Source organism: Exiguobacterium sp. s50 (assembly GCF_018618175.1).
Classification (GTDB): domain Bacteria; phylum Bacillota; class Bacilli; order Exiguobacteriales; family Exiguobacteriaceae; genus Exiguobacterium; species Exiguobacterium chiriqhucha.
In genome coordinates this window covers 55,882-113,552 of sequence record NZ_JACSLP010000001.1, presented here as the reverse complement: position 1 = coordinate 113,552, position 57,671 = coordinate 55,882, and the positions used below count along the sequence as shown (strand labels likewise).

General features: G+C 53.1%; 58 protein-coding genes (2 of these 58 only partly in view). 45 read left to right on the top strand and 13 right to left on the bottom strand.

From position 1 onward, the window contains the following. The 12 genes from KNP68_RS00600 to KNP68_RS00545 all read left to right on the top strand — a co-directional run. A protein-coding gene (locus KNP68_RS00600) for a YmfK family protein (protein ID WP_021067616.1) crosses the window boundary here: on the top strand, positions 1–536 show its 3' portion. 241 nt of this gene lie to the left of the window's left edge; 536 of the gene's 777 nt are visible here — the last part of the coding sequence; its start codon lies beyond the left edge, outside the window; the stop codon is at positions 534–536. 48 nt (positions 537–584) lie between these two features. Next, entirely contained in the window at positions 585–1,436 is an 852-nt protein-coding gene (locus tag KNP68_RS00595) for a helix-turn-helix domain-containing protein (protein WP_241764584.1), read from the top strand. 31 nt (positions 1,437–1,467) lie between these two features. Then, the gene (gene pgsA, locus KNP68_RS00590) at positions 1,468–2,046 is read left to right on the top strand and encodes a CDP-diacylglycerol--glycerol-3-phosphate 3-phosphatidyltransferase (protein ID WP_021067614.1); all 579 of its coding nucleotides are present in this window, start codon (positions 1,468–1,470) and stop codon (positions 2,044–2,046) included. Between the two features lie 68 nt (positions 2,047–2,114). Further along, positions 2,115–3,341: a competence/damage-inducible protein A gene (locus KNP68_RS00585; RefSeq protein WP_021067613.1), complete on the top strand. Its 1,227-nt coding sequence runs from the start codon at positions 2,115–2,117 to the stop codon at positions 3,339–3,341. A 76-nt stretch (positions 3,342–3,417) separates the two neighbouring features. Then, complete coding sequence (gene recA, locus KNP68_RS00580; RefSeq protein ID WP_021067612.1) at positions 3,418–4,467, top strand: recombinase RecA; 1,050 nt, start codon at positions 3,418–3,420, stop codon at positions 4,465–4,467. Between the two features lie 187 nt (positions 4,468–4,654). Further along, the gene (gene rny / locus KNP68_RS00575) at positions 4,655–6,217 is read left to right on the top strand and encodes a ribonuclease Y (RefSeq protein WP_029595337.1); all 1,563 of its coding nucleotides are present in this window, start codon (positions 4,655–4,657) and stop codon (positions 6,215–6,217) included. 48 nt (positions 6,218–6,265) lie between these two features. Continuing rightward, complete coding sequence (locus tag KNP68_RS00570; protein ID WP_058763830.1) at positions 6,266–7,060, top strand: TIGR00282 family metallophosphoesterase; 795 nt, start codon at positions 6,266–6,268, stop codon at positions 7,058–7,060. 26 nt (positions 7,061–7,086) lie between these two features. Then, positions 7,087–7,347: a stage V sporulation protein S gene (locus KNP68_RS00565; protein WP_012726477.1), complete on the top strand. Its 261-nt coding sequence runs from the start codon at positions 7,087–7,089 to the stop codon at positions 7,345–7,347. Between the two features lie 169 nt (positions 7,348–7,516). After that, a complete protein-coding gene (gene tdh, locus KNP68_RS00560) occupies positions 7,517–8,593 on the top strand; it encodes an L-threonine 3-dehydrogenase (protein WP_051627709.1) in 1,077 nt (358 codons plus the stop codon). Positions 8,594–8,607: 14 nt separating this feature from the next. Beyond that, the gene (locus KNP68_RS00555; protein WP_131471219.1) at positions 8,608–9,789 is read left to right on the top strand and encodes a glycine C-acetyltransferase; all 1,182 of its coding nucleotides are present in this window, start codon (positions 8,608–8,610) and stop codon (positions 9,787–9,789) included. A gap of 183 nt (positions 9,790–9,972) precedes the next feature. Then, complete coding sequence (locus KNP68_RS00550; RefSeq protein WP_131471218.1) at positions 9,973–10,251, top strand: hypothetical protein; 279 nt, start codon at positions 9,973–9,975, stop codon at positions 10,249–10,251. After that, the gene (locus tag KNP68_RS00545; RefSeq protein ID WP_214756571.1) at positions 10,248–10,733 is read left to right on the top strand and encodes a hypothetical protein; all 486 of its coding nucleotides are present in this window, start codon (positions 10,248–10,250) and stop codon (positions 10,731–10,733) included. Before KNP68_RS00550 ends, KNP68_RS00545 begins: the two co-directional genes overlap by 4 nt. Before the next feature lie 23 nt (positions 10,734–10,756). Here the strand turns inward: KNP68_RS00545 and KNP68_RS00540 are convergent, their stop codons facing one another. Further along, the gene (locus KNP68_RS00540) at positions 10,757–11,305 is read right to left on the bottom strand and encodes a DUF4256 domain-containing protein (protein WP_131471324.1); all 549 of its coding nucleotides are present in this window, start codon (positions 11,303–11,305) and stop codon (positions 10,757–10,759) included. Positions 11,306–11,394: 89 nt separating this feature from the next. On the opposite strand from KNP68_RS00540, the gene KNP68_RS00535 reads away from it, so the two are divergent. Both KNP68_RS00535 and KNP68_RS00530 read left to right on the top strand, forming a co-directional pair. Continuing rightward, complete coding sequence (locus KNP68_RS00535; protein WP_058763819.1) at positions 11,395–12,210, top strand: hypothetical protein; 816 nt, start codon at positions 11,395–11,397, stop codon at positions 12,208–12,210. Next, a complete protein-coding gene (locus tag KNP68_RS00530) occupies positions 12,200–12,727 on the top strand; it encodes a hypothetical protein (RefSeq protein WP_058763817.1) in 528 nt (175 codons plus the stop codon). Before KNP68_RS00535 ends, KNP68_RS00530 begins: the two co-directional genes overlap by 11 nt. A gap of 55 nt (positions 12,728–12,782) precedes the next feature. Here KNP68_RS00530 and KNP68_RS00525 read toward each other — a convergent pair whose 3' ends face one another. Beyond that, positions 12,783–13,940: an MFS transporter gene (locus KNP68_RS00525; RefSeq protein ID WP_214798390.1), complete on the bottom strand. Its 1,158-nt coding sequence runs from the start codon at positions 13,938–13,940 to the stop codon at positions 12,783–12,785. 145 nt (positions 13,941–14,085) lie between these two features. On the opposite strand from KNP68_RS00525, the gene KNP68_RS00520 reads away from it, so the two are divergent. Next, positions 14,086–14,634 carry a GNAT family N-acetyltransferase gene (locus tag KNP68_RS00520; RefSeq protein WP_131471215.1) on the top strand — a complete coding sequence of 183 codons (549 nt, stop codon included), beginning with the start codon at positions 14,086–14,088 and terminating at the stop codon, positions 14,632–14,634. Here KNP68_RS00520 and KNP68_RS00515 read toward each other — a convergent pair whose 3' ends face one another. After that, positions 14,635–15,030 (bottom strand): hypothetical protein, encoded by a 396-nt coding sequence (locus KNP68_RS00515; RefSeq protein ID WP_131471214.1) that lies wholly within the window; start codon positions 15,028–15,030, stop codon positions 14,635–14,637. Positions 15,031–15,092: 62 nt separating this feature from the next. Then, positions 15,093–16,091, bottom strand: coding sequence for a site-specific integrase (locus tag KNP68_RS00510; protein ID WP_131471213.1), 999 nt, complete (start codon positions 16,089–16,091; stop codon positions 15,093–15,095). 102 nt (positions 16,092–16,193) lie between these two features. Here KNP68_RS00510 and hflX point away from each other — a divergent pair, with 102 nt between their 5' ends. The 5 genes from hflX (at position 16,194) to KNP68_RS00485 (ending at position 21,877) form a co-directional block, all read left to right on the top strand. Further along, complete coding sequence (gene hflX, locus KNP68_RS00505; RefSeq protein WP_131471212.1) at positions 16,194–17,438, top strand: GTPase HflX; 1,245 nt, start codon at positions 16,194–16,196, stop codon at positions 17,436–17,438. 7 nt (positions 17,439–17,445) lie between these two features. Beyond that, entirely contained in the window at positions 17,446–18,741 is a 1,296-nt protein-coding gene (locus tag KNP68_RS00500) for a methionine gamma-lyase family protein (RefSeq protein ID WP_058764531.1), read from the top strand. Between the two features lie 93 nt (positions 18,742–18,834). Beyond that, on the top strand, positions 18,835–19,233 hold the full coding sequence (locus tag KNP68_RS00495) for a MerR family transcriptional regulator (protein ID WP_029595347.1): 399 nt from the start codon (positions 18,835–18,837) through the stop codon (positions 19,231–19,233). Positions 19,234–19,279: 46 nt separating this feature from the next. Beyond that, a complete protein-coding gene (glnA, locus tag KNP68_RS00490) occupies positions 19,280–20,620 on the top strand; it encodes a type I glutamate--ammonia ligase (protein WP_021067592.1) in 1,341 nt (446 codons plus the stop codon). Positions 20,621–20,776: 156 nt separating this feature from the next. Beyond that, complete coding sequence (locus KNP68_RS00485; protein ID WP_131471211.1) at positions 20,777–21,877, top strand: DNA alkylation repair protein; 1,101 nt, start codon at positions 20,777–20,779, stop codon at positions 21,875–21,877. A gap of 87 nt (positions 21,878–21,964) precedes the next feature. Here KNP68_RS00485 and KNP68_RS00480 read toward each other — a convergent pair whose 3' ends face one another. Further along, entirely contained in the window at positions 21,965–22,405 is a 441-nt protein-coding gene (locus tag KNP68_RS00480) for a metal-binding protein (protein WP_214714758.1), read from the bottom strand. Beyond that, a complete protein-coding gene (lexA, locus tag KNP68_RS00475; RefSeq protein WP_021067589.1) occupies positions 22,405–23,025 on the bottom strand; it encodes a transcriptional repressor LexA in 621 nt (206 codons plus the stop codon). Before lexA ends, KNP68_RS00480 begins: the two co-directional genes overlap by 1 nt. 205 nt (positions 23,026–23,230) lie before the next feature. Here lexA and KNP68_RS00470 point away from each other — a divergent pair, with 205 nt between their 5' ends. From KNP68_RS00470 to KNP68_RS00440, 7 genes are all read left to right on the top strand, one after another. Next, positions 23,231–23,467: a hypothetical protein gene (locus KNP68_RS00470; protein ID WP_214756573.1), complete on the top strand. Its 237-nt coding sequence runs from the start codon at positions 23,231–23,233 to the stop codon at positions 23,465–23,467. Positions 23,468–23,539: 72 nt separating this feature from the next. Next, entirely contained in the window at positions 23,540–24,184 is a 645-nt protein-coding gene (locus tag KNP68_RS00465) for a YneB family resolvase-like protein (protein ID WP_021067587.1), read from the top strand. Between the two features lie 60 nt (positions 24,185–24,244). Further along, entirely contained in the window at positions 24,245–24,478 is a 234-nt protein-coding gene (locus tag KNP68_RS00460) for a DUF896 domain-containing protein (RefSeq protein ID WP_021067586.1), read from the top strand. Between the two features lie 198 nt (positions 24,479–24,676). After that, positions 24,677–26,668 (top strand): transketolase, encoded by a 1,992-nt coding sequence (gene tkt, locus KNP68_RS00455; RefSeq protein WP_029595351.1) that lies wholly within the window; start codon positions 24,677–24,679, stop codon positions 26,666–26,668. Between the two features lie 123 nt (positions 26,669–26,791). Beyond that, complete coding sequence (locus KNP68_RS00450; RefSeq protein WP_021067584.1) at positions 26,792–27,022, top strand: YneF family protein; 231 nt, start codon at positions 26,792–26,794, stop codon at positions 27,020–27,022. Positions 27,023–27,151: 129 nt separating this feature from the next. Next, a complete protein-coding gene (locus tag KNP68_RS00445) occupies positions 27,152–28,906 on the top strand; it encodes an ABC transporter transmembrane domain-containing protein (protein WP_214756657.1) in 1,755 nt (584 codons plus the stop codon). Then, the gene (locus tag KNP68_RS00440) at positions 28,896–30,659 is read left to right on the top strand and encodes an ABC transporter ATP-binding protein (protein WP_214756574.1); all 1,764 of its coding nucleotides are present in this window, start codon (positions 28,896–28,898) and stop codon (positions 30,657–30,659) included. Before KNP68_RS00445 ends, KNP68_RS00440 begins: the two co-directional genes overlap by 11 nt. An 81-nt stretch (positions 30,660–30,740) precedes the next feature. On the opposite strand, the gene KNP68_RS00435 is transcribed toward KNP68_RS00440, so the two are convergent. After that, the gene (locus KNP68_RS00435) at positions 30,741–30,923 is read right to left on the bottom strand and encodes an aspartyl-phosphate phosphatase Spo0E family protein (RefSeq protein ID WP_214756575.1); all 183 of its coding nucleotides are present in this window, start codon (positions 30,921–30,923) and stop codon (positions 30,741–30,743) included. 192 nt (positions 30,924–31,115) lie between these two features. Here KNP68_RS00435 and KNP68_RS00430 point away from each other — a divergent pair, with 192 nt between their 5' ends. Next, on the top strand, positions 31,116–31,814 hold the full coding sequence (locus KNP68_RS00430; RefSeq protein ID WP_021067580.1) for a cytochrome c biogenesis CcdA family protein: 699 nt from the start codon (positions 31,116–31,118) through the stop codon (positions 31,812–31,814). Between the two features lie 19 nt (positions 31,815–31,833). Beyond that, positions 31,834–32,286, top strand: coding sequence for a CcdC family protein (locus tag KNP68_RS00425; RefSeq protein ID WP_034797347.1), 453 nt, complete (start codon positions 31,834–31,836; stop codon positions 32,284–32,286). A gap of 34 nt (positions 32,287–32,320) precedes the next feature. Here the strand turns inward: KNP68_RS00425 and KNP68_RS00420 are convergent, their stop codons facing one another. The 3 genes from KNP68_RS00420 to KNP68_RS00410 all read right to left on the bottom strand — a co-directional run bounded on the left by KNP68_RS00420 (position 32,321) and on the right by KNP68_RS00410 (position 34,955). Beyond that, positions 32,321–33,883, bottom strand: a complete 1,563-nt coding sequence (locus KNP68_RS00420) for a solute symporter family protein (protein ID WP_131471210.1) — start codon at positions 33,881–33,883, stop codon at positions 32,321–32,323. Further along, on the bottom strand, positions 33,880–34,212 hold the full coding sequence (locus KNP68_RS00415; RefSeq protein WP_021067577.1) for a DUF485 domain-containing protein: 333 nt from the start codon (positions 34,210–34,212) through the stop codon (positions 33,880–33,882). The genes KNP68_RS00420 and KNP68_RS00415 overlap by 4 nt, the downstream gene beginning before the upstream one ends. Positions 34,213–34,523: 311 nt before the next feature. After that, on the bottom strand, positions 34,524–34,955 hold the full coding sequence (locus KNP68_RS00410; protein ID WP_021067576.1) for a DUF2621 domain-containing protein: 432 nt from the start codon (positions 34,953–34,955) through the stop codon (positions 34,524–34,526). A gap of 193 nt (positions 34,956–35,148) precedes the next feature. Between KNP68_RS00410 and KNP68_RS00405 the strand changes: the two genes are divergently transcribed. The 12 genes from KNP68_RS00405 (at position 35,149) to KNP68_RS00350 (ending at position 49,516) form a co-directional block, all read left to right on the top strand. Then, positions 35,149–36,744, top strand: a complete 1,596-nt coding sequence (locus KNP68_RS00405; RefSeq protein ID WP_058763801.1) for a peptide chain release factor 3 — start codon at positions 35,149–35,151, stop codon at positions 36,742–36,744. A 197-nt stretch (positions 36,745–36,941) separates the two neighbouring features. Beyond that, positions 36,942–39,656, top strand: coding sequence for an aconitate hydratase AcnA (gene acnA / locus KNP68_RS00400; protein WP_214756576.1), 2,715 nt, complete (start codon positions 36,942–36,944; stop codon positions 39,654–39,656). A gap of 106 nt (positions 39,657–39,762) precedes the next feature. Beyond that, a complete protein-coding gene (locus KNP68_RS00395; RefSeq protein WP_214756578.1) occupies positions 39,763–40,251 on the top strand; it encodes a DUF3939 domain-containing protein in 489 nt (162 codons plus the stop codon). 126 nt (positions 40,252–40,377) lie between these two features. Further along, entirely contained in the window at positions 40,378–41,946 is a 1,569-nt protein-coding gene (locus KNP68_RS00390; protein ID WP_131471207.1) for a BCCT family transporter, read from the top strand. Positions 41,947–42,048: 102 nt separating this feature from the next. Further along, the gene (locus KNP68_RS00385; RefSeq protein ID WP_029595361.1) at positions 42,049–42,732 is read left to right on the top strand and encodes a hypothetical protein; all 684 of its coding nucleotides are present in this window, start codon (positions 42,049–42,051) and stop codon (positions 42,730–42,732) included. 57 nt (positions 42,733–42,789) lie between these two features. Continuing rightward, positions 42,790–45,051: an AAA family ATPase gene (locus tag KNP68_RS00380; RefSeq protein WP_214756579.1), complete on the top strand. Its 2,262-nt coding sequence runs from the start codon at positions 42,790–42,792 to the stop codon at positions 45,049–45,051. Between the two features lie 30 nt (positions 45,052–45,081). Then, the gene (locus KNP68_RS00375) at positions 45,082–45,501 is read left to right on the top strand and encodes an acyl-CoA thioesterase (protein WP_021067569.1); all 420 of its coding nucleotides are present in this window, start codon (positions 45,082–45,084) and stop codon (positions 45,499–45,501) included. A gap of 75 nt (positions 45,502–45,576) precedes the next feature. Continuing rightward, positions 45,577–46,491, top strand: a complete 915-nt coding sequence (locus KNP68_RS00370; protein ID WP_214798387.1) for a M15 family metallopeptidase — start codon at positions 45,577–45,579, stop codon at positions 46,489–46,491. A gap of 11 nt (positions 46,492–46,502) precedes the next feature. After that, positions 46,503–47,117 carry a glycerol-3-phosphate 1-O-acyltransferase PlsY gene (plsY, locus tag KNP68_RS00365; RefSeq protein WP_021067567.1) on the top strand — a complete coding sequence of 205 codons (615 nt, stop codon included), beginning with the start codon at positions 46,503–46,505 and terminating at the stop codon, positions 47,115–47,117. A 241-nt stretch (positions 47,118–47,358) separates the two neighbouring features. Further along, on the top strand, positions 47,359–48,129 hold the full coding sequence (locus KNP68_RS00360; RefSeq protein WP_058763795.1) for a DeoR/GlpR family DNA-binding transcription regulator: 771 nt from the start codon (positions 47,359–47,361) through the stop codon (positions 48,127–48,129). 14 nt (positions 48,130–48,143) lie between these two features. Then, a complete protein-coding gene (locus tag KNP68_RS00355) occupies positions 48,144–48,806 on the top strand; it encodes a copper homeostasis protein CutC (RefSeq protein ID WP_021067565.1) in 663 nt (220 codons plus the stop codon). A 59-nt stretch (positions 48,807–48,865) separates the two neighbouring features. Then, complete coding sequence (locus KNP68_RS00350) at positions 48,866–49,516, top strand: DUF975 family protein (RefSeq protein ID WP_021067564.1); 651 nt, start codon at positions 48,866–48,868, stop codon at positions 49,514–49,516. Between the two features lie 15 nt (positions 49,517–49,531). On the opposite strand, the gene KNP68_RS00345 is transcribed toward KNP68_RS00350, so the two are convergent. From KNP68_RS00345 to KNP68_RS00335, 3 genes are read right to left on the bottom strand one after another with little or no spacing between them, the layout of a single operon-like run. Continuing rightward, a complete protein-coding gene (locus KNP68_RS00345) occupies positions 49,532–49,765 on the bottom strand; it encodes a DUF2188 domain-containing protein (RefSeq protein WP_021067563.1) in 234 nt (77 codons plus the stop codon). A 46-nt stretch (positions 49,766–49,811) separates the two neighbouring features. Further along, the gene (locus tag KNP68_RS00340) at positions 49,812–50,684 is read right to left on the bottom strand and encodes an NAD(P)-dependent oxidoreductase (protein WP_029595365.1); all 873 of its coding nucleotides are present in this window, start codon (positions 50,682–50,684) and stop codon (positions 49,812–49,814) included. Further along, positions 50,681–52,414 carry an ABC transporter ATP-binding protein gene (locus KNP68_RS00335; protein ID WP_131471203.1) on the bottom strand — a complete coding sequence of 578 codons (1,734 nt, stop codon included), beginning with the start codon at positions 52,412–52,414 and terminating at the stop codon, positions 50,681–50,683. Before KNP68_RS00335 ends, KNP68_RS00340 begins: the two co-directional genes overlap by 4 nt. A 105-nt stretch (positions 52,415–52,519) precedes the next feature. Between KNP68_RS00335 and KNP68_RS00330 the strand changes: the two genes are divergently transcribed. The 4 genes in view from KNP68_RS00330 to KNP68_RS00315 are tightly spaced (at most 40 nt apart) and all read left to right on the top strand, a layout consistent with a single transcriptional unit that may run on beyond the window. Further along, on the top strand, positions 52,520–53,626 hold the full coding sequence (locus KNP68_RS00330) for an exonuclease SbcCD subunit D (protein ID WP_214798384.1): 1,107 nt from the start codon (positions 52,520–52,522) through the stop codon (positions 53,624–53,626). Continuing rightward, positions 53,623–56,634, top strand: a complete 3,012-nt coding sequence (locus KNP68_RS00325) for an AAA family ATPase (protein WP_131471201.1) — start codon at positions 53,623–53,625, stop codon at positions 56,632–56,634. The genes KNP68_RS00330 and KNP68_RS00325 overlap by 4 nt, the downstream gene beginning before the upstream one ends. A gap of 5 nt (positions 56,635–56,639) precedes the next feature. Then, on the top strand, positions 56,640–57,422 hold the full coding sequence (locus tag KNP68_RS00320) for an AAC(3) family N-acetyltransferase (RefSeq protein WP_035385663.1): 783 nt from the start codon (positions 56,640–56,642) through the stop codon (positions 57,420–57,422). Positions 57,423–57,462: 40 nt separating this feature from the next. After that, positions 57,463–57,671 carry the start of an alpha/beta hydrolase gene (locus tag KNP68_RS00315; protein ID WP_029595369.1) on the top strand. Its footprint extends 679 nt past the window's final position, so only the first 209 of its 888 coding nucleotides appear in the window; its start codon is at positions 57,463–57,465; its stop codon lies off the right edge, out of view.

Sequence of the window (57,671 nt, the reverse complement as noted above, 5' to 3'; positions counted from 1 at the left end):
AGCTTCGCGACCGAATCGCGATTCGACATGGGCGCTACATCGAGCACGACAATGACGACAAGAAGACGTTCAAATTCGTCCGCGAGGACTTAGGTGTCCTCGTCGACTTCGTCGCCGAACTGATGAAAGAAGAACGGCACTTGTTGATCGGGGTGCGCGGCAATCCGCGTGTCGGGAAGACCGAGTCGATTGTTGCGGCGAGCGTCTGTGCGAACAAGCGCTGGCTGTTCCTGTCATCGACGCTCATGAAGCAAACGGTACGGACCTCGCTGTTCGAAGAAGAACGCGAAGGGGACCACGTCTATATCATCGACGGTGCCGTCTCGACGCGGACGATGGATGAACGCCATCGTCAATTGATTCGAGAAGTCATGCGGTTGCCGTCCGTGAAAGTCATCGAGCATCCGGACCTATACGTGCGCAACACCGATTGCGTGTTCGAAGACTTTGATTACATCATCGAACTGAGGAACTCACAAGATGAGGAGATTATCATTCCTCAAGAGACACATCGTGAGGCAGAATGGTTTGAATAACTACTTGAATGGAAGGTGTGGACCCCTGTGACAGAACTAGGGACTTTTTTGAAACAAAGGCGTGAGGCGAGCGGTTTGACGCTCGACCAAATCCAGCAGACGACGAAGATTCAAAAACGCTATATCATCGCGATCGAGGAAGGTGATTACAAAAATCTCCCTGGCTCGTTCTATGCACGGGCGTTCATTAAAACGTATGCGGAATCGTTAGGACTTGATGTCGATGAACTGTACGAGACGTATGCGAAAGACTTGCCGAAAATCGAGCCGCAACCGACCGTTCAATTATCGCGAAAGCAAACCTATTCGAAAGCGTCCGAGACGTCGAGCCGTGTCTCGCGTTGGGTACCGAAAGTCATGCTCGTGCTCGTCGCGTTCCTGTTGATGACGGCCGTCTATTACGTCGTCCGAAACCTTGATTTCGGCGACCAAAACGCGTCACCGACTGAACAGACGAACTCGGGTGTAACCATTGATCAAAACAAGGACGTGCCGGAAGAAGAGCCGGTCGAAGAAGAACCACCGGCTGAAGAACCGGTCGAAGAAGAACCGGCAGAAGAGACGGGACCGATTGCGGTCGCGTCGACGAACGGGGCAGACCTCACATATGAGATCGCGACGGCCGATAAACTGACGACGGAGATTCATGTGAAAGAGTCGCCGGCGACATATGTCGGTGTTCGGGACACCTCACTCGAGGGAGCGTTCCTCGCTCCGGAATATCCGAACCAATCGAAACAAAACCCGATTGTCATCGAGGACGCGGAGACGGATACGCTTCGCATCCGAATCGGCTTGATCGGTGGGGTCGAGAAAATTGTTGTCAATGGCCGGGAGCTTGAATTAGCCGACTCGCCGGTCACACAAAATATATTTGTAAAGAGAGTCGACGCAGAATAAGTTGACTCTCCTTCTAGAGGAGGAGTTCTCGATGAACCTACCTAACCGTTTGACGATGTTACGGGTGTTGCTCATCCCCGTGTTCGTCGTCTTACTCGCCGTAGATTTTGATTGGGGAGACATCGCTTTCCTCGGGGCGGACGTACCGCTCCATCAATTCATCGCCGCGGTCATCTTTACGATTGCCGCTATCACTGACTGGCTTGACGGGCATCTCGCCCGGAAGCACAACTTGGTCACCAACTTTGGGAAATTCATGGATCCGCTCGCTGACAAACTACTCGTCACGGCGGCACTTGTCCTGCTCGTCGAGATGGATCTCGTCGCGGCATGGGTCGTCGTCGTCATTCTCTCGCGTGAGTTCGCGGTGACGGGACTTCGTCTCGTGGCGGCCGATGAAGGAATCGTCGTCGCGGCCGGGAAGTCGGGCAAAGCGAAGACATGGGTCCAACTCTTTGCCATCATCTTCCTGCTGTTCGGCAACCCGATTTTCAGCTATGTCGGCATCCCGTTCGGCGAATGGGCCATGTGGCTCGCGCTCGTCTTGACGATTTACTCAGGGGCCGAATATTTCGCACAAAACTATAAGATCATTGTAAAGTCGATGTAACCATCGGCATAGACGAGTTGTTCAGCTTGGCCGAACAGCTCGTTTTTTTATTGGGAGGAGGAATTTGGATGAAACGCACCGAAATCATTGCGGTAGGCTCTGAACTGCTCTTAGGGGAAATCACGAACACGAACGCCCGTTACTTATCAGAACAGCTGTCGAAATATGGGTTGTCCGTGCTGTATCATGTAGTCGTCGGAGATAATCAGGAACGTTTGCGAGCGACATTCGAACAAGCGCGATCACGAAGTGAATTCGTCATCGTCACTGGCGGCCTTGGGCCGACGGCGGATGATATCACGAAGACGACACTCGCCGAGGTGCTCGGTCGTCCACTCATCCGTGACGAGGCATCGCTCGAGACGATCCATCGTTTCGTCGCCTCGCGCGGACGCGAGCCGAACGAAGGGGACGCGCGGCAAGCAGACGTCTTAACCGGGGCCGAAGTGCTCACCAACCCGGTCGGTCTCGCGCCCGGGATGTGGATCGAGGACGAACCGACATGGCTGTTGTTACCGGGTGTCCCGTGGGAGATGAAAGCGATCGTCGACGCCACGTTCCCAGAAAAATTCGGCGGGATGACCATCGTCTCTGAATCGTTGCGCTTTTATGAAATCGGTGAGTCGGCGCTCGACGCGGCCGTCGTCGATTTGATGACCGGGTCGAACCCGACGGTCGCCCCATACGCCGAGTCGGGCGAGGCACGACTGCGCATCAGCGCCCGCGCCGATACTGAGACCGTGGCGCGGGAGATGATTGAACGGGTCAAACAGGATATTTTGGCGCGGGTCGGTCACTATTACTTCGGTTCAGACGAGGATACGCTCGCCGCACGGCTGATTCACGAGTTACAAGCGCGCAAGGCGACGCTGTCGATTGCCGAGTCGCTCACGGGCGGTCAAGCCCAAGCGATGCTCACGGCCGTTCCAGGAGCATCCTCGGTGTTCAAGGGCGGGGTCGTCACGTACTCCGACGAGCTAAAAAATAGGTTTTTAGGGGTGTCCCTTGATACAATTGATTCACACTCGGTCGTCTCAAAAGAAGTCGCCTTTGAAATGATCCTCGGTCTGACGCGTCAGACCGGAACGGATTATGGGCTGGCGTTCACCGGCGAGGCCGGTCCGACGTCAAATTCGGGTCAGCCGGTCGGAAAAGTGTTCATCGGCATCCGGTCACCGGACGGGATTGACGTGATTGAACGTGATTACCCGCATCAAGAGCGGCATGTCATTCAAGCCCGGGCTACGAAAGACGGAATGTGGGCGCTCCTGCAACAAATGAAAAAAGGCGAATAAACGTTCGCAAAAAACTTGTGTATCGTCTTCGCTTCGCTTATAATGAAAGTATCAATCAAAGGAGGCTCATTAATCTATGAGTGATCGTAAACAAGCGTTAGAAATGGCATTACGCCAAATTGAGAAACAATTCGGTAAAGGCTCAATCATGCGCCTCGGTGAAAATACAGATCAGCAAGTTTCGGTGACCCCGTCAGGCTCAATCGCCCTCGACATCGCCCTCGGTGCAGGTGGTTATCCACGTGGTCGTGTCATCGAAGTGTACGGACCTGAATCGTCAGGTAAGACGACGGTGGCGCTTCATGCTATCGCTGAAGTTCAAAAGCGCGGCGGACAAGCTGCCTTCGTCGACGCCGAGCACGCGCTCGACCCGAAATACGCACAAAACTTGGGCGTCAACATCGATGAGTTGCTCTTATCACAACCGGATACAGGGGAACAAGCCCTTGAGATCGCGGAAGCCCTCGTCCGCTCTGGTGCGGTCGATATCCTCGTCGTCGACTCGGTTGCGGCACTCGTTCCGAAAGCCGAGATTGAAGGGGAGATGGGAGACTCACACGTCGGTCTTCAAGCCCGCCTCATGAGCCAAGCGCTCCGTAAATTGTCTGGTGCGACGAACAAGTCGAAGACAATCGTCATCTTCATCAACCAAATCCGTGAGAAAATCGGAATCATGTTCGGTAACCCGGAAACGACACCTGGTGGTCGTGCCCTCAAGTTCTATTCGTCGGTCCGTCTCGAAGTCCGTCGTGCTGAAACGCTCAAACAAGGTCAAGACATGGTCGGGAACCGGACGAAAATCAAAGTCGTCAAAAACAAGATCGCGCCACCGTTCAAGACGGCAGAAGTCGATATCATGTACGGCGAAGGAATCTCGCGTGAAGGCGAGCTCATCGACATCGGGGCCGACCTCGATATCGTTCAAAAGAGCGGCGCGTGGTACTCGTACAACGAGGAGCGTCTCGGTCAAGGCCGTGAGAACGCGAAGCAGTATATGAAAGAGAACCCGTCGGTGGCCGCATCGGTCGAAGAACGGATTCGCGACCACTACGGTCTCAACGGTGAAAAGACGGTCACAGTCGAAGCTGACAACGATGACGTCCTCTCACTTTTAGACGAAGAGTAAGTAACGTTTCTCGCCTGACATGGTTCAGGCGAGATTTTTTTAGTATAATTTTTTTGATGAATTGGTAGTTCTATCCTGTCCGTGCATTGCATTCTAACAGGTAAATAAGTACAATAAAGCTATACGCGGGCTCGCTCGCGTTTTCATTCATGAAAAAATAAAATAACCTTGCGAAAGGGAGGTGAACATGATGGAATGGCTATTAGAGCTTATTCTGATCCTCCTTTTGCCGATAGCTTTTGTTGCAGGTTTTTTTGTGCGTAAATCGATCGCCGAAGCGAAGATTCAAGGTGCCGAGACGGAAGCGACCAAGATTGTAGAGCAAGCGCGACAACAATCGGAAGCGATGCAAAAAGAAGCACGGCTTGAAGTAAAAGAAGAGATGATTCAACTTCGCAATGAAACCGAACAAGAATTGCGCGAACGACGTGAAGAGCAGAAAGTGAAAGAAAATCGTTTCGTCCAAAAGGAAGAGCTTCTCGACCGGAAAGCAGACATGCTTGAACGGAAAGAAGACGCCCTGGATGAACGTGAGGCTGCACTCGCGAAACGGAAGCGTGAAGCGGAAACGCTCGAGAGCAAAGTGGAGGAATTATATGAGGAGGCACGCCAAGAACTAGTACGCGTGGCAGCCTTGTCGAAAGAAGAAGCACGGACCATCATCATGGACGAAGCGAAGCAGGAAGCGCTTCACGATGCTGCTCTCCTTCAAAAAGAAATCGAGCAAAAAGCAAAATTAGAAGCTGATAAAAAAGCGAAACACCTCTTGTCTCTCACGATGCAACGTTATGCGGCCGAACACGTCGCCGAGACGACCGTGTCAGTCGTCAACTTGCCGAGTGATGAGATGAAAGGGCGGATTATCGGACGTGAAGGACGTAACATCCGCACGCTCGAGACACTCACCGGCATCGACCTCATCATCGATGACACGCCGGAAGCGGTCATCCTATCTGGATTTGACCCGGTCCGTCGTGAAATCGCCAAGATGACGCTCGAAAAACTCGTTCAAGACGGTCGGATCCATCCGGCCCGCATTGAAGAGATGGTCGAGAAATCACGTCGTGAAGTCGATGAGCGCATCCGTGAATACGGGGAAGAAGCGACATTCTCAGCCGGCATCCACGGCGTCCACCCGGACCTCGTCAAGACGCTCGGTCGAATGCGTTACCGGACGAGTTACGGTCAAAACGTGCTCGCCCACTCGGTCGAAGTGGCCCACCTCGCCGGCATGATGGCCGCCGAGCTCGGGGAAGACGTCACGCTCGCCAAACGAGCGGGTCTCCTCCACGATATCGGGAAAGCCATCGACCATGAAGTCGAAGGCAGCCACGTCGAGATTGGTGTCGAACTCGCCACGAAGTACAAAGAGCATCCAGTCGTCATCAACTCGATTGCCTCGCACCATGGGGACGTCGAAGCGACGTCGACGATTGCGGTCCTCGTCGCAGCGGCTGACGCCTTGTCAGCGGCACGTCCAGGAGCCCGTCAAGAGACGCTCGAAAGCTATATCCGACGCCTTGAGCGCCTCGAAGCGATCTGTGAGTCGTTCGAAGGAGTCGAGAAGTCATATGCCATCCAAGCGGGACGTGAAGTCCGGATCATCGTCCGCCCAGACGTCGTCGATGACGTCGTGGCGAACAAGATGGCCCGCGACATCTGTAAACGGATCGAAGATGAGCTTGACTATCCAGGCCAAATCAAAGTGACGGTCATTCGCGAAACGCGTGCCGTCGATTATGCGAAGTAACAAGAGCGGAGACATTCTCCGCTTTTTCTATTGGAGGAGGACAAGACTATGAAAATCTTATTTATCGGCGACGTGGTCGGAAAACCAGGTCGCGACATCTTGAGCGCCCAAATCGGACGCTTAAAAAGCAAATATAGCCCGACGTTCATGCTCGTCAACGGTGAAAACGCAGCCAACGGACGTGGTATCACAAAAAAAATCTATCAACAATTTCTCGAGCTTGGATTTCATGGCGTGACGATGGGGAATCATACTTGGGACAACCGTGACATCTTTGACTGGATTGATGATGCCGACCGCATCGTCCGCCCGGCCAACTATCCTACCGGTACGCCCGGTGTCGGGATGATGGTGTTGAAACAAGGCGGGAAGAAGCTCGCCGTCATCAACGCGATGGGGACGGTGTTCCTGCCGTCGCTCGACTGTCCGTTCCGCACCGTCGACGCGCTCGTCGAAGAGATTCGCGGCGAGGTCGATGCGATTTTCGTCGACATGCACGCCGAGGCGACAAGTGAGAAGATTGCGATGGGGTATCATCTTGACGGACGCGTCCAAGCCGTCGTCGGCACCCATACGCACGTCCAGACGGCTGACAACCGCATCCTACAAAACGGTACGGCGTACATCACCGACGTCGGGATGACGGGTCCGCTCGACGGGGTGCTCGGCATGGATGCCGAGGTCGTCTTAAGAAAATTCATCACCCAGCTCCCGGTCCGGTTTGAAGTTGCCGAGGGACGGGAACAACTAAATGGAGTTTTAATCACAATCGATGACCAATCGAAACGAGCCACGAAAATCGAACGCATACACCTAGATGATCAGACCGTATGGTTTGATTGAACAACCTACCCGAGGGGGAAACAAGAATGGACGTACTCAAAGTTTCGGCAAAATCGAATCCTAACTCCGTGGCGGGTGCACTCGCTGGCGTACTTCGTGAAAAAGGAACGTGTGAGATTCAAGCAATCGGCGCTGGAGCGCTCAATCAATCCATCAAAGCGGTCGCGATCGCGCGTGGTTTCGTCGCGCCGAGCGGGCTGGATTTGATTTGCATCCCGGCGTTCACCGATATTATGATTGACGGAGAAGAACGAACGGCAATCAAGCTCATCATCGAACCAAGATGAGCTTGCGGTCGGGACATAGGTCCTATTCTTGTAAGAGAAGCCATCGGCGCGGATGGCTTCTCTTTTTTGTCTGGAAAATCGACGTTCTATCTTCTCAGGTTCGTCATTTTATGACAAGATGAAAGAGAACGTGAAGTTCGATTAAGAGATGAAGAGGGGGACGTTTTCAATGGAACAGCTCGTGTCTACGACAGAGAAGGAAGCAACGACACCTGTGATGAAAGCGATTCAAAAACATACAGCCGGATTCGGGGCCCAATTGGTCGAAGTGCCAATCCCGACACCAGGAGCCGGGGAAGTGTTAATCAAAGTGAAAGCGACATCGATTTGCGGGACCGATGTCCACATTTATGAGTGGGACGACTGGGCAAAGAGCCGGGTCAAACCGCCATACGTGTTCGGTCACGAGTTCGCGGGGGAAGTCGTGGCGCTCGGGGAAGGAACGAAACGCATCCAAATCGGACAGACCGTATCGGCCGAGACGCATATCGTCTGTCACCAATGTAAACAGTGTTTGCGCGGGCAGTATCACATCTGTAAGAACACGAAAATCATCGGTGTCGACACGCAAGGCTGTTTCGCTGAATACGTCGTCATGCCCGAAGAGAACTTGTGGGTCAATCCAGAGTCGATGCCGGCCAAGCTCGCTTCGATTCAAGAGCCGCTCGGAAACGCCGTCCATACAGTGCTCGCGAGTGACGTGTCAGCCAAGTCGGTCGCCATCGTCGGGTGTGGGCCAATCGGGCTCATGGCCGTCGGCGTCGCCAAGGCGGCGGGCGCGAGCCGCGTCTATGCGATTGACGTCAACCCGTACCGGTTGAAGCTCGCCGAAGACATGGGGGCGGACGTCGTCATCAATAGCCTCGAGCAAAATCCGCTCGAGCTGATCATGGATCAGACGGACGGGGACGGTATCGATGTCGTCTGTGAGATGAGCGGGCATCCGGTCGCCATCGACCAGGCGTTCAAGATGGTCACGGCCGGCGGGGACGTCAATGTGTTGTCACTCCCAGCCAAGCCGGTCGCCATCGACTTGACGCGTGACGTCGTCTTCAAAGGGGTGCGCGTTCAGGGCATCACCGGACGTAAGATGTATGAGACGTGGGGTCAAGTGTCGACGCTACTCGCGACAGGTCAGCTGAACGTAGAACCGATTATCACGCACGTGTTCAAGCTTGAGGAGTTCGAGCAAGGTTTCGAGCTTATGCGTGCCGGGAAATGTGGAAAGGTCGTCTTAATACCATAACAGGGGGAATCGATATGGCATTTGAACATATTACAGAAGCAGTCAATGAAATGAAACAAGCGGGCACGTTCCGCTCGCTCGTGCCGCTCGAGTCGGCGCAAGCGAACGAAGTCACGATCGACGGCAAGTCGCTCGTCCAGTTGTCTTCGAACAACTATCTCGGACTCGCCAACCATCCGCGCTTGAAACAAGCGGCGATTGAAGCGGTCGAACAGTTCGGGGCCGGCACAGGTTCGGTCCGGACAATCGCCGGGACGTTCGAGATGCACGAGGCGTTCGAACGCGAGCTCGCCGAATTCAAACATACGGAAGCGGCGCTCGTGTTCCAGTCGGGCTTCGCGACGAACCTCGGCGTCTTGTCGGCACTGCTCGGTCCGGAAGACGTCGTCATCAGTGACGCGCTCAACCACGCCTCGATTATCGACGGCATCCGGTTGACGAAAGCGGCCCGCCGCATCTATAAGCACACCGACCTCGCCGATTTAGAGGCGGCGTTGAAAGAGACGCAAGATTATCGGACGCGTCTCGTCGTCACGGACGGCGTCTTCTCGATGGACGGCAACATCGCGCCGCTCCCAGAAATCGTCGAGCTCGCCGAGAAGTATGACGCGGCGGTCATGGTCGACGATGCCCACGCCTCGGGCGTGCTGGGCAAAAACGGCCGCGGTACGGTCAACCACTTCGGGCTCGACGGCCGGGTCGCGCTACAAGTCGGGACGTTGTCGAAAGCGATTGGTGTCCTCGGCGGCTACGTCGCCTGCTCGAACGACATCCGTGACTTCTTGATTCAAAAGGGACGTCCGTTCTTGTTCTCGACGTCACACCCGCCAGCGGTCGTCGCGGCGAACCGTGAGGCGATCCGTGTCATGAAAGAGGAGGAAGAGCTGTTCGATAAGCTTTGGGCGAACACCGAGTTCTTCAAGACGGGTCTTCGTGATCTCGGCTTCGATATCGGCCATGCGACGACGCCGATCACACCGGTCATGCTCGGCGAAGAGACGCTCGCGCACACGTTCTCGGACAAATTGAAAGACCACGGCGTGTTCGCACAGAGCATCGCTTTCCCGACGGTCGAGAAAGGCAAGGCTCGGATTCGGACGATCGTGACGGCGGAACATACCCGTAACGACCTCGAACGTGCGCTCGCTGCCTTCAAGGCGGTCGCGGAAGAACTGAACGTCACGCTTCAAGCGTAAGGTTAAAACTGTAGAAATAGAGATATGAACCACAGCATGCCTGAATTGGGCATGCTGTTTTTGTTTGAAAATTTTGGTAGACATCTAGGAGGATTGAATCTAAACTTTGAACAGGAGAGTACTCGGATTTCACTATTTTTTATTTCAACTACCGAGTTTATATAAAAAGGAGTAACAAGAAAGATGTTAGTAATTGATTTATTTTCAATCAGCGGTTTAGGCATCATTTTATCTACCGCCGGCATGTATTTGTTATTTAAACCGAAACAGTCCGTCTCAGTGCAAGATGCGACCGTGGATAGTATCGTAGGAACGATTTTGCTCCATGTCATCTTAGTCTGCATGACAACGAAGCACTTAGGAGCGCTTCTGTTGCTCATTGGGATAGGGATGGGAATAGGACTTTACATAGCATTGTATGATGCTATTATTCTTTACATAAGTGAGATGAGGAAAAGATGATAGATTATAGCCGAAGTTCAGTTGCGGGATCATTTCTGACAGCAGAAGAATTCTCGATTCTGACGATTTCTCCGCTGTTTATTATTAATGTTGTAATTGGGATTGGGATTTTAATCGTCATATGTATCATCGACGTGGAGTCGTGGAAAGACTTTTTCTTATTTTTAGGGATGACGATTTGGGCATCGATTTTCGTATCAGTTTATGTCATGGCGTGGTACATCCGAATTAAGTACGATACGTCGCCAGATTTTTCGGCAACGTTTGGTCTGGATTCCTTCCCTGGATGGGGTGTTCTACTTTCTCAAATGATGGAAGAGCCGAACCTCACACAAAGTTTGATAGCAAATGCATTATTCTTGTTTTTCACACGCAAGTTGAACGACTGGTTCATGTGGCCATTCAAAGTGTTATCCATTTTATTTGTCAGTCTATTTTTCGTCAAGTATGTCCCCATCGTCTTCAATTGGCTCTTCACATAAAAAAGCAAGGCACGTGGCCCTGCTTAGAGGATGAACATTCCGCGGAATCCTCGGGCCGCATAATACGAATCGGCGCCATTATGATAGACGAAGATCTGGTTGTAGCGCCGGTCGCAGAATAAGGCTCCGCCTTTTTGACGAATCGATTCCGGGGTGACAATCCAGCTCGACGTCTTCAAGTCGAACGTACCGAGCGTCTGCAGATGGCGATACGTTGCTTCGTCGAGTAGTTCGATACCCATCTCTTCAGCCAACTCGACGGCACTCCCCACCGGTTTGTTCTTCTTTCGCGCCGCTAACGCCGCATCGTCATAGCATAGGCTACGTCGACCACTCGGACTTTCAACCGAACAGTCACAGAAGACATGCTCCCCGTTCGGAAGTCGAATCACATCGGGTTCGCCGCCGGTCCGTTCCATTTCGGAGAGCGCGGCGAGTTTACGGTCGTCCGCTTGAAGACGAGTCAAGATGTCGGGCCAGGTGAGATCTTGATGTCGTTCGGGGTTGGTGGTAAAGCGCGCTTCGAGAGTTTTCAACAACTCGGTTGTTTCTTCGTGTGAAAGGGTGGACATCATCAATCACTCCATTCCAAGGTTTCTTTCAGTATACGACATCACTTGTGATCGATTCAGCACACTGTTCATGGAAAGGGGAATGCCAATTGAATTTCGATGCCTTAGATGTTCAGCATCTACATGCGCAGACGTTCCGGACGATTGATTTGTTCTTGCTCAAATCTATTTGGTCAGACGTTTTGCCGCTCGGTTCTTATCGCGTGATTGACTATGGTGAGCTAGATTTGGAACTTACCAAACCACAATTACTTCAGCTTCGATGGATTGATTTGACGTTACCGATTGGCATCTATTCGAATGAAAAACTAGTCTTTTTGTATAATTCGTATCATCGCAAATTATATACAGAAAAAGTTGTGTCCATCGAGCTAGCCGGACACGATGTTTCTTTCCTCGATTTTTTATTGGCACACAGTCAGACGTTTCATGACCCTGATTCATACTCTCTGAAAATGGAGGATATGTACGGCCTCTCACCGGACAGCCAATGGAGAGAGTTCGGGTTACCGGAAGTGAAGGCCCCTGCGGCATTCATTGCGGACTTATTAATCGCACTCGGTGTTACGTCATTCCAAGTCGTCTTATCCAAAAATAAACTGTTATCCGATTTTGAGTCTTGGGCGAAGCGGACGGGAAGCGATCATGCAATTGAATCTAGTGGGAAATGGACGTGGTCGAAGACGTATAAGGTGAGTTGTGATGTCTCCCGACAACCAGAACAAGCTGTTCATCAACTTGTGTCACTCCTGGAACATGATGAAGAGTGGGAAGGCATTCGATTCCTCATCCCGACCGAGACAGAAACCGTCTCATTGTTCATTGGAGGCGATTTGACGCAAGGATATGGCTACGGTGTGTTTCAGTATAAACATCCGGGAGAGGTGGTTTCCAATGAGATTTGAAGATTTGTTCTTGTATGACGGGATGATGCACGTGTTTGCTTTCAATTATGACCTCGGACCTAAGACTCTGACGTTCAATCTACAGCTCTTCGACCACCCTAGGAAACGGAACGTCTCTTTCCGTGAGCGGCTCGAGGCGAATGGGATTCCTCCGCAAAGCGAGATGGTGAACGTGAAGCTCCGCTTTGAAGACATCATATACATGGAAGTCATCGATGAATCGTATACCGATGGAGTGGTGATCACGCCTCATGACAAGTTTGAAGGAAATCAAATCGTTCGTTATACAAAGTCAGGCTATCTCGATCAACTCCAAGAAACACGTTTTCAGTTGTGGGAGTACATCAAACCGGACGTCGCTACATTTTGCCACTATCGGATATACGGATTGGACACGGTCCTCGAAATCATCACGATGTCGGACCCGACTGTCGAGGCGGCGATTGGGTTAAAATGTATCCGTCGGGGGAGCCCAACCATCTATTTTGGTGGGAAGCATTACTACGAGCAATCTTAAAAAGTCCACATATCATCAAACAGGCGCCCTCTCTGACCGAGAAGGCGCCTTCTTATTAAGCTGATTGAATCACATCGTCCGTCAAATCGATTTGCCGACCGAGCCAGACGAGCGGAACGGTCAACGCTGCGCCAATCAAATAGACGATGGCGATCGGTAATCCGTCCGCGAGCATTCCAAACGTCAGGCTGCCGATGCTGAAGGCGAGGGTGTAGGCCGTCTGTTGGACGCTATAGACGTACGGAAGTTGCGAGACAGGTGACGTTTCTTGGAGCACCGTGTTCGTTTGGATGATACGGAGTTGGGTGGCGTATCCTTGAACTGCGAGCGCGATGAGCGCGAATGCGATATGAGACGTCACGCCGAACAACAAGGCAGCCCCGACCGACAGTAGGGAGCTGACAGCAAGTGAACTGGTCCGTTGAGCGCGATACAAGTATGCACTGGCCAGAATCATGCTGATCAAGTAGCTCGCGTTCATCGTCCCCCACCAGCCCGTATCGATGTAGAGGTGTCGTTCCAGATAGACGAGCAAAAGCGCCGAAATCCAGAGCGTGCTGACGAAAGACTCGAACGTGACGAATACCGTGATTAATCGAGCATGAGGTACTGTTCGCACGATGGCGAGGCTGTCTCTAAGGGAAATGTCTGATTCACCATCTTCTACCGTCACGTCGCGGTCGAGTGAACGGACGAAGCGAAGCGTGACGAGCGTCGAGAGCATGAATAACATCAACGCGACGGTCAAGGCAATCGCGCTTGAAAACGAAGCGACGACCATCGTACCGAGCGGCCACATCGCCAGCTGGATGAACTGATTCGACCCTTGGACGAGACTGTTCGCTTGTTGGCGATTCGTCGTCAGCCGGGGGATGAACGACGCTTGGACCGGACGGGCGAACCCATCCAAGAAGGCGATGAGCACGACGAGGCCGAGGACGAGAATCGACTCCGACCAAATGACGGCCCCGAGCAAGGTCGTCTTCAACAGTTGCGTGACGAGCAGCGTCTGACCGAGGGTGAACCGAGATAAGACGCGGGCAAAGAACAGACCGCTCACGGTCATGCCGATCGTGACGGCAATCGGGAAACTGGCCGCAGCCAGGGCGGAACCGGTCTGTTGATATAACAAAGCGATCAAGGCGACGATATAAAGCACGTCACCAATATTGGCCAGCCATTGACTGACCAGCAGCAGGTAAAACGACTTCATCATGACTCTCCTCCAGAACTATTCAATTTTGGGTGGATGACATGATGTCGAATTACATACTTTCACCGCTTTCAAATTATTTACAAATAGTTTACGATAAAATCATTAAGAGTACAATAATTGGAAAGTAAACGGGGGAAACGACATGTTACGCTATGACATCAACGACCAGCTTCAACTACGAATGTTCACCATTGATGACGCAGAGGCGTTGTTCCAATTGACGATGGCGTCGAAGCCATACCTTCGCGAGTGGCTCGGTTGGCTAGATTATACGGAGACGGTCGACGATTCGCGGCAAAATATCGAAGGGCGGATTAAAGGATTGATGGAGACGGGCGGCTATCCGAAGTCGTTTGCGATCGTGTATCGGGGTGAGCTCGCCGGGACGATCGGCTTCAACGACATCGACCGAGGCATCAAGTGTGGGACGGTCGGCTATTGGCTCGGCCAAGAGTTTCAAGGCAAAGGCGTTATGAGTCAAGCGCTCGAGACGGTCATCGATTACGGGTTCCGTGACTTGAAACTCGATAAAATCGAGATTCGGGTCGCAACCGGGAATGTGAAGAGCCGGGCCTTGCCGGAACGGTTCGGTTTCCTCGAAGAAGGGGTGCTTCGCAACGCGGAGTGGCTATATGACCGCTACGTCGACCACGTCGTATACGGCTTGTTGCGAAATGAGTGGGCCCACTGACTACAGCGTTTTGAAATGATGGCCAAGCAGTTGGTCGACCGCATAGAAAATGAAGGCGCTCGACACGCCAAGTAACGATGCGAGGTTGAATATACCTGTCTCGAAGATGGATGGATCGAATAACAGTCCATATGGGACCACGAACAACCAGCCAGCAATCAGATGGAACACGAAAGACGTCACCCGTTTCGAACGGAATGGCGTCTTTTGGCTTATATACTCGGACAGTATAGAGGTGAACGTCCCGTAGATGAACACGATGGGGATCGCATAGAGCAAATAGACGGCCACGCTCGGTCCATATGACAAATCGAGCGCGTAGGGAAAGAAGAGCGGCAACACGAAAGGAATAATGAATAGACTGATGAGAGCAGATTGGATTTTTTGAAAAAACACGGTACGCCCACCTTTCGGATCATCAAGTAAAAAAAGCCGTCACCTGCAAAGATGACGACGGGTTACGGGGTGACGCCCCCTGATTCATAGAGCGTTGCGCCGAACTCCGCATACGCCTGCTCATAGCGCCGGAGCGATGACTCTTTATGCATACACGTCACGTTCATCCGTTCAAGTGACGTCATGTCGGTCGCATACGTCTTCAAGACGTGGGCGTTCCGGAGCATCGACGGTGTGACCGAACGGCTGAGACCGCTGCGTTCATTCAATTGGCGCATCATCTTCGTAATCATGACGATCGTCAGCTGTTTCGGCTGGTTCTTCGCATACACCCAACGGAACGTCATCCGGGAGAAGTCGAACGAGACGAAGACGGGATCGTCCGAGTACCAACGCGGACGGACCGGCGTCGGGATGTCAGCCAAATAGTTCATAAGGAGTGTCTGGTCCTCTTGACTGAGTTTCAACGTGAACCGGTTGCCGAGCCGGTCATAGACGTCGAATTCATGGCTCGCGAGATGCAGGTCGTTCATCCGAAGACGGATGATATGATGCACCCGGAGTCCATATTTATAGAACAACGTGACGATCAGCTCGTTCCGATTGACGAGATACGGATGCGCCTGAAGCTGGTTCTCACTCAGCCCGCTTGTCGAACGGATCGTCCGGACGAGCTTGCTGAACTCGGTCGGCAAGGCAATCTGGTCGACGGTGAGCGTATGGGCTGGTTGGGCATAGGCTAGCATCTTTTTCCGGAGCGGATTCAAGAAGACGGTCAGGCTATTGATGACGGTGACGATTCGGGCGACCGTCGCCTGTTGGTATTGCTTCTCTTCGATGAGGAAGTCGTTGACGAACGTCTTCCACGATTCGAGCGGGACGGCGAGCCACGCCTCCGGGGCATCGAGCTCGACGTTATGGTCATGAAAGTATTTGTGCACATCGATCAAGTCGTATCGATAGCGTTTCAGCGTCGACGGTTGACGGCCGCTCGCGCCGAGATGGAACAAGTACGCCTCGATATATTCAGGCAATGGATACTCTTTTCTACGTTTCGTCATGGACGTTCCTCCTTCTCCTCATATCGTACCACAAACGGACGTTCTCCATTCGCCGTTTCGTGGTAAGATGGAGGATGAGACTTATAGGAATGAGGGATTTTTATGCAACGAGAGAAAGTCATTATCGTCGGATGTCAATTACCAACTGTCGACGATTGGACATATGAACAATCGATGGGGGAACTCGTCGAATTGGTCGATACGGCACGAGGTGAGGTCGTCGCCCGTCTCGATCAGAAACGGCAACAAGTCGACCGCCGCACGTTCATCGGGAAAGGGAAGGTCGAGGAGCTCGCGGTGCTCATCGAACAGTTCGAGCCGGACATCGTCATCTTCAACGCCGAGCTGTCGCCAGCCCAGTCGAAGAACATCCGCATCTCGCTGAACGACCCGGACGAGATGAAACTGATTGACCGAACGCAATTGATTCTAGACATCTTTGCCGGACGGGCCCAATCGAAAGAAGGGAAACTCCAAGTCGAACTCGCCCAAATGAACTACCTGCTCCCGCGTTTAATCGGACAAGGCACGCAACTGTCACGTCTCGGTGGCGGAATCGGGACACGGGGACCGGGTGAAACGAAACTCGAGTCGGACCGCCGGCACATCAAGCGCCGCATCGATGAGATTAAGAAAAATCTCGAAGGCACCGTCGCGCACCGTGACCGTTACCGCGAACGTCGGAAAGAGAACCGTGTGTTCCAAGTCGCGCTCGTCGGATATACGAACGCCGGAAAATCAACGATTTTCAACCGCTTGACGGACGCCGATACGTACGAACAGGACGAATTGTTCGCGACGCTCGATCCGCTCACGCGTGAGCTCGAATTGCCGCGCGGCGGAAAAGTGCTCATCACGGATACGGTCGGATTTATTCGCGACTTGCCGACGAAACTCGTCGCCGCGTTCCGCTCGACGCTCGAGGAAGTGCTCGGGGCTGACCTCGTCTTGCACGTCATTGACGCGTCAAACCCGCATTACATGAACCAAATCGACACGACCAACTCGGTCTTGACGGAACTCGGCGCGAGTGAGTTGCCGCAGCTCGAGGTATACAATAAGAAAGACCGGTTGACCGAAGACTTCGTTGGCGGACCGCTCGTCATCTCGGCGCTCGACTCGAACGATATCGAGACGCTCATCGGCGCGATCGAAGATAAGATTGCTGATGTGTTGACGAAAGTACACGTCATCTTGCCGGTCCGCTCGTTCGAGCATTACCATCCGGCCAAAGATTCGATGTATCGTCTCGAGGAGAAGTTCCTCGATGACGGTTCGGTCGAACTCGTTGGATATATGAGAGAAGACACGCGTCTATATGCGACGCTGAAACAATTTGAGGTGTGAAACAATGATGTGGCAAGAAAAGATTGCGTATTATGATGAATTGGCCCCGTTCGTGACCGAGGCGGAAGCGCGGGTAAAACCATATTTTGAAACGATCGAGGCGACAGCGGAGTTCAACCAATACCGTGTCCTCGAGTCGTTTAAGAAGCATAAAGTGTCGGACTTTCATTTCAATCCGACGACCGGGTACGGCTATGACGATATTGGACGCGACACGCTCGAGTCGATTTATGCTGACGTGTTCGGGGCGGACCTCGCCCTATGCCGCCCGCAAATCATCTCTGGGACGCACGCCATCGGGATCGCCTTGTTCGGTGTGTTGTTGCCAGGGGATGAACTGCTTTATATTACCGGCAAGCCGTACGACACGCTCGAAGAGATTGTCGGGATTCGGGGAGACGGCCGTGGGTCGCTCAAAGAACTTGGTGTCGGCTACGACACGGTCGAGTTGAAAGACGACCAGATCGATGTCGAGACCGTCATCGCACGGATTCGCCCTGAGACGAAGCTCGTTGGCATCCAGCGCTCGAAAGGTTACGCCAACCGACGCAGCATTCCGGTCCAAGAAATCGGGGAGGCAATCGCGAAAATCAAAGCGGCACACCCGCACGTCTTCGTCTTCGTCGACAACTGTTACGGTGAGTTCGTCGAGACGATTGAACCGACCCACGTCGGGGCTGATCTCATGGCCGGCTCACTCATCAAAAACCCGGGTGGCGGCTTGGCGAAGACGGGTGGCTATATCGCCGGGACGAAAGAACTCGTCGAACGCTGCTCGTTCCGCATGACGACACCTGGCATCGGAAGCGAGGCCGGTCCGTCACTCTATTCGCTCCAAGAGATGTATCAAGGGTTTTATATGGCGCCGCACACAGTCGCCCAAGCCTTGAAAGGGGCGCACTTGACGGCGAGCCTGCTCGGATTGCTCGGTTTCGAGACCGACCCGCATTATACGACGCCTCGGACCGATTTGATTCAATCGGTGACGTTCCGCGACCGCGACAAGATGATTGCGTTCTGTCAGAGCATCCAGATGGCGTCGCCGGTCAATGCGCATGCGTTGCCGGTACCGGCCTATATGCCGGGGTATGAGGATGACGTTATCATGGCAGCCGGGACGTTCATTCAAGGCTCGTCGATTGAATTGTCGGCCGACGGTCCGCTCCGCGCGCCTTACACGGCCTACGTTCAAGGCGGATTAACTTACGCCCACGTCAAGGTCGCGCTCATGCTTGCCTTGAGCCAATTGCGGACGAAAGAGCTCGTCACATTTGACCGTGACAATATCTCACAGAAGTTGTAACCGAAATGTCATGTTAACTTTCTTAACATCTATTGACAGGTAAGTTGTCATGTATTATTCTCACAGTGTGAGACAGAAAAGGAGGGGTAAGAGATGGCCGATCAATTTCGTCGCTCCAACCCGTTGTTTCCGATTGGAATCGTTCAAGATTTGACCCAGCTGACAGGTAGGCAGATTCGGTACTATGAAGAACAGGGTCTGATTTCGCCTAGTCGGACGGAATCGAAACGACGGCTCTATTCCTTTAATGATGTCGAACGTCTACTCACGATCAAGGATTTTATCGATCAAGGCTTCAATTTGGCGGCGATTCGTCATATGCTCGATAACAGCGACGCTAAAGACGCGGAATCACTAAAGGCGCCGGTCGATGAAGCACCGAAGATCTCTGAACAAGAGTTACACAAATTATTGAAAACACAGCTTCAAGAAGCTGGCCGTTTCAATAAGACGTCGCTCATTCAAGGTGAGCTGTCACGTTTTTATCGATGACGCCAGTACACTAACCATTACACAATGTGAGAGGGGACATTTCACCATGGCCAGAAAAACGTTCACGAAAGAAGACATCAAACGCATCGCACAAGAAGAGGACGTACGCTTTATTCGTCTTCAATTCACGGATATCCTCGGTACGATTAAAAACGTCGAGGTTCCGATCAGCCAATTGGACAAAGCACTTGATAACAAGATGATGTTCGATGGTTCTTCAATCGAAGGGTTCGTACGCATCGAGGAATCAGACATGAACCTCTATCCAGACCTTGACACATGGGTTGTCTTCCCGTGGACAGACGGCAGCGGTAAAGTCGCTCGCTTGATTTGTGATATTTATACTCCGGACGGAAAACCGTTCAGCGGTGACCCGCGCGGCAATTTGAAGCGTAACCTCGAGCGCATGCAGAAGCTCGGTTTCACAGCATTCAACGTCGGACCAGAGCCTGAGTTCTTCCTCTTCAAGAAAGACTTGAACGGCCAACCGACACTCGAACTTAACGACCAAGGCGGTTACTTCGACTTGGCACCGGTCGACCTCGGCGAGAACTGCCGTAAAGAGATCGTCATCGAGCTCGAAAACATGGGCTTCGAAATCGAAGCATCACACCACGAAGTCGCACCAGGTCAGCACGAGATCGACTTCAAATACGCAGATGCGGTCACGACGGCTGATAACATCCAAACGTTCAAACTCGTCGTCAAGACGATTGCAGCGAAATATGGTCTTCACGCGACGTTCATGCCGAAGCCGCTCTTCGGTGTCAACGGTTCAGGGATGCACGCCAACATGTCGCTCTTCAAAGGTGACACGAACGTCTTCTACGATCCGAACGGCGAAATGGAACTCTCTGACACGGCTCGCGCCTTCACGGCAGGGATTCTCGAGCATGCCCGTGCATTCACGGCTGTTTGTAACCCGACTGTTAACTCGTACAAGCGTCTCGTTCCTGGTTATGAAGCACCTTGCTACGTAGCATGGAGCGCGCGCAACCGTTCACCACTCGTTCGTGTACCAGCGGCCCGTGGTCTCTCGACTCGAATCGAAGTACGTTCGGTCGACCCGGCAGCAAACCCGTACCTCGCTTTGGCCACACTATTGGCTGCAGGTCTCGATGGAATTGAGAAAGACATGACAGCACCGAAGCCAATCGACAGCAACATCTACGTCATGGACAAGCCAGAACGTGTTGCTAACGGGATTGACGATCTTCCGGCTACGCTCTTCGACGCGCTCGAAGTACTCCGTACTGACAAAGTCGTCATGGAATCGCTTGGCGAGCATATCGGTGAGCACTTCCTCGAGTTGAAAGAAATCGAGTGGGATATGTTCCGCACGCAAGTGACGGAGTGGGAACGCGATCAGTACATGACGCTCTACTAAGTAGATGAACTGGGGACGTTAACCCTACCAATCAGAGTCCTGAAGGAGTCTTCGCAAGAAGAACTCCTTCAGGACTCTTTTTCTATCGTTCTATATAATGAGGAAGAATGTATGGCTGGATGAGCGGACTAGACGAAACTGAAGGAGATGGAAGACGTGGCCACACCGTTGAAAGAGGTATATCATGAGGATTTTTTGCTAGGATTTGGACGACGTATTCAATCCGTTTACCCATCGTTTGATATACAAGCATTTGTCGCATCGATTGTAGATGAGTCATGGGAAGCGTTAGCGCTGAAAGGGCGTATGCGCCGTATTTCGACAAAGCTCGGGGAGTACTTACCTCAAAACTACGAGTCAGCTATAGATGTATTGGTTGAAATTGCAGACGATTGTGTCGGCTTTCCATATTTATTTTTTCCCGACTTCGTAGAAGTGTATGGACAGGCGGAAGAACATTGGGAACGCTCGATGTCAGCACTCGAACTCTTCACGCAGAAATCGTCTTCTGAATTCGCAATCAGACCTTTTCTGCTTCGTGATTCGACGCGAGTAATGGATCGCATGATGGCATGGGCCAAGCATCCGAATGAGCATGTGCGAAGATTGGCAAGTGAAGGCTGTCGTCCTCGTCTTCCGTGGGCGGAGTCATTACCGATGTTCAGAGAAAATCCGGCTCCCGTGTTTGCGGTTTTAGAGTTATTGAAAGAAGACCCATCATTATATGTAAGGAAAAGTGTCGCCAACAATCTCAACGATATCTCGAAAGATCACCCGGAAGCCGTGCTCGAAGTCTCGCGTCGATGGCAAGGCGAACATCCTCATACCGACTGGGTCATCAGACATGCGTGCCGAACGTTAATTAAATCCGCACACCCGGACGCGTTAACTTTGTTTGGTTATACGCAAGAAACGGATTTGACCGTCAACTCATCGATTACTATACATCCGAATGTGCTCAGCATAGGTGAGGCGTGCGAGATTCAGTATGATTTGTCGATTCGTCCAGGAGATGCCGCCTATATTCGGGTCGAATACGCCATCGATTTCATAAAAGCGAACGGGAAAGCGAGTCGTAAAGCATTTCTGCTAGCGAACAAACTCGTCCCCGGGGGTGCGCGACTTGTAGCGAACAGGATGCACAGTTGGGCAGATTTGACGACTCGTCGGCATTATTCAGGGGAGCATCGTGTCGTTTTGCTGGTCAATGGACGAGAAGTGGCAGAACATCATGTCATGTTGCATAAAAGTTATTGAGCTTCTATATAATAAACAGTTCAAAAAGGGCAACCCAGTCTCTACTAGACGGGTTGCCCTTTTAGGTGTATGGCATAAATGTTTGGCTTAAAAGGCACGTTTGAAGAACGTGGACGCATAATCGAGCGTCGTATGTAACGTCGTCGCGAAGACGAGTCCGAAGAAACATGCGGCCCCGTTTAGGTCGAGCCATGATCTGGCAGCTTCCTCATACGGCGTGAACGTGAGCACGAGCGTGAGCGGGAAGCCAAGATAGATGACCCGGATCAGATCGCTCAAGAGCGGCAAATGCGAGAATAACGACCGATGGGGCATAATCTTCACGTAAGGGAGCCAAAAGCCTCGGAGTGGTCCCCATCGATAATAGGCGTCCGACTTTAAGTCAAGGTCCGGGGAGAGCCAGAACGTCCCGATTAGGGCGCCGAATAGGAACATGGTCGGAACATCGATGTCAATAAAAGGCGTGGCAATCGCAAGAGCACCGATTGCCACGAGATTCGTACGGGTATGTGTCTTGCCACTAGCCATTAGTGAATCGTGCGGTATACACCGATGACCTTCCCTAAAATCGACACGTTATCGAAATACATCGCTTCGAGCTCGTCGTTCTCTGGTTGAAGACGGACTTTCGAAGCTTCTTTATAAATCCGCTTCACCGTCGCTTCGCCTTCATCCGTCATGGCGACGACAATCTCTCCATTGTCGGCCGTGTTCTGTTGGCGGACGAGGACACGGTCCCCGTCCAAGATGCCGGCGTTAATCATAGAGTCTCCCGATACCGAGAGCATGTAGACGTTGTCGGAACCGACGACGTGGGCCGGGAGCGGGAAGTGCTCTTCCACATTCTCGATCGCCGTGATCGGCGTACCGGCCGTGACTTTTCCGATGACCGGCACGTACATGACGGCATCATGGTCTTCCACGACTGACATCTCTTCATCTAAAATTTCGATGGCACGTGGCTTCGTCTTGTCACGTCGAATCAATCCACGCTTCTCTAGACGGTCCAAGTGGCCGTGGACGGTCGAGCTCGATGCGAGTCCGACTGCCTCTCCGATTTCACGAACGGAAGGTGGATACCCTTTCGCCCGGACCTCGGCTTTTATAAAATCAAGAATCTGTTGTTGTCTTGCTGACATTTTTTTCAATGGATTTCACCTCGATTATGTCGAATAACCTGCGAACGCATCCTATTCTTTATGGGTTTAGTTTAACACAAGAACACATGAGCGCACAAACATTCGTTCGTTTTTTTCTACTTGACCGAACAGAAGTTCTTGTTTTATGATGAGAACAGATAAACGAACAGACGTTCTCGAGAACGTGTATTCTTATTCCCAGGAGGTAATCGTTATGAGAGACACAATCAATGGAATCATTTTAGTCGGCATGTTGGCACTTGGAATGTTCGCGTTTTATATGGTCGGGGAAATGCGCCACGATGTCGAAGTCGTCGCGACCGAACCAGTAATCGAGCATAGCATCGAAGAAGAAGTCGCCTTGACGGAGGCCGAGTCGCTCGAGGCACAGCTTCTCGCTGAACGCGCTGAGAAAGAAGACGACAAGACGACGTGGTTCGCCGCCGAATAATCTTTTCTGATTGCGAACAGCCCCCGAACCTGTGTATCGTAGAGGGCGAATGGAAAGAAAGGAAGTGACGGGATGCGAGTCGTCATTTATTGTCGCGTGTCGACGAACAAGTCCACGCAAGAGACGTCACTCGGTCGCCAAGCGGACGAACTGACGCGGATGGCGAAACGTCTTGACGCTGAAATCGTCGATGTGATCAGTGAGCAAGAGAGTGGGTATGAGGTCAATCGGACGGGGTTGCTCGATTTGTTGGAGCACGTCTCGACATCTAATCTCGATGCCGTGCTCGTGAGCGATGACAGCCGCCTCGGACGAGGGAACGCGAAAATCGCCATCTTGCATACGCTCATGAAACATAACGTCCGCTTGTTGACGATGCAATCGTCCGATGAATACGTCGTCTCGGATGCCGAGAAGATGGTGCTTGAAATCGTCAGTGTCGTCGAGGAATACCAGCGTAAAATCCATAATGCGAAAATCTCACGCGGCATGCGTCGGGCGGTCGCGAACGGGTTCAACCCGCACCGCAACATCCAACATCACGATCAAGGCGGTCGGAGCCGAATCGAAGTGCCGATCGAAGAAATTGTCCAACTGCGCGAGCGCGGACTGACGTTCGCTGAAATTGCCGCCACGCTACGTGGTTTTGGCTATGAGGTGTCGAAAGCGACCGTGAACCGTCGTTATTTGGAGCACGTATCAGTGCCAGAAACTTGATTCCTGCTCGCTGATTTTGTACAGTAGAAGAACAAATTCAGTAGAGAGGGGGCGAGCCTGATGCTAGCACCTGAACAGTTGGAGCGAATCAATTTTCTCGCCAACAAAGCCAAGACAGATGGACTGTCATCAGAAGAGATGGACGAGCAGCAAGCGCTGCGCCAACAATATTTGCAAGCGTTCCGCCAATCATTCAAATCGCAAATGATGGGGATGAAGGTCGTCGATCCGGACGGGAACGACGTAACGCCTGAAAAATTGAAAGACGAGCAGAAACGACATCGCTCGGAGTGACCACGAATGCACATCCTATTTCATATAGGGTGTGCATGTTTGTTATACGCGAACGGCGATCAGGAGGACTTAATGGACTGATTTTGGACGAAAGGAAGTAAACGATTCCATCTAATGTGTTATACTAATTAATTAGTTGTGACACACGAATGAGTATGCTAAAATATGACGGGTAGAAACTTTGTAACAACAGAGAGGATGAAATTAGTGGAAACAACTACTAAAGAATTATTAGCGATTAACTCGATTCGGACGCTCTCGATTGATGCGGTCCAAAAAGCGAACTCTGGTCACCCGGGGATGCCGATGGGTGCGGCTCCGATGGCGTTCACACTTTGGACGGATAAGATGCGTCACAACCCGAAAAACCCGAACTGGTTCAACCGCGATCGGTTCGTTCTTTCAGCGGGACACGGTTCGATGCTCTTGTACTCGCTTCTTCACTTATCTGGTTACGACCTTTCACTCGACGATCTCAAATCGTTCCGTCAAATGGATTCGAAGACGCCTGGACACCCAGAGTACCGTCACACGGCTGGTGTCGACGCGACGACTGGACCGCTCGGCCAAGGGATTGCCATGGCAGTCGGTATGGCGATGGCTGAAAAACATTTGGAAGCGACTTACAACCGTGATGAGTTCAAAGTGGTTGACCACTTCACATACGGGATTTGCGGAGACGGTGACTTGATGGAAGGCGTGTCGGCAGAAGCTGCCTCACTCGCTGGTCACTTGAAACTCGGAAAGCTCGTCGTCCTTTATGATTCAAACGACATCTCACTCGATGGCGACCTTCACAAGTCGTTCTCAGAAAGCGTCGAAGATCGTTTCAACGCTTACGGCTGGCAAGTGATTCGCGTTGAAGATGGCACGGACATCGATACAATCGCGAAAGCAATCGACGAAGCGAAGGCGGAAACGTCGAAACCGACCCTCATCGAAGTGAAGACGGTCATCGGTTTCGGTTCACCGAACAAGTCAGGGAAATCGGCCTCACACGGCGCGCCGCTCGGCGAAGCTGAAATCGAACTCACGAAGCAGTTCTATAAGTGGGAAGGCGAAAACTTCTACGTACCGACCGAAGTGTACGACTTGTTCAACGAGAAAGTCGTTGAGCCAGGTGCCAAAGCGGAAGCGGACTGGAACGAACTCGTCGCGGCTTACAAGTCGTCACACCCTGAACTCGGTGCACAGTTCGAGCGTGCAGTGAACAATGAGCTCCCAGAAGGTTGGGACAGCGAGTTGCCGACGTTCGAAATCGGTTCGAAGAAAGCGACACGTCAAACGAGCGGTGAAGTATTGAACGCAATCGCTAAAGCGGTGCCGACACTCTTCGGTGGTTCGGCTGACCTCGCAGGCTCGAACAACACGATGATTAAAGGTGCTGCAGACTTCGATGAAGATCCAGCAGGCCGCAACATCTGGTTCGGCGTCCGTGAATTCGCAATGGCAGCTGCCGTCAACGGTATGGCACTCCACGGTGGTGTCCTTCCTTACGGCGCGACATTCTTCGTCTTCTCAGACTATTTGCGTCCAGCGGTACGACTCGCGGCCCTCATGGGAATCCCATCGACGTTCGTCTTGACACACGATTCAATCGCGGTCGGCGAAGACGGCCCGACACACGAACCGGTCGAGCACTTGATGAGCTTCCGTGCGATGCCAAACTTGTCTGTTCTCCGTCCGGCTGACGGAAAAGAGACGATTGCGGCTTGGAAGCAAGCAATCACAACGAAATCATCACCATCACTTCTCGTCTTGACGCGTCAAGCGTTGCCAGAACTCGAAGGCACGTCGATTGAAGAAGCGGCTAAAGGTGGCTACGTCGTCGCCGGTAACTCGAGCGAGGCGGACGTCCTCCTTCTCGGTACAGGTTCTGAAGTACACGTCCTCGTCGAAGCTCGCGAAGCACTCGCGGCTGACGGCGTGAACGCGGCTGTCGTCTCGATGCCTTCGTGGGAATTGTTCGAAGCACAGTCAGCAGAATACAAAGAATCGGTCCTTCCTTCGTCAATCACGAAGCGTGTCTCGCTTGAAGCGGGCGCGACACTCGGCTGGTACAAATACGTCGGATTCGGCGGTAAAGTACTCGGAATCGACAAGTTCGGTGCCTCTGCCCCTGGGGATCTCCTCATGAAAGAATATGGCATGTCGGTCGACAACGTCGTCGCTGCTGTCAAATCACTTTAATCGCTTACTATCAGTGGTGGCCCGGAGTTTTGGGTCACCACTTTTTTTACAGACGACTAGCGAATTAGCGTAATATAGTGTATAGTAAAAAACGATGTTTCATATGGTAGAGGAGGTTAAGCCTTGAGTACATTATTCTGGATTCTTCTGATCGTGGCAGCACTAATCGGGGGTATTGCGATCGGTTTCTTTATCGCTCGTAAATACATGATGAACTACCTCGAACAGAACCCACCGATCAACGAAGATATGATTCGTACATTGATGATGCAAATGGGTCAAAAGCCGTCACAGAAGAAAGTCAACCAAGTGATGCGCGCCATGAACGTTCAAATGAAGAACGAAAAGAAATAAACTGGATCGACCGAAGCACTTTGCGCCCGCAAAGTGCTTTTTGTATCCATTTTTTGTTAGACAATCGAACAAACTTTCGCTAATCTAAAAGAATAGTCTGAATTCAAGACAACATAGGGGGTGTTTCAGATTCGTGTATTCAAACAATTGGCTTGGTTCTTCAAGCTCGAATGGCGGACGTATGCGCTCGGTATCGTCCTACTCATGTTCGTTGCGGCGCTCGAACTCGTGCCGCCACGCATCATCGGCCGAATCGTCGATGAGATCAACCGAGAATCGCTCGAAACAGATTTATTGTGGATGTTGCTCGGCGGGCTCGCGGCCGTCGGCATCGGAAACTATGTGGCCCGCTTCTTCTGGCGGTACTTCATCTTTGGGGCTTCAATTCGGCTCGGTCGGATGTTGCGGAGTCAGCTCTATCGCCATTTCACCGATTTAGATCAACGTTTTTATAAGAAGTCGCGGGTCGGGGATTTGATGGCCCATGCGACGAACGATGTCCAAGCCGTCTCGACGACGGCGGGTGCGGGGATTTTGACGCTCGTCGACAGCATTACCATGGGGACGTTCGTCATCATCACGATGGTGACGACGATTAGTTGGAAGTTGACGGTCGTAGCGCTGTTGCCGCTGCCAATCATGGTCGCGTTAACGACACGATACGGCAAACTATTACATAATCGGTTCGGGGTCGCTCAGGCGGCGTTCTCCGAACTGAATGACAAAGTCCAAGAGAGCGTCAGCGGTGTCCGGGTATTGAAATCGGCCGGGGAAGTCGGCCGCGACGTCGACTCGTTCGAGAAGTTATCCGACGAGGTCATGGCGAAGAACGTCCGCGTCGCCAAAATCGATGCACTATACGACCCGACCATCTTCGGAATCGTCGGCCTCTCGTATATCCTATCGATTGGCTATGGTGCCTATTTGATTGAACAAGGCGAGCTGACAATCGGTCAAATCGTCAGTTTCACGGCGTATCTCAGTTTGCTCACTTGGCCGATGCTTGCGTTCGGCTGGCTGTTCAATATCGTCGAACGCGGTCGTGCGTCTTATGACCGAATCGAGCGAATGCTCGCCGTCAAACCTGAGATTCAAGATGACCCGATGGCGGCGACGAAACTTGCCTATTCGGAGATTGAGGCGGACATTCATGCCTTCCGCTATGACGAGACACCCGTCTTACAAGACGTGTCGTTCCGAATCGAACGCGGTCGCACGCTCGGAATTGTCGGACGGACAGGCTCCGGTAAAACGACAATCGTTCGGTTATTGACGCGGGAGTATGACGTCCATGACGGCACGATTAAAATCGGGGGCATCAATATCCGACAGGTGAAAAAGTCACTTCTGCTCGACAAGGTCGCCGTCGTCCCGCAAGACCACTTCTTGTTCAGCGACTCGATTGCAAACAATATCGCGTTCGGTAAACCGGAAGCAAAACTTGACGAGATTATGGAAGCAGCTAAAATCGCCGAAGTGCATGATGACATCATGCGGTTACCAGAAGGTTATGCCACGCTTGTAGGCGAACGGGGCGTGACGCTATCGGGCGGCCAAAAACAACGCATCTCGATTGCACGTGCCCTCATGATCGAGGCAGACGTATTGATTCTAGACGATGCTCTCTCCGCCGTCGATGCGAAGACGGAAGAAGCGATCATCGAGCATTTCCGGGCCGGGAATCCCGATCAATCTCGGTTGATTGTCGCGCACCGACTGTCTGCGGTCGAGCACGCCGACGAGATTCTCGTTCTCGAAGACGGTCGTATCATCCAACGAGGCCGGCATCAGGACTTGATTCGCGAACCGGGATGGTACAAAGATACGTATGATCGTCAACAGCTCGAAGCAATCGTAGAAGGGGGTGGCCACCATGAAGCATGACGTTCAGGAATGGGCGGTCATCAAACGTCTATTGGCGTATACGAATCGTTACTCACGCCCACTCAGTCTCGCTTTCGTCTTTTTGTTGCTCGCCACCGGTGCGAAGCTCGCGGGACCGTTTTTAATCAAGGTCTTTATTGATGAGTTCGTGACGCCAGGCGTCTATCCGACGAACTGGGTCGTCACATTGCTCGTCGTTTATTTGGTCTTGCATGTGTCGGCGATCATCTTCGACTATTTACAGTCGATTTCATTCCAAAAAATCGCCTTAAAAATCGTTCAAAACATTCGGATGGATATTTTCCGTCACGTCATGGGCATGCGGCTCGCCTATTTCGACCGGACGCCAGCAGGCGTACTCGTCTCGCGGATTACGAACGACACCGAGGCGGTCAAGGAGCTGTACGTCGGAGTGATGAGCACGTTCGTCCAATCGGCCGTGCAGCTGCTCGGGACATACGTGTTCCTTTACATCCTCGAACCGACGCTCGCAACGATGGGGCTCGTGCTCGTGCCGTTGTTCTGGCTCATCATCTGGGTGTATCGTCGCTACTCGACGAAGTACTTCGCGCAAGTGCGTGATCTGCTGTCACAATTGAACGGACAGTTGAATGAGTCGATTAACGGGATGGGAATCGTTCAACAGTTTCGTCAAGAAGAGCGGCTTGTCCGCCAATTCGAAGAGACGAACGAGGCCCACCAAGAAGCACGTTATCGGAACTTGAAGCTCGACAGTATGTTGTTGCGACCGATTATCGAATTGTTGCTCGCCTTCTCCATCATCGGGCTGCTCGGCTATTACGGCGTCTTGTCAACGACCGAGCAAGTACAAGTTGGGGTCGTCTACGCCTTTATCAGCTATATCGAACGAATCTTCCGTCCCGTGCTCGATATCATGCAACGATTGAGTGAATTTCAACAGGCGGTCGTTTCGGCGGACCGAGTCTTCAAAGTCTTGGACACGGATGAACCGGCCCCAGGTAAGAGCTTAGAGGGAACGGCTGAAATTGGCTCCGGGGAAGTACGCTTCGAAAACGTCACGTTCAGCTATGACGGAGAAGTCGACGTATTGAAACACATCTCGTTCGTCGCCAAGCCGGGAGAGACAGTCGCACTCGTCGGTCATACCGGGAGCGGGAAGAGTTCAATTATCAACTTGTTGACTCGGTTCTATCCGTATCAATCAGGAAAAATCACGATTGATGGGCATCCGATCGAGCAGTTCGAGGAAGCCGAGCTTCGAGCCAAAGTCGGCCTTGTGCTCCAAGACCCGTTCTTGTTCACGGGGACGATCGAGGACAACTTAAAACTATTTAACCCGACGATCGACTCGGACAAAGTTCGGGAAGCAGCTGAGTTCGTCCAAGCCCATACGTTCGTCGAGAAACTCGAGGCCGGCTACGGGCATACGGTCGGTGAACGGGGGGCGACGTTCTCGAGCGGGGAACGGCAATTGCTCGCGTTCGCCCGGACGGTCGCCCGGGATCCGAAAATCTTGATTTTGGATGAGGCGACGAGTTCGATTGATACCGAGACCGAGGAGCGCGTTCAACTCGCCCTCGAGCGGATGAGACGTGGTCGGACGACGATTGCCATCGCACACCGGCTCTCGACAATTCAAGATGCCGACTTGATACTCGTCCTCCATCGAGGTGAAATCGTCGAACGAGGTAATCATCAATCGTTATTGAAACAAGACGGGCTCTACAAAAAGATGTATGAACTTCAATCAGGCCAACGTCTGATGTCATAAATTACAAAAAAAGACGCCGATATCGGCGTCTTTTTTCCATGGAAAAGGCTCTCCGCAAATGAGATGCGGAGAGCCGTTCATTTAAAAAGTTAGGTGTTCTGAAGCATGTATAGCCAGGACGTGACGTGTGATCAGCTTGTCTAACTCTTGGCTGACGTGAATCACTTCAGGAGACGTCCAACTGTGCTGCGAAGCGATTTCGTACAGTTCATCGCGTTTCTGTTCAATGGCAAAATGTAAGTTTTCAGCTGTGATGACCGCCACGGTGTTTCCCCCATCATTATAAAGTCAAAAGTGTTACTTAGGAATATCCAAATCTTAGCATCTAACACTACTGTTTACAAGTTTCATTTCCATTTCAAAGATTACAATTTCTATCAAACAATCGTTGCAGAAAAAGATGCGAGCATTTTGAAAAGGTTTTCGCTATAATGGGGCTGAAAGGTGGAAGATCGCATGGAAGTTACCCTTTGGCTCGCATTTGGGGCGGGCGTCTTGTCATTTTTGTCTCCGTGCACGCTACCGTTGTATCCAGTCTTTTTATCGTATATCACTGGGGTCTCTGTCTCTGATTTGAAGAGCGAAGGACTGCGGCAGCGCACGGCATGGTTTCATACGTTCTCATTCCTCTTCGGTTTCTCTATCGTCTTTCTCGTGCTCGGTTTGTCGACCTCGCTGATTGCCGACGTGTTCATTCAATACAAAGATAGTTTGCGCATGTTCGGTGCCATCCTTATCTTCGTATTTGGTGTCTTCTTGGCAGGTCTCTGGCAACCACGTTTTATGATGCGCGAGAAAAAACTCGCATTAGGAGAGCGCAAGAGCGGCTATTTTGGGACGGCACTCATCGGAATCGGATTCGCAGCAGGGTGGACACCTTGTACCGGACCGATTCTTGCTGGCGTCATCGCCCTCGCGGCGTCGAACCCGAGTCAGGGAATGGGCTATATGTTGGCGTACGTCATCGGCTTTGCCATCCCATTCCTCGTTATGGCCGGTTTTGTCGGCAAAATCAAGTACTTGGCACGCAATAGCGCCAAGGTAGCAAGATTCGGAGGCTATTTGATGATGGCTTTCGGCGTCGTATTATATTTTGATGGAATGAACCGCTTCGCTGCTTGGATGAGCGAATTAGTAGGATTCACCGGATTTTAAAGGGGTTGACCGAATGTCGATATTTTGGGGATCGACCCTCGTCGCACTGATGATGGGCTTGATTGCGAGCTTCGTTCGCGTCAAAGCGTCAGCACGTCCGACGAATGCGAAAAAGATTTTGATTCCGCCGCTGGCGATGTCGACGGGCATGTTACAATTTCTCGTCCCGGCGTTTCGGCTGACTTGGCTCGAGGTCGGAGAGGCGCTGATCGTGGGATTGATTTTCAGCGTGTTCCTCATCAAGACGTCGAATTTCGAGAAACGTGACGGAGAGGTGTACTTGTCCCGTTCGAAAGCGTTCTTTATCGTCGTGTTTGTCTTATTGGCCATCCGGACGGTTATGAAGGCGTTTCTCGGGGACGAGGTAAACATATTCGCGACGGGCGGCCTGTTCTATTTGATCGCCTGGGGCATGATTGTCCCGTGGCGCATCGCCATGTATCAAAAGTACAAACAAATCGTAGCATCATAAACGGCGTCCCTTGCGAGGGACGCCGTTTTGTCGATTAAGAAGATTTTTTGGTCAGGGCTGCCTCGGTCTCGGCATCGATTCCGGTGTTGGCCTTGACGAGAATCCGTTCGAAGTTTCCGGCGACTTCATCTGACTTCGTCACGTACGTCCCGACGATAGCGGCGAGGAAACCGAGCGGGATCGACACGATGCCCGGATTCGTGAGCGGGAACAGAGCCTCACCGATAAAGATGGCGGAACCGTCCGGCGCCCATACGTTCGGGCTGATGGCGACGAGGAAGAGTGACGAGAACAAGCCGACAATCATGCCGAACACGGCTCCTCCGGTGTTAAACCGTCTCCAGTAAATCGTGAACAAGATGACCGGCAAGTTCGCACTGGCGGCCACGGCGAAAGCGAGCGAGACGAGGAAAGCGACGTTCATCGACTGTGCGAAAAACGCGAGTCCCATCGAGACGAGGGCGACAGCAATCGAAGCGATGCGGGCAGCCGTGACTTGTTCTTTCTCAGTCGCTTCCCCCTTACGGACGATATGTCCATAGAAGTCGTGGGCGAATGCCGAGGCGGCCGAAAGGACGAGGCCGGCGACGACGGCAAGGATCGTGGCAAATGCAATCGCCGCGACAAAGGCGAACAACAAGTCGCCGCCGAGCACTTGGGCCAGGAGCGGTGCGGCCATGTTGCCGGCCGGGTTGGCGGCGATAATGGCATCCGAGCCGACGAATGCGGCAGCCCCGAATCCGAGGAAGATTGTCAATATGTAGAACGCACCGATGATCCATGTCGCATAGACGACCGATTGGCGTGCTGTCGGTGCATCTTTGACCGTGAAGAAACGGATAAGGATGTGGGGCAGCCCCGCCGTCCCGAGGACGAGTGCCAAGTTGAGCGAGATCGTGTCGAGCGGGAGCTTGAACTTGTTGCCCGGGTTCAAGAAACTGTCGCCGAGCGGCGTCGCCTTGCTCACTTCCGAGAACATGGTGAAGACAGAGAAGTCAAAGCGAGCGAACACGAGAAACGAGATGATGGCGGTCCCGATCATCAATAGCACAGCTTTCGTGATCTGTACCCATGACGTCGCGGTCATCCCTCCGAAGACGACGTACACCGTCATCAAAATCCCGACGACGACGACACTCGTCGTGTATGGGATGCCGAGCAATAACTCGATGAGCGCGCCGGCCCCGACGAGCTGGGCGATCATATAGAAAATCGAGATGACGATGGCGTTCATGGCGGCGACACCGCGCACGCGCGGTTTGTTGAATCGAGCCGCAATCATATCGGCCATCGTATACTTGCCAAGGTTACGGAGCGGCTCGGCCACGAGGTAGAGCACAACGAGATAAGCCACCAAGAAGCCGATTGAATAGAAGAAACCGTCAAATCCGGCGAGGGCAATCATCCCGGCAATCCCGAGGAAAGAAGCTGCCGACATATAGTCCCCGGCGATGGCGAGCCCATTTTGGAAACCGGTCAACCCTCCATCGGCCGTATAAAAGTCGCTCGCGGTCTTCGTTTTACGAGCGGCGAAGAACGTGATGACGAGCGTGAGCCCGACAATCGCGAGGAATAATAAAATAGCGGTCCAGTTCATCGGTCGTCCTCCTCTTGTTTGATGGCGGTGACGAGTTCGTCAAACCGACGGGCCCGGCGGCTGTACATCACACAGAACGTCCAGGTCATAAAGAATTGGGCGAAGGCGAGCACCCAGGCCCATGTGATGTCTCCGGCGACCGGGATATTCAAAAAGGTGAAGTAACTTGTCGAGATTGGCAACGTGAAGTAGAAGATAAGGGAGAAGATGATGGATGGAACAATGAACCGATTCTTTTCTCGCATCAGTTTGTGAAACGTCTGGCTCTCGACAATCGCTTCGGCGGAGCGGGTACTGTCGGTTTGCGTGACATGTGTGACATCATGCATATAAAAACCTCCTTCGGCATCAAGATACGTACATTATAGAAATGTAAATAAAGGAAAAGCTATCCATTTTTTATTGCAGAAAACGAAATTGTTATACTAATATTGGTCATACCACTTTAATGTAAGCGTTTCCAATATTGTCTATATTATGAACATTATCTTTAGATAGTTATCACTCGTGAAAAGGGTACTTTTGACCTATTAGTCGTATGGCACAATTTCGTAAGCAGGAGACATAATCAGTCGGCTACGATGAGTCGACATCAAGGGGTGAACAAAAAGACGCCAGGCACATGTCCTGACGTCTCGTCTCATTGTTGGAAGTAATGTTGATACACTTTCCAGTCGATTTGCTCTTCTTCAAGTGCCTTCTTTAAGAACTTATGGTCCCGCTTCGGAGTTGCGGCGATATAGCCTTTGACGACGAGCTCGGTCGTCATTTCACGTGCCCGGGTCTCGAGGGCGAATTGTCCGATCTTACCGGCGATCTTGCGGATGGCGACGTCGCGGAACAGCTCTGGTACCGGCGTGACGAGGCGGTCGAGCAACGTTCGCGTCTCCGGCGTCCATAAGTGGCGTGTCTTGTCGATGTAGTCATCCTCGATGTCGAGGAGTGAGCGTCCGTCTTCTTTTGGCATTCGTTTCAAAAATTTACGGAACATAAAGTAACCGCCGATCGACATTAACCCGATCATCACGAATCCCCAGAAGACAATGAAATACATCATCAAGTTTTCTGGCATCGTCTTTCCCCCGTTCTGTCATTTCACGATCATTCAAGCTAAGTATACAAAAAAGGGGCGCGATACAAAAGCTACAGCTATCCGTTCCCTACTATAAAGATGGACGAAACGGGCCGGTTTCGTTAGAATAGATAGCGTTGCAGTGAGCAAGACATCGTATAAATCGTATTGTCCAGAAAGGAAAGAGCCATACATGAATCAATTAAAACAAGAAGTTGAGAAGCGTCGTATTTTCGGCATCATCTCGCACCCGGATGCAGGTAAGACGACGCTGACGGAGAAGTTGCTCCTCCACGGAGGCGCCATCCGGGAGGCGGGGACGGTCAAAGCCCGCAAAAATTCCAAGCATGCCAAGTCGGACTGGATGGAAATCGAGAAACAACGTGGGATCTCGGTCACCTCGTCGGTCATGCAGTTCGTCTATCAAGATAAGGTCGTCTCAATCATGGACACGCCCGGACACAACGATTTCGGGGAAGACACGTACCGTGTGTTGACGTCGGTCGATAGCGCCGTCATGGTCATCGATGCGGCCAAAGGGATTGAGACGCAGACGAAGAAATTGTTCCAAGTCTGTCGGATGCGGGGGATTCCAATTTTCACGTTCATGAACAAATTGGACCGCCAAGCGAAAGACCCGCTCGAACTCATGGAAGAGCTCGAAGAAGTGCTCGGCATGCCTTCGGTCGCCGTCACGTGGCCGATCGGGAGCGGGATGCAGTTCGAAGGGGTGTACGACCGCCTGAAGAACGAAGTCCACTTGTTCCGGGGTGAGAAAGGGACGCTCACGTTGAACGAGGACGGCGTCAATGACCCGATTCTCGCCGATTATTTAACGGAAGAGAACTTGACGAACCTTCGAGATGAAATCGATCTTCTCGACGGTGCCGGCAATGAAATCGAAGTCGATGCGATTCAGCACGGGAAATTGACTCCGGTCTTTTTCGGGACGGCCCTCGTCGACTTCGGCGTGACATCGTTCTTGAACCACTATCTCGCCATGTCACCGGCCCCTGAGGCCCGTAAGTCGAATGTCGGTCCAATCGACCCGACGTCAGAAGACTTCAGCGGCTTCGTCTTCAAGATTCAAGCGAACATGAACCCGGCCCACCGTGACCGCATCGCCTTCGTCCGCATCTGTTCGGGCGTGTTCGAGCGCGGCATGGACGTCACACTCACGCGGACAGGGAAGAAAATCAAATTGAGTCAATCGACGCAGCTCATGGCCAACGACCGGGAAACGGTCGATCAGGCGTTCGCTGGAGACGTGATCGGGATTTACGATTCGGGGACATACCAAATCGGCGACACGATCACGACGTCGAAACAGAAAATCGCGTTTGAGGCGTTGCCGACGTTCCCGCCTGAACTGTTCATGCGCGTCTCGCCAATCAACTCGCTCAAGTCGAAGCATTTCCACAAAGGTGTGGAGCAGCTCGCCCAAGAGGGAGCAATTCAAGTGTATCGCAACGAATACAACGAGATTTATCTCGGTGCGGTCGGTCAACTCCAATTCGAAGTGTTCGAGTATCGCTTGAACAACGAATACGGCGTCGACATCCGTATGGAGCCGGTCTCGTACAGCGTCGCACGTTGGGTGAAGGACAAGGAATTGAAGGCGCTCAAGCCCTTCCAGGACTCACGCAACATGCTCGTGACGGATCGTTGGGAGCGTCCTGTGTTCTTGTTCGCCAACGAGTTCACGTTCGATCGCTTCAAAGAACGGTATGAAGATGAGCTCACGCTCGTCGACGCCCTCGACGTCAACGTCGAGATTGGCGCAGAATAATGATTGAAGACGGCTCTTGTCCAAGGGCCGTCTTTTCTTGTTTCAGTGAGTCCGACGCTATTGATAAGTTTTACTTATGACTAATTTGTGACGGAATGTATTTTACGTCACGCTATAGTTGTATTATGATAAACATGTGATAAGTAAGCGATTACGGCACGTGCCGGCATCGCCGCTTTCAAAAAGGGGGATATCGTATGGAACAGACGAACGTATTAGACGCTTTCAAATCTCGGACGCAGTTCGAGGTCAATGGACAAGCGTACGATTATTACCGGCTTAAAAAGCTTGAAGAAGAAGGGGTGACGGAACTTAGTCGACTTCCGTACTCGATTCGCGTATTGCTCGAATCTGTGCTTCGTCAACAGGATGGCCGTGCCATCACGAAAGAACATGTCGAGAACTTGGCTAAATGGGGTACTGCCGAAGTTTCGAAAGACATCGATGTTCCGTTCAAACCGGCTCGTGTCGTCCTTCAGGACTTTACGGGTGTACCGACGGTCGTTGACCTCGCCTCACTTCGCAAGGCGATGGCTGACCTTGGTGGAGACCCGAACAAAATCAATCCTGAAATCCCGGTTGACCTCGTCGTCGACCACTCGGTCCAAGTCGATGCGTACGGTTTTGCCGGCGCACTCATGAAAAACATGGACATCGAGTTCGAGCGTAACGAAGAGCGCTACAAGTTCTTGCGTTGGGCCCAGACGGCGTTCGACAACTATCGCGCCGTTCCGCCTGCGACAGGAATCGTTCACCAAGTCAACTTGGAGTACTTGGCGTCGGTCGTCCTCGAGAAGAATGACGGAACGGGCAATGTCGCCTATCCAGACTCGCTCGTCGGAACGGACTCGCACACGACGATGATCAACGGTCTCGGCGTCCTCGGTTGGGGTGTCGGTGGAATCGAAGCCGAGGCGAGCATGCTCGGACAACCGTCTTATTTCCCGGTACCAGACGTCGTCGGCGTCAAAATCATCGGTGAAGTCAATCCGGGTGTCACGGCGACAGACGTCGCGCTCGTCGTCACAGAAATGCTCCGTAACGAGAAAGTCGTCGGCAAGTTCGTCGAGTTCTTCGGTCCATCGCTTCACACGATGCCGCTCTCAGACCGGGCAACGATTGCCAACATGGCGCCTGAGTATGGTGCGACTTGTGGCTTCTTCCCAGTCGATACAGAGACGCTCAACTATATGCGCACGACAGGTCGCCCAGAAGAATTGATCGACCTCGTCGAAGCCTACTCGAAAGCGAATGACTTGTTCTACACACCAGATCAAGCGGACCCGTCGTTCACGAAGACGCTCACGCTCGACTTGTCGAAAGTACAACCGTCGCTTGCTGGACCGAAACGTCCACAAGACCGAATCAACTTATCAGACCTTCAGACAGCGTTCGTCGATAGCGTGACGGCACCAGCCGGACACAGCGGCTTCGGTCTTGAAAAATCCGAGCTTGAGAAGAAAGCAGCTATCAACTATGCAGACGGCTCTGTCGACATGCGCACGGGTGACGTGGCGATCGCAGCGATCACAAGCTGTACGAACACATCAAACCCATACGTCATGGTCGGAGCAGGTCTCGTCGCGAAGAAAGCTGTCGAACGCGGTCTCACGGTTCCAAAATTCGTGAAGACGTCGCTCGCACCGGGCTCGAAAGTGGTTACCGACTACCTCGACAAAGCCGGTCTCACGCCATACCTCGACCAACTCGGTTTCAACACCGTTGGGTACGGATGTACGACATGTATCGGAAACTCGGGTCCACTCGACCGCGAAGTCGAAGAAGCGATCACATCGAACGATTTGCTCGTCTCATCGGTCCTCTCGGGGAACCGTAACTTCGAAGGCCGAGTCCATCCGCTCGTCAAAGCGAACTTCTTGGCGTCACCGCCACTCGTCGTCGCTTACGCACTCGCTGGATCGGTCAACTTCGACATCATGAACGAGTCGTTCGGAACGGACAAAGATGGCAACGAGGTCTTCTTCAAAGACATCTGGCCATCAAATGATGAAATTAAGATGGTCGTTCAAGATGTCGTCTCACCAGAAGCGTTCCGGAAAGAGTACGACACGGTGTTCACAGGGAATGAGCGTTGGAATGCCCTCGACGTGCCAGAAGGCAACTTGTATGACTTCTCGGACGATTCGACGTATATCCAAAACCCACCGTTCTTCGAAAACCTCGAGCCAGAAGCGGGAGAAGTACATGCGTTGAACGGACTCCGCGTCATCGGGAAGTTTGCTGATTCGGTCACGACCGATCACATCTCACCAGCTGGAGCATTCTCGAAAACGACACCAGCCGGCCAATACCTTCAATCGAAAGGTGTCGCACCGCTCGACTTCAACTCGTATGGCTCACGCCGCGGGAACCACGAAGTCATGATGCGCGGTACGTTCGCGAACATCCGTATCCGTAACCAAGTCGCACCTGGCACTGAAGGCGGCTTCACGACGTACTGGCCGACTGGCGAAATCATGCCGATGTACGATGCAGCCATGAAGTACAAAGAGCAAGGCACAGGCCTTGTCGTCTTCGCTGGAAACGACTACGGTATGGGCTCGTCACGTGACTGGGCAGCCAAAGGGACGAATTTGCTCGGCATCCGTGCTGTCATCGCGCAAAGCTTCGAACGGATTCACCGCTCGAACCTCGTCATGATGGGCGTATTGCCACTTCAGTTCATGGACGGGGAGTCAGCTGACTCACTCGGACTCACAGGCGAAGAAGCGATCGACATCCAAGTCGACGAGTCAGTCCGCCCACGTGATATCCTGAACGTCAAAGCAACACACGAGAACGGCACAGTGACCGAGTTCAAAGTCATCGCGCGCTTCGATTCAGAAGTCGAGATCGATTATTACCGTCACGGTGGCATCTTGCAGATGGTTCTCCGCAACAAATTGAAATAAGCAACATAGCCTTCCTTTGCAAAAAGGAAGGTTTTTTTGTGAATATGCGAATAAAAGGTGAGAGGATGACTCATATCGGGAAGAGAATGGGGAGAGGGGGGAGTGTATGGAACGACAGACGAAATCAGGTAAAAACTGGTGGCAACGGCTGACGCAAAAAGAGGAAGTGCCGGAGGAAGAGTTCGACCTCACGCTTCCGCAGTTGCGAGAAGCCATCCATAAATATGAACAGACGTTACCGAAAGGCGTCAATCGCACGGTCTTGCTCGACGAAACGCAAGAAATCGATTTGGCTCGACTGAAAAAACACTTGCCCGGTAAACCGAGACAGCGGTTCTATATGTCAAAAGAGACGTTTCATATCGTCCCTGAGGACGAACGGGAATTGGTCTATGAGATGGATCAAGTACAACGGGCGCTCGATTTATACTTTGAACAAGAAAAAAAAATACCGTTTCGAAAATTTCAACAGACACTGCAATTGGATTTGACTCGATTACGTGAAGGCGGCTACTTGAAAGTACTGCCGAAACGGCCCTATTACGTCGTTGACGAGACGTTAATCGTGTCCTTGGAACCGAAACCGCCAGAGTGACGACACGCCATCGTCACTTTTTTTGACATGGTCGTCCGAGCACGTCGCGGGGTTGAGTCTGGTTTACAAACTATGTTACGGTGGAAAACGTATATGAAAATAAGAAAATTGAATAGGAGTGAGATTATGGAAAGGAAAAGCCAAGTGACGACCGTTTTTCTCGTTTCAGCCATCATTACGGTCTTATTCACGATCTGGGGTGTCATCCCAGAGAGCGTCCTCGGTAACGGCAGTCTCTTGAACGTGACGACGAAACTGCAGGGCTGGCTCTCGAACGGCTTTGGCTGGTTTTATTTACTCAGTGCGACCGGAATTCTACTCGTCGCCATCTTTTTAATCTTCTCGAGGTTCGGGTCAATTCGACTCGGGAAAGATACGGATCGTCCGGAATTCGGGTATCTGTCATGGTTCGCCATGTTGTTCAGTGCCGGGATGGGGATCGGACTCGTCTTCTGGGGGGCAGCCGAACCGCTTTCACATTTTCACGCGCCGCCATTCGATTCGGGCACACCTGAGGGCGATGCCCGAACGGCGATGCAATATTCGTTTTTCCACTGGGGCTTGCACCCATGGGCGATTTACGCGATGATCGCGCTCGCCATTGCTTACTCAACGTTCCGGAAAGGGCGTCCGGCGACGATCGGGGAGACCATCGGCTCACTCGTCAAAGACCGCTACGAAATACCGGTCAAACGGACGGTCGATGTGTTGGCCATCATCGCGACCGCGTTTGGTGTGGCGACTTCGCTCGGCTTCGGGGCCCAGCAAATTGCTGGCGGGATTCACTTCTTGATTCCGAACGTACCGAACGCGTTCTCGACCCAATTGATTATCATTGCCGTCGTAACGGTACTCTATATGATCAGTGCCTCGACGGGGCTTGAGAAAGGGATTCGTATCTTAAGTAATACGAACATCTTTCTCGCCATCGTCCTCTTGATCGCAACGCTCATGGTCGGACCGAGTGCATTCATCCTCGATCTGTTCACACAGACGATCGGGACATATTTGCAACAGTTACCGTCGATGAGTTTCCGGACGGCCGCGTTTGAGCCGGTGGAACGCGAATGGATCAACGGATGGACGATTTTCTATTGGGCTTGGTGGATTTCATGGTCCCCGTTCGTAGGGACGTTCATCGCTCGTGTCTCAAAAGGACGTACGATTCGTGAATTCATCATCGGAATTCTACTCGTGCCGACCTCGTTCGGTCTGCTCTGGTTCTCCGTCTTTGGCGGTGCGGCCATCTGGGCTGATTTGAACGGTGGGGCAAACTTGATTGCAACGGTCAACGAAATCGGCACGGAAGTCGGTCTGTTCGCCTTGTTCGAGACGTTTGGTGGCTTTGGCACGATCCTTAGTGTCGTCGCCATTTTCTTAGTCTCTGTCTTCTTCATCACGTCAGCGGACTCGGCGACATACGTGCTCGGCATGTTGTCGACGAACGGAAAACTTGTGCCGCCGATGCGGATCAAGCTCATCTGGGGTCTCATTCAGTCATCGATTGCCGCTGTGCTCTTATACGTCGGTGGACTCGGAGCGCTACAAGCGGTCGCCATCCTGGTCGCTTTCCCGTTCATCTTCGTGTTAATTTTGATGATTGTCGCCTTGTTCAAAGATTTGTCTGATGAACCGGACGAACGGGACAAGTATATCGAAGCGTATAAGCAGGAAGAAGAAGATAAGCTCGGATAAAAGGAAAGGGTCTCGGTCGAGGCCCTTTTTTGGTTGTAAATGTTTTGCAGGACCCTCTCGCTAGTGTAGGATAGTAAGTGAAGAAGATTGGGAGGGCATTCTATGAAACAACATGTTAAAAAGCGATTGAGTTGGGTGATTTTTGCGGGAATCCTCATTGTCGGCGCCCTGCTTGCCTATAACTTTTACTCGATCATGAACTTGAATGACGACGAGGGCCGTGTCAACCGGGCCGAACCGTTTTATACATCCGTCGTAATCGGCTATGAAGAGAAAAAATTGCCTGAAAACGGCGAGACGTTGGAAGTTCGTGAATATGAAGTGACATACGATGAGGACGGTCACTTCGTGTCCGAGGTCGTGGAGGGCCCTAACGTTGGTGCCCGGGCCGAGTGGGACGGAACCGTTTATCGTGAGTTCAACCCGGACGGCGAGGAGACAAACAGTCAAGAGACGAGCTCCGGTGCCGTGGCTCCGCACCCATTCTTGTCGCGCGCGACGAATGAACAGATTCGTAAATGGCTCGACGATGGGACGCTCGGTTCGAGCGAAGGTGATGTCGATATCATCGGACGGACCGCGCAAGCGTTCGTCAAGAAAGAGTCACCTGAAGCTGTCCCGGCAGAATGGGTCGAAAAGTACCCATCGATATTCAGTGAAGACGACAATGAAGAAGCGGTCACGTATTACGTCGACGCGAACGAGCGAATCTTGCTCGCTGCCGAATCACGAAACAACGGGAAGTTGTTCCATTCGATTCGGATGACTTCTTTTGAATCACGATAATCCGGCGAGGAGCAGACTAAAACGTCGGCTCCTTTGTCGTCTAAAAAGGAGAATACTATGAAACAGATCACCTTGGATCAAGTGCAATCGGACTTGACAGCGTGGGAAGCGGGTGGACGCATCGAGGAAGCGGCGCTATTGTCTTACGCCCATTGGTCGCGCGCGACCGGCCACCGTCAAGAGTTGATTCGCACCTTGACGCTCCTCGCAACGAAACGGTTCGAAGCGCGCCAGACCATCGACCCGTTATTACATCGTTGGGTCAAGGAATTGGAGTCGCTCAACGCATTACCGCCAGCTCTCCGCGTCAGTCAATTATACGAAGTGTTGCGACGTCATAAACAACATTTGCACGTCGAATGGCCGAAATTACGTGAGGCGGATTACGCGTCGATGAAAGTCCAAATTTTAACCGAATACGAAGCGAAGACGTCGGAACTGCTCGAGCAACTTGAACAGCTTCACGACGAGATTGACCGTGCCAAATCCGACCTTCGGGACTCGGAATTCAAAGGACAGCTCGAGCGGTTATTCCTTGTCGTCATCGAGGCGATGCAAGAAGTGGCCGCACTCGAAGATGACACGGCCTCGCTCTTGGCATCGATGCAAGGCAATTACTTCAGCCGTGAGGCGTTCCACCGTTTCGGTGAGCGGGTCGGGCTCGTCAAACAGCGACTCGCCATGATCGTCGAACATTTGCCGGAACAGACGGAACAAGTTCGGTCGAGCGCGATTGAATCACTCGAGGCGATGATCGGGCTCACGGACGTGAAGCAACGTGTCAAAGCGTGGTACCGCTTCCTCTTGTTCCAAAAAGAACGGGAGAAGGCAGGCTTCTCGTCCAAACACCAACCTTCGCTCCATCTCGTGTTCACGGGAAACCCAGGCACCGGTAAGACGACGCTCGCGCGTCTCATGGCCGATATATATTTTGAGCTCGGTCTACTCGCTCGTCCCGACGTCGTCGAGGCGGATCGGTCGAGTCTCGTCGGCGCGTTCGTCGGACAGACGGAAGAGCAAGTCATGAACAAAGTGAAAGAAGCCGAGGGCGGAGTCCTGTTCATCGACGAGGCGTATGCGCTCAAACGTCAGGATGCGAGCGGGAGTGACTATGGACAGGCAGCCATCGATACGCTCGTCGCCGCGATGACGAGTGGTGAGTACGCTGGAAAATTCGTTGTCATCCTCGCCGGTTATCCGGAAGAGATGCGTCACTTTCTATTGGCCAATCCGGGACTACGTTCGCGTTTCCCGGAATCAAACCATTACGAGTTGCCGAACTACAGTGATGACGAACTCGTCGCCATCGGCGAGAAAGTGGCCGCGGAGAACAATTACGTCCTGACGGTCGAGGCGAAGCGCGCCTTGATTGCGCGGATTGACCGGGAACGGGTCGACGCCACGTTCGGGAACGCGCGCACGGTGCATAACATTTTGCTCGACGCCATGTTCAAAAAAGGGTCCCGCTTCGGTGCCGATGCTCCGCTCGACGAGATGGCCTTGTTGACGGAGCTCGATTTCGAGATGGATGCGACCGAGGACACGTCAGCCCCGACGCTCGACGACTTGGTCGGGATGGAAGAGGCGAAACGGCAACTGCGTGAAATCGAGGCGCTCGTCACGATTCAAAAACGGCGCCGCGAACTTGGATTGAAGACGGCTCCGGTCCAACTTCATGCCGCACTCGTCGGCAACAGCGGAACAGGGAAGACGACGTTCGCTCACCTTTATGCCCAACTGTTGAAGAAGACCGGTTACTTGAAACGCGGACACTTAAAAGTCGTCAGCCGAGCCGATCTCGTCAGCGGTTATGTCGGTCAGACGGCACAGAAGACGAAGGCTGCCATCCGCGATGCACTCGGCGGTGTGTTGTTGATTGACGAGGCTTATAGTTTGAACGGCGGACCGAACGATTACGGTCGTGAAGCAATCGATACGCTCGTCGACGAGATGCCGAAGCACGGGGACAACCTCGTCGTCGTCATGGCGGGATACGAAGCGCCGATGCGGCGATTGATCGAGTCGAATCCTGGACTGAGTAGTCGGATTAAGCGCACCATCCAGTTCGAGGATTACTCGACCGACCAACTCGTCGAGATTGCCAAGACATATGCCGGGAAATTTGGCTATACGTATGACGAGACGGTGGAGCAAGCGCTTAAAGAGCGACTGACTGGTATCGACCGGCCGAACGCGCGGACGGCGCTGTCGTTGATTGATGAAGCCATCGCGAGACAGTCATACCGTTTGATTGAAGGACAGGCTGAAACTGACGACTTGAATCAGATTTTAGTAGTAGATATTAAGACCAAGTTATAATATAATGACCTTGAAAGCGAGGACGATTTAATGCATACGATTCAGATTCCGGTCCGCTACCAAGAGACCGACATGATGGGCATCGTCTATCATGCGAACTATTTAGTGTATCTCGAAATCGCTCGTACTGAATTATTGCGCGAGCTCGGGGTCGAATATAAAGACATGGAACAGGCGGGCTTCGTCTCTCCGGTGACGAACGTCTCGGTCGACTATAAGAAGAGCGTCACGTTCGGCGATACGGTCCACGTCCGGGTATGGGTCGACAGCTATTCCAAAATCCGGACCGTCTATGGCTATGAGTTGACCGATCAAGACGGACATCTCGTCGGTTCGGCGAAGACGACCCACGTCGTCGTCAAACAGGGCGACTTCAAGCCGGTCCGTCTCGACCGCGAGTTTCCAGAATGGCATGACATGTATATGCGTGTCATGAGTCCCGTCACATAACAGTGGTTCTTTTGTACCGTCAGTATGGTATCATATCTTGACGGTATTTTTTGTACAAAGAAAGGGGAAGATCGCATGCGAAAACCATCTCTGTTGATGGTATGCTGCGCCTTGACGCTCACATTGGTGGGCTGTACCACAAGCGACCAAAGCAAAACGGAAGAAGCCGAGAACAAACCGGCCGACACCGAACAACAAACAGAAACTCCGGCCGATACGCCGAAGGATACAGAAGACGAAGTGGTTGAAGAAGCTCCGGCGCCTGAAGCCGAGCCCCCGGCAGAAGACGAGCCTGCGGAAGAACCGGCAGCAGACGAACCTGAGGCCGAAGAAGCACCTGTTGTGGAAGCACCGCCTGTAGAAGAACCGGCCCAGACGCCGAGCCAGCCACTCGAACAAAACGGGACGGCGAACGTGAAACTCGATACGCTCATCCTCGTCAATAAACAAATCGCCTTGCCGGCCGGTTACAAACCGACCGACCTCGTGACGGCGAATATCGATTTTGTCGACACGGCGTCCGGGGAGCGGAGAATGCTCCGTAAGGAAGCGGCACAGGCAATCGAAAAATTAATGGCCGGTGCGAAAGCGGCCGGAATCGATTTAAAAGGGACGAGCGCGTTCCGTTCATACGACTATCAAGTGCAATTGTTCAACGCCTATGTCGCCAAAGACGGAAAAGAACAAGCGATGAAGTATTCGGCACCGCCGGGTCATTCAGAACATCAGACGGGACTCGCCATCGACGTCTCGAGCGCCTCGGTCGGGTATCAATTGACACAGAGCCTTGAACAGACGAAAGAAGGCAAGTGGTTGGCCGACAATGCCCATACGTATGGGTTCATCGTCCGCTATCAACGCGCCTATGAGGCGGAGACGGGTTATATGTTTGAACCTTGGCACTTACGCTACATCGGGGTGGAGCATGCGACGAACGTTCATAAGACGAACGTCCCGTTTGAACGCTATCTCGAGCAATCCATGAATTAAGGGGAATCGCGATGCCTTATTTGACAGAAATCATCATTATCATCATCAGCTATCTACTTGGTTCAATCCCGTTCGCCCTCCTCGTCGGTAAGCTCGGCTATAAAGTCGATGTCCGCGAGCACGGGAGCGGGAACTTGGGCACGACGAACACGTTTCGCGTGCTTGGGAAGAAAGCGGGTACGATCGTCCTACTAGGGGATATGGGGAAAGGCTTGGTCGCGGCTTTATTGCCGCTCCTATTCGGGAGCGAAATGAGTCTGCTCCTCGCCGGGATTCCGGCCATCATCGGCCACTCTTATCCCATCTTCGCCAAATTCAAGGGCGGAAAATCGGTGGCGACGAGCGCGGGGATCCTGCTTGCTGCGTTCCCATGGTTTTTCGTCGTCGTCGTCGGCACGTTCATCGTGACGTTGCTTATTTCAAAGATGGTGTCGCTCTCGTCGATGGCCGCCTCTGTCGTCGGACTCGTGACCGTCGTCGCCTATGGCATCATCGCCAAAGACTGGTTGCCGCTCATCGTCATCGTCCCGCTCGCCTTGTTCATCATTATCAAGCACCGCTCGAACTGGCAACGAATCCGTGCCGGCACGGAACCGAAAGTGCCGCTGTTCCAAAAGCGAAAGTAACGATCGATGACCATCCTGCTCGATATACAGAGAAGGATGGTCATTTTTTTCATGTAAAAAACGAGAAGTTGAAACCTCAACCCTCATGATGAGGCTGTCTTTTTGTGGATTTCCGTTGATTTTTGCCGAAAAGTTCGAAAAAAGTGTTGGATTTGCCCGTTCTTTACTTTCTGTTTACGTTAAATTTACATCCGTTCGCTACACTGAAAAAGGAAGCGATATTTGCGGAGGAGGCAGGGAAGTGTCTTTAATTGGAGAAGAACGTAAACAAAAGATTGTTGAATGGATTGAGCGGGAAGGAAAAGTGAAGACGAGCGAGTTGATCGAACGGTTGAACGTCTCGGGGGAGTCGATTCGCCGCTACTTAGAAGAGCTTGAGAAAGAGCATCGCATCAAGCGGGTGTATGGCGGGGCGGTGCTCCATCAGAGCGTCTCGTTCCAACCGATGATGATCTCGAACATGGACGGGATTCGTCGCATCGCCTATACGGCGTTTCAGCTCGTCGAGGATGACATGTTGCTGTATATCGGACACGGCGTCGCCCCAGAACAAGTCGCGGCCAGACTTCGCGGACGAAATTTGACCGTCGTCACTCCGTCGCTCATGGTCGCCAAGGCGCTCTTTGAGCAACGCGCCAAGGGCGTGTTTACTGGCGATATCCAATTGCTCGGTGGGACGATTGATCCCAAACATCTCGTCACCGTCGGCGAGCACGTCCTGCAGCAACTGAAGGCGTATGTGTTCGATATGGCCTTCCTGTCCGTCGAGGGCGTCGATGCCTCACTCGGATTGACGTGTGATGCCCATGGTCTCTCGACCGTGACGCAGGCGGTCCTCGATCAATCGCGTCAATGTTATTTGCTCGCCGACCATACCCAGTTCAATCAACAAAAACGCTATCGGGTCTCCGACTTTTCAAAGGTGACGACCATCATCTCTGATTTTCCGGAACCGACGGATTGGAAGCGCGCCTTGGCGGAGCATGAGGTCGAGTGGCGCTTCGCACCATAAGGAGGAGGGATTTCATGATTGAAGTGATTGTGACGACATTGACCGAAGCCAAAACGGCGGAGCGGTTCGGGGCGGATCGGCTCGAATTGATTGCCGATTTGCCGGCCGGCGGGACGACACCGAGTTTCGGGACGATTCGTAACGTGCTCGAACAGGCTACCATTCCTGTCCACGTCATGATTCGGCCCCATGCGGACTCGTTCGTCTATAACGAGGAAGATGCAGAGACGATTTTGGCGGATATCGGTCTTTGCCGTGAACTCGGGGCCGATGGCATCGTCTTCGGAGCCTTGACGAGCGAAGGGCGTATCGATGAGGCGCTGCTCGGAGAAGTGATTAAACATAAAGGCGAGATGGTGCTCACGTTCCATCGGGCCATCGATGACGCGGTCGACTTGATGGACGCGATCACGGTGCTAAACGACTTCCCAGAAGTTGACCACGTCTTGACGTCCGGAGGACAAGCGACGGCACTTGAAGGCATAGACCGATTAAGTGCGATGCATGAGGTGGCGGAGATGAACATCCTCCCGGGTGCCGGCATCACGGCCGACAATGTGGCGCAACTGATCGACCGGCTAGGCGTTGATTTCGTCCATGTCGGAAGCGGGGTACGGACCGAGGGCCGCTTGGATGAGCACAAGTTCAAGGCAATCAAACAACAGATGGCACGCTAAAAACAGTCGGCTGACTGTTTTTTTGCTATAATGAAGAAAACGATACTGTAGGTGAAGTCATGCAATCATCAGTCTATAAACAATTTGCCCTTCGGATGTTGTCCGGCAACTGGGGCATCTCGCTGCTTGCGGTCGTGGCGACGATGCTCGTTCAGGCGGTCATCACGACGCAGCTCGATTTGGAATCGACCGACCCGAGCATCCTGTTCGTGTCAATCGGTCTGCTGTACGGTGCGACCGTCTTGCTCGCCCCGCTCGAACTTGGCCGCAACTGGGTGTTCCTCGATATCGCCAAAGCCGAGAAACCTTCATTCGGGCTCTTGTTCGATGCATTTGGTTCGCTCAAAGATTACGTCCGGGCGGTCACGTATTATGCCGTCTTTTATCTCGGGTTGAACGTGCTCATGTTGTTCTTGATCGTCCCGGGCGTCTGGTTCTATTTGACGTATCGGATTGTCCCGTTCGTGCTACGAGACCAACCGGAACTGTCTGCGTTTCAGGCGATGCGAGAAAGTCGGCGTCTCATGCGCGGCCATAAACGGACGATGCTGCGCTTGTATGCGAGTTTCATCGGCTGGTATGTCCTCGTCTTGTTCACGGGCGGATTGGCCTATATCTTCGTACAGCCTTATATCAACACGGCGCTCGCCGGGTTATATGTTGAAATCAAGGCAGCGACAGACGCAAACGAACAACCGGTCGGCTCATGAGCCGACCGGTTGTTTTTATGTTCCGTGCCGATCCGACTTTTGTGGGTCAGGAGCGTCACGAAACTCAGATTTCTCTTCTTTTGAGGCATGTTCATGCCATTTCTTCGCTTGTTCCGTGGCGATTGGAATCGCCTTTTGATCGGAGTAACCTTGGGCGAGCAAGGCGTTGGCGATATCGATGGCTTTCTTTTTGACGAGCGGGTCGAAGTTCTTCAGTGATTCCGGATAGTCTTTCATATTCCATGGCATCTGTAATCGCTCCCTTCTGTACTACTAATTCCACGAGCGGGACGATTCAAACGTCCTGATGCATGTAGTATTCGATGAGCGCCTGCGTCCCGTTCTCGCCGTAGCCGTTCTCTTCGAGGATGGAGTACAGTTTATACGCCAACTCGAGGCTCGGTAGTTTGATGTTCAACTGTTCGGCGCTCTCGAGGGCGAGTTTCATGTCCTTCAGGAAATGCTTGATGAAGAAACCAGGAGCATAGTCCTCGACAATCATCCGGGGAACAAGGTTCTCGAGCGTCCAGCTGCCCGCGGCACCGCCCCGAATCGTCTGGCGCAATTGATCGGGATTGAGCCCGGCCCGTTTCGTGAAGGCGAGCATTTCGGCGTTGCCCATCATGATGCCGGCGATTGCGATTTGATTGGCGAGTTTCCCATATTGGCCGCTTCCGGCATACCCCATCCGTTCAATCGATTGGCCCATCGCCTCGAACAGCGGTCGCGCCTTCGTGAAGGCGTATTCGCCGCCGCCGACGAGAATCGACAACGTGCCGTTCTTGGCACCGACGTCACCGCCCGTGACCGGTGCGTCGAGCGGGAGCAAGCTGCGATCGATTGCGGCATCAGCGATCCGTTCGGCCAGGAGTGGCGAAGACGTCGTCATATCAATGACGAGCGTTCCTGGCTCAGCCGATTGCAAAATCATACCGTCCCCGAAATAAAGACTCTCGACGTCAGACGGATAGCCGACGATGGTGATGACGGCATCGGCGTTTTGACAGACGGCTTCGACCGAATCACACCAACGGACACCTTCCGCCAATAAATCAGCCGCTTTCTCTTTCGTCCGCGTATACGCTTGGACTTCGAATCCCGCCTTCATTAAGTTTCTGACCATCGATTGACCCATCACACCGAGTCCGATAAATCCGACTGTCTTCATAGTTGATTGCCTCCTAAAAGTTGTTGTTTCACGAGTCGTTCATAGAGCACGTTTTCCCGAAGCAAATCTTGATGTGTCCCAAGCCCGCTGATGCCACCGTCCTCGAGCACGACGATTTGATCGGCATGTTGGACGGTCGAGAGCCGATGGGCGATGACGAGTGTCGTCCGTCCTGTCATGAGACGGTCGAGTGCTTCTTGGACGACACGCTCGGATTCCGAGTCAAGGCTTGATGTCGCCTCGTCGAGCAATAAGATTTGCGGGTCACGTAACAGCGCCCGAGCGATGGCGAGCCGTTGGCGCTGTCCACCAGATAGCCGGACGCCGCGCTCGCCGATTTCCGTATCGAGCCCGTCCGGCATCGCCTCGATGAACGACCAGGCGTTGGCCATATCACAGGCGTGACGAATCTCATCCTCGGTCGCGGTCCGGGTCAAGCCGTATAAGATATTTTGCCGCACCGTCCCGGATAAGACGGGCGAATCTTGGGCGACGTAGCCGATGACTTGCCGCCATTCGTTGCGGCCGTAGGTTGAGATGTCCCGGTCCCCGTAATGGATGTGTCCGCTCGACGGAAGGTAGAACTGCTCGACGAGGGCGAACAGTGTCGTCTTGCCGGCACCGCTGCGTCCGACGATGGCTGTCGTGGCACCGAACGGGACAGTGAGGGACACGTCGTCAATGACAGGTTGCTCGCCATAGCGGAACGTCAGGCCCTCGAACGAGAGCGACGACTGTCGAATCGTCGACGGCTCATCCGTGTACGGTTCCGGCTCGATGGCGAGCAGTTCCGAGATTCGTTCGGTGGCCCCGCGTGCTTTTTGGAGCCGAGTGATAAACTCCGTCATCGTGATGAGCGGCGTGATGATTTGGAACAAGTACAGCATGAACGCGAGCAACGAACCGGTCGATAAGGCACCGGTCGAGACGCGATAAGCCCCGAAGCCGAGAATGGCGATCAGCATCGCCGTCAACGTGACGTTCAGGAGCGGAATCAAAATCGCTTGAATCCGTCCCTCGCGCACACCGAGGCCGAAGAGACGCTCAATGCGTCGTTTTCCTTCTGCGACCTCGACGGATTCGGTCGCCTGTGATTTGACGAGCCGGATCTCTCCGAGCAGTTCAGCGAAAAACCCGGACAAGTCACCGAGCTCATGTTGCGTCGCCTTGGCGATTTTCCGAAGTTTACGCCCGAGCGGGATGACGATAAGAAGTGTCGTCGGCACGGAGAACAAGATGACGAGCGTCATCTGCCAATCGAGCGTGAACAAGATACCGACGGCGCCGATGACCGAGACGAACGACGTCAAGAGACGGACGCTCTGTTCGGACAAGAGCTGCTGCAACGTCGTCGTGTCGTTATTTAACCGTGAGACGAGATCCCCTGATTTGACGCCGTCATAGAACGGGATTGGGAGGGCGACGAGATGCTCCCATAACGTCGTCCGCAAATTGGCGACGACCCGTTGTCCGACGATATGTAGCCAATAAATCGAAATCGCACTCGAGACGACTTGGATGAGAAACGCCGTCACGAAGATGGCGACGAGGCGGGCGTCGAGCGCGGCCTCGCTCCAATTGTCGACGACGCGTTGCAAGATGAGCGGAATGGCGAGTGAAGCCATCGCTTGAAGCAATGAAATCAATACGGCACCGATAAACAGACCTTTCGGTGGTTGAGCGACACGGAACAAGCGCAGAAAGGCTTGCCATGTAGATGTGGACTCCATGATACGTCCCCCTTTCCTATTAACTTTCGCTGTTTCGAAAACAAGTGTCAAGACGTCGAATCGTACACCGGAATAATGCTAGAATGGAATCAGAGGTGAAGTCGCATGAAATGGATACATACGGCCGATTGGCATTTAGGTAAAATCGTCCACGGCCGCCATATGACAGAAGAACAACAAATCATTTTATTTGAGTCTTTCTTACACATCGTCGACGAGGAGAAGCCTGACGCCATCGTCGTCGCCGGTGATTTATATGATCGGGCCGTGCCGCCCGTTGAGGCCGTCGATCTGCTCGATGAGATTTGGCGCGCGCTCGTCCTCGAGCGGGGCATCCCCGTGCTCGCCATCGCCGGCAATCATGATTCGGCCGAGCGGATCCAATACAGCTCCAAACTATTGACGAAAGTCGGTCTCCATATCGTCGGGAAGGTTGACCCGGGCACAGGGCCGATTGTCGTGAACGACATCCCATTTTATTTGATGCCGTTCCTTGAGCCGGCGCGCATCCGTTATGCGTTCGGCGACGAGTCGATTCGGACCCATCATGACGCACTCGCCGCAGTCATCGACTCATACGGGGCGATTGAGGCACGTGCGGTCGCCGTCGGCCACAGTTTCGTCGCCGGTGGACTCGAGACCGATTCCGAACGGCAGCTGTCCGTCGGGACGGCAGGGCAAGTCGCCAAAGGACTATACGCGCCGTTCGGCTATACGGCACTCGGACACTTGCATAACCGTGACGCCATCCGCGACGACCGGGTTGCGTACAGCGGCTCGCTCATGAAATATTCGTTCTCCGAGGCGTCCCATGTGAAATCGGTCGACGTCATCGAATGGGACGGGACATGGACACGCCGTCGGCGCCCGCTAAAAGCGCGACGAGATTTGCGCATTTTGACCGGGACGCTGAACGAGCTACTCGACCCGTCGTTTTATCAAGATGAGGCCGTCGACGACTATTTGAAAATCGTCTTGACCGATGAACGTGCGTTATTCGACCCGATGGCGAAATTACGGACCGTCTATCCGAACATCTTACACCTCGAACTCGAGTTGTTGCGTCGCCAAGACCAGACGTCCCGCTTCGAACGTGAGAAGCTCGAGCGGCAATCGGTCGAGGATGTATATATGGACTTCTTTAAAGCCGTCCACGGCCGCGATGCCGATGCGACGGTGCAACGCTTCTTAGAAGGGGAGGAATCGATTTGAGACCGGAACAATTAACCATCACCGCCTTTGGTCCTTACGCCGAGACGGAACAAATCGATTTTACGCAGCTTGAAGGACGTTCGATGTTCGTCATCAGCGGCCGGACCGGTGCCGGAAAGACGACCATTTTTGACGCGATGACGTTCGCACTCTATGGCCGGGCCAGCGGGGCACTCCGGAACGCCAGCGATTTCCGAAGCCAATATGCGGACCCGGAACGGAAGACTGAAATCGACTTCACGTTCACGATTCGTGATGAACGGTATCGTATCGTCCGTCAGCCGCAACAACCGCATCCGAAAAACAAGACGCCGATTCCGCACGAGGCGGTGCTCTATGAATGGAAAGAAACATGGAAACCGTTGGCGACGAAAGTGAACGACGTCGAGCAGACGATTGAATCGTTGTTGCAGCTGAGCTATGAGCAGTTCAGTCAAATCTTGCTGTTGCCGCAGAACCAGTTCCGTCAGCTCCTCGATTCCGATTCGACGAAGAAGCAACAGATTCTGCAATCAATCTTCAAGACGGAGGCGTACCGCGCCTTTCAGGAGGATTGGATCGAACGTTACGGCAAGTACCGCAAACGAGTCGAATGGGCGGTCGAGACGACGCGTTTAAAACTGTTGGAACTCGAAGACGAGGCCGTCGAGGACATGTCGACCCGCAACTTGCCTGAAATTGTGACGTGGCTCGACGCCCGGGAGGAGCGACTCTTGGCGGCGCGGGACACGTTACAGACTCAGCGCCGGACTGGTGAGGAACGGCTCGAGGCGCTGCGCCGAGAAGTGAATCAGGCGACCGTGCTCGCCGAGTTGATGGATGAGCGGGACGTTCGCGCAACCGCACTCCAAGCTTTCCGCCAAGCGGCACAAGCACGCGAAGAACGTAAGGAGCTCATCTTGCGACTTGAACAAGTGGCGAGCGTCAGCCCGCTCTATCAACGTACCGAAACGGTGCGTCACGATATCGAACGGTTGACCCGTGAACGCGATGTATCCCGTCAACGAGACGAAGGCTACACGAGACAGTTGGAGGAATTGAAGGCAGAAGCAGAAGCCATCACGACCATGCGCCAGGAGGAAGAACAAGCCACAAGTCGCGTCAATGCGATTGACGAGATGTTGCCCTATGTCGATGAATGGCACCGGGCCACTAGACGTCGGGATGACTTGAAACGCCAGTTGGAGCCGCTCAGTCTATTCTCAGAAGAAGCACGTCTCCAGGAGCTCCAAGCGATCGAAGGCGAACTTGTGGCTAAGCTGGAACACGCACCTGCCCCAGACCAACTCGTCGAGGCCGAACGACTGTATAGTCAGCTCCAACATCAAGTTCGACTCGAGTCGAAAGTGGCAGAGGTCACGGAACGACTCGGTGCCTGTGAACGCAACGGGAAAGAAGTCCAACGACAATTCACCGTCCAGACGAAACAGGTCGACCAATTCGTCGAGGCCGAGCATGCGCTCATGGCCGACACGCTACGCGAGCATCTCGAAGCGGGGGAACCTTGTCCGGTCTGCGGTTCATTGACCCACGGACACGTCGAGCGAACGGGGACGTCCATCGACCAAGCCGGTCATCGCTCAGCCATCGAGACACTGAAACGGATTGAGGCCGACCTCCATGAAGCTCGGGCGGATTATCGGGCGCTCAAACGCCAATTCGATGAACTGATCCGTGAACGCGATCTCGCTCGACTTGAGTTGAAGCTCGATGGTGCGGCTGACACTGCGATGCAACACCAAGACGCCCGCGTCCGTCAGTTGCGTCAAGAAGCCGAAGAACGACAACGGATGGAGCGTCTCCTGCGGGCGACCACAACCGAATTGAAGCAACTCGAGACGGCGAAGCGTGTGCAGGCTGAAGAACGACAGAAGTTGTTCGAACAGCTCCAAACCGTCCAAGAGAAGCTTCAGTCGATGCGTCAACCGGATGGGACGACGTTAGAGATGTTGCAGACCGAGCGGAATCAGCTCGCGACGCGACTCGCTCACATCGAACGAAACGTGGAGACGTATGAACGTCGGCTTGAAGAATTGAATCGATTGAAGTGGGGGGAAGCGGAGCGACTCCGTCTCCTTGGCGAACAACTCGAATTCGAACATGCTCGTCTTTCCGACGCGACGGCTGAACTGGAGGCCGCTCTCGAGAAGCTTGAGTTGACTGAAGCTGTGTTCAAGGAGTATCGCTTGCGCGTCGAGCAGCTGCCCGAACTACGCGAGCGCCAAGCGACTGAGCTTGAGGAAGGTGTCCGGCTCGAACACGCCGTCAAGGCGCTGAACGAGAAAATCGGGGACCGCCCGCGACCAGACCTTGAACGGCTCCAGGAGAAGTTGCACGAAGAGGGCCGTTCGTTCGAAACGCTGTCCGAACAACTCGTGACGGCGGACGGGCAATTGAAACGCCATCGTCACATCGTCGCCGAATGGAACGCGTTACGGGAGAAGACGGATGAGGATCAACGGAATCTGGAGACGGTCAAATTGATCGCCGACACCGGACGTGGCCTGAATCCGCAAAAATTGACGTTCGAGACGTACGTGCAGACGGCGTTCTTCGATCAAATTCTCCATGCGGCCAACGTCCACCTCGATCAAATGACGAGCGGACAGTTCCAATTAGAGCGAAAAATTGAGACGGCGAAAGGAAATGCCAAGTCCGGTCTCGAATTATTAGTCTTTGACGCCTATACCGGCCAGTCACGCCGGGTCCAAAACTTATCGGGCGGCGAAGGGTTCAAGGCATCGCTCTCGCTCGCCCTCGGATTGGCCGAGGTCGTCCAACAGTTGAGTGGCGGGGTCAGTCTCGAGACGATGCTGATCGATGAAGGCTTCGGGACGCTCGACGCCGAATCGCTCGATCAAGCGATTGAATTGCTCATGTCGCTGCAATCGAGCGGCCGGCTCGTCGGGGTCATCAGCCACGTCCAGGAATTGAAAGACCGGGTCGATGCCCGGATTGAAGTCAAGAAATCAAGGAGCGGGTCAACGATCCAGCTCATCGTGGAGTGAGACCGATGAAACATATGGAAACGAAAACAACGTTAGTGGCCCATCTGCAAGAGGCGGGCATTCGACGAGGGGACGCACTATTCGTCCACACGTCGCTATCAAAACTTGGCTGGGTGTGCGGCGGGCCCCAGACGGTCATCGAGGCGCTCCAAGAAGCGGTCGGACCAGACGGGCTCATCATGATGGCGACCCAGAGCGGGGATAATTCAAACCCCGCTGAATGGGAAGCCCCACCGGTCCCGGTCGAATGGTGGCAGACCATCCGTGATGAGATGCCAGCGTATGACCCGGCGAAAACAACGACCCGAGGGATGGGTCGTGTCCCAGAGCTGTTCCGCTCGTATCCGGAAGTGTTCCGGAGCGATCACCCGATGTGGTCGGTCGCCGCGTGGGGACGGGACGCCGAACACATCGTGGCCGGACATACGCTCGACGTCGGCTTCGGGCCAGGATCGCCGATTGAACGGATGATTGACCGCGATGCGAAAATATTACATCTCGGTTCGCCGCTCGATGCGACAACGTTATGGCATTATGCCGAATACGGGATTGAGGGTCCGGTGAAGCCGTTCGAATGTGCGTTAGTGGAGAACGGTCAACGGGTATGGAAGACGTTCGAGCATACCGACGTCAACAGTGCCCCGTTCGGTGCCATTGGCGAGAATATCGTCAAACGTGCGGACGTCAAGACGTTCACGATTCACGAAGCGACATGTTACGTCATCCCGTCTGAGACGTGGGAGCCGGTACAACATGCGCTCGTCGCCTTACGGAGCTGGCTCCGGTGAGACGGCTGATGCGAACTATACTTAGGAGAGGGGCACTGCGATGAATCGCTGGGTCAAATATATGGGAATCGCCGTCGGGGTGTTGGTTCTCGTCGCGTTTCTTGCCGTCGTGGGCATCTCGGCCCACATCGGGGATCAATTGACGTCACCTGAACGGGAGACGTTGACGTTCACCCCGAAGACGCTAGGCGTCAAGTATGAGAACATCACGATCGAATCAGAGGATCAACAGGATTTATACGGCTGGTG

What these genes read in the sequence shown, in the direction of transcription:
- pgsA (WP_021067614.1), top strand. Translation starts at nt 1,468, where the DNA reads ATGAACCTACCTAACCGTTTGACGATGTTACGGGTGTTGCTCATCCCC.
- KNP68_RS00585 (WP_021067613.1), top strand. Translation starts at nt 2,115, where the DNA reads ATGAAACGCACCGAAATCATTGCGGTAGGCTCTGAACTGCTCTTAGGG.
- recA (WP_021067612.1), top strand. Translation starts at nt 3,418, where the DNA reads ATGAGTGATCGTAAACAAGCGTTAGAAATGGCATTACGCCAAATTGAG.
- rny (WP_029595337.1), top strand. Translation starts at nt 4,655, where the DNA reads ATGATGGAATGGCTATTAGAGCTTATTCTGATCCTCCTTTTGCCGATA.
- KNP68_RS00570 (WP_058763830.1), top strand. Translation starts at nt 6,266, where the DNA reads ATGAAAATCTTATTTATCGGCGACGTGGTCGGAAAACCAGGTCGCGAC.
- KNP68_RS00565 (WP_012726477.1), top strand. Translation starts at nt 7,087, where the DNA reads ATGGACGTACTCAAAGTTTCGGCAAAATCGAATCCTAACTCCGTGGCG.
- tdh (WP_051627709.1), top strand. Translation starts at nt 7,517, where the DNA reads ATGGAACAGCTCGTGTCTACGACAGAGAAGGAAGCAACGACACCTGTG.
- KNP68_RS00555 (WP_131471219.1), top strand. Translation starts at nt 8,608, where the DNA reads ATGGCATTTGAACATATTACAGAAGCAGTCAATGAAATGAAACAAGCG.
- KNP68_RS00550 (WP_131471218.1), top strand. Translation starts at nt 9,973, where the DNA reads ATGTTAGTAATTGATTTATTTTCAATCAGCGGTTTAGGCATCATTTTA.
- KNP68_RS00545 (WP_214756571.1), top strand. Translation starts at nt 10,248, where the DNA reads ATGATAGATTATAGCCGAAGTTCAGTTGCGGGATCATTTCTGACAGCA.
- KNP68_RS00540 (WP_131471324.1), bottom strand. Translation starts at nt 11,305, where the DNA reads ATGTCCACCCTTTCACACGAAGAAACAACCGAGTTGTTGAAAACTCTC.
- KNP68_RS00530 (WP_058763817.1), top strand. Translation starts at nt 12,200, where the DNA reads ATGAGATTTGAAGATTTGTTCTTGTATGACGGGATGATGCACGTGTTT.
- KNP68_RS00525 (WP_214798390.1), bottom strand. Translation starts at nt 13,940, where the DNA reads ATGAAGTCGTTTTACCTGCTGCTGGTCAGTCAATGGCTGGCCAATATT.
- KNP68_RS00520 (WP_131471215.1), top strand. Translation starts at nt 14,086, where the DNA reads ATGTTACGCTATGACATCAACGACCAGCTTCAACTACGAATGTTCACC.
- KNP68_RS00510 (WP_131471213.1), bottom strand. Translation starts at nt 16,091, where the DNA reads ATGACGAAACGTAGAAAAGAGTATCCATTGCCTGAATATATCGAGGCG.
- hflX (WP_131471212.1), top strand. Translation starts at nt 16,194, where the DNA reads ATGCAACGAGAGAAAGTCATTATCGTCGGATGTCAATTACCAACTGTC.
- KNP68_RS00500 (WP_058764531.1), top strand. Translation starts at nt 17,446, where the DNA reads ATGTGGCAAGAAAAGATTGCGTATTATGATGAATTGGCCCCGTTCGTG.
- KNP68_RS00495 (WP_029595347.1), top strand. Translation starts at nt 18,835, where the DNA reads ATGGCCGATCAATTTCGTCGCTCCAACCCGTTGTTTCCGATTGGAATC.
- glnA (WP_021067592.1), top strand. Translation starts at nt 19,280, where the DNA reads ATGGCCAGAAAAACGTTCACGAAAGAAGACATCAAACGCATCGCACAA.
- KNP68_RS00480 (WP_214714758.1), bottom strand. Translation starts at nt 22,405, where the DNA reads ATGGCTAGTGGCAAGACACATACCCGTACGAATCTCGTGGCAATCGGT.
- KNP68_RS00470 (WP_214756573.1), top strand. Translation starts at nt 23,231, where the DNA reads ATGAGAGACACAATCAATGGAATCATTTTAGTCGGCATGTTGGCACTT.
- KNP68_RS00465 (WP_021067587.1), top strand. Translation starts at nt 23,540, where the DNA reads ATGCGAGTCGTCATTTATTGTCGCGTGTCGACGAACAAGTCCACGCAA.
- KNP68_RS00460 (WP_021067586.1), top strand. Translation starts at nt 24,245, where the DNA reads ATGCTAGCACCTGAACAGTTGGAGCGAATCAATTTTCTCGCCAACAAA.
- tkt (WP_029595351.1), top strand. Translation starts at nt 24,677, where the DNA reads ATGAAATTAGTGGAAACAACTACTAAAGAATTATTAGCGATTAACTCG.
- KNP68_RS00440 (WP_214756574.1), top strand. Translation starts at nt 28,896, where the DNA reads ATGAAGCATGACGTTCAGGAATGGGCGGTCATCAAACGTCTATTGGCG.
- KNP68_RS00430 (WP_021067580.1), top strand. Translation starts at nt 31,116, where the DNA reads ATGGAAGTTACCCTTTGGCTCGCATTTGGGGCGGGCGTCTTGTCATTT.
- KNP68_RS00420 (WP_131471210.1), bottom strand. Translation starts at nt 33,883, where the DNA reads ATGAACTGGACCGCTATTTTATTATTCCTCGCGATTGTCGGGCTCACG.
- KNP68_RS00415 (WP_021067577.1), bottom strand. Translation starts at nt 34,212, where the DNA reads ATGCATGATGTCACACATGTCACGCAAACCGACAGTACCCGCTCCGCC.
- KNP68_RS00410 (WP_021067576.1), bottom strand. Translation starts at nt 34,955, where the DNA reads ATGCCAGAAAACTTGATGATGTATTTCATTGTCTTCTGGGGATTCGTG.
- KNP68_RS00405 (WP_058763801.1), top strand. Translation starts at nt 35,149, where the DNA reads ATGAATCAATTAAAACAAGAAGTTGAGAAGCGTCGTATTTTCGGCATC.
- acnA (WP_214756576.1), top strand. Translation starts at nt 36,942, where the DNA reads ATGGAACAGACGAACGTATTAGACGCTTTCAAATCTCGGACGCAGTTC.
- KNP68_RS00395 (WP_214756578.1), top strand. Translation starts at nt 39,763, where the DNA reads ATGGAACGACAGACGAAATCAGGTAAAAACTGGTGGCAACGGCTGACG.
- KNP68_RS00390 (WP_131471207.1), top strand. Translation starts at nt 40,378, where the DNA reads ATGGAAAGGAAAAGCCAAGTGACGACCGTTTTTCTCGTTTCAGCCATC.
- KNP68_RS00385 (WP_029595361.1), top strand. Translation starts at nt 42,049, where the DNA reads ATGAAACAACATGTTAAAAAGCGATTGAGTTGGGTGATTTTTGCGGGA.
- KNP68_RS00380 (WP_214756579.1), top strand. Translation starts at nt 42,790, where the DNA reads ATGAAACAGATCACCTTGGATCAAGTGCAATCGGACTTGACAGCGTGG.
- KNP68_RS00375 (WP_021067569.1), top strand. Translation starts at nt 45,082, where the DNA reads ATGCATACGATTCAGATTCCGGTCCGCTACCAAGAGACCGACATGATG.
- KNP68_RS00370 (WP_214798387.1), top strand. Translation starts at nt 45,577, where the DNA reads ATGCGAAAACCATCTCTGTTGATGGTATGCTGCGCCTTGACGCTCACA.
- plsY (WP_021067567.1), top strand. Translation starts at nt 46,503, where the DNA reads ATGCCTTATTTGACAGAAATCATCATTATCATCATCAGCTATCTACTT.
- KNP68_RS00355 (WP_021067565.1), top strand. Translation starts at nt 48,144, where the DNA reads ATGATTGAAGTGATTGTGACGACATTGACCGAAGCCAAAACGGCGGAG.
- KNP68_RS00350 (WP_021067564.1), top strand. Translation starts at nt 48,866, where the DNA reads ATGCAATCATCAGTCTATAAACAATTTGCCCTTCGGATGTTGTCCGGC.
- KNP68_RS00345 (WP_021067563.1), bottom strand. Translation starts at nt 49,765, where the DNA reads ATGCCATGGAATATGAAAGACTATCCGGAATCACTGAAGAACTTCGAC.
- KNP68_RS00340 (WP_029595365.1), bottom strand. Translation starts at nt 50,684, where the DNA reads ATGAAGACAGTCGGATTTATCGGACTCGGTGTGATGGGTCAATCGATG.
- KNP68_RS00335 (WP_131471203.1), bottom strand. Translation starts at nt 52,414, where the DNA reads ATGGAGTCCACATCTACATGGCAAGCCTTTCTGCGCTTGTTCCGTGTC.
- KNP68_RS00330 (WP_214798384.1), top strand. Translation starts at nt 52,520, where the DNA reads ATGAAATGGATACATACGGCCGATTGGCATTTAGGTAAAATCGTCCAC.
- KNP68_RS00320 (WP_035385663.1), top strand. Translation starts at nt 56,640, where the DNA reads ATGAAACATATGGAAACGAAAACAACGTTAGTGGCCCATCTGCAAGAG.